The organism is Agrobacterium sp. CFBP2214 (assembly GCF_030209895.1).
GTDB classification, from domain to species: domain Bacteria; phylum Pseudomonadota; class Alphaproteobacteria; order Rhizobiales; family Rhizobiaceae; genus Agrobacterium; species Agrobacterium radiobacter.
In genome coordinates this window covers 115343-171586 of record NZ_JARVRC010000010.1, presented here as the reverse complement: position 1 = coordinate 171586, position 56244 = coordinate 115343, and the positions used below count along the sequence as shown (strand labels likewise).

Annotated in this window: 56 protein-coding genes (2 of these 56 only partly in view); 18 read left to right on the top strand and 38 right to left on the bottom strand. The window is 59.8% G+C overall.

Going from position 1 to position 56244, the window contains the following annotated elements; translation table 11 throughout:
- Both QRN60_RS22085 and QRN60_RS22080 read right to left on the bottom strand, forming a co-directional pair.
- A protein-coding gene (locus QRN60_RS22085) for a carbohydrate ABC transporter permease (protein WP_003508131.1) crosses the window boundary here: on the bottom strand, positions 1 to 49 show its beginning. 836 nt of this gene lie to the left of the window's left edge; 49 of the gene's 885 nt are visible here — the first part of the coding sequence; the start codon lies at positions 47 to 49; its stop codon lies off the left edge, out of view.
- 4 nt (positions 50 to 53) lie between these two features.
- A complete protein-coding gene (locus QRN60_RS22080) occupies positions 54 to 935 on the bottom strand; it encodes a carbohydrate ABC transporter permease (protein ID WP_004444977.1) in 882 nt (293 codons plus the stop codon).
- A 212-nt stretch (positions 936 to 1147) separates the two neighbouring features.
- Here QRN60_RS22080 and QRN60_RS22075 point away from each other — a divergent pair, with 212 nt between their 5' ends.
- Positions 1148 to 2074, top strand: coding sequence for a helix-turn-helix domain-containing protein (locus tag QRN60_RS22075; RefSeq protein WP_129567165.1), 927 nt, complete (start codon positions 1148 to 1150; stop codon positions 2072 to 2074).
- A 51-nt stretch (positions 2075 to 2125) separates the two neighbouring features.
- Here QRN60_RS22075 and QRN60_RS22070 read toward each other — a convergent pair whose 3' ends face one another.
- The 5 genes from QRN60_RS22070 to kduI form a co-directional block, all read right to left on the bottom strand.
- Positions 2126 to 3004, bottom strand: a complete 879-nt coding sequence (locus QRN60_RS22070) for an amidohydrolase family protein (protein ID WP_111794113.1) — start codon at positions 3002 to 3004, stop codon at positions 2126 to 2128.
- Positions 3001 to 4137, bottom strand: a complete 1137-nt coding sequence (locus tag QRN60_RS22065; protein WP_129567164.1) for a D-galactarolactone cycloisomerase — start codon at positions 4135 to 4137, stop codon at positions 3001 to 3003. The genes QRN60_RS22070 and QRN60_RS22065 overlap by 4 nt, the downstream gene beginning before the upstream one ends.
- 24 nt (positions 4138 to 4161) lie before the next feature.
- The gene (gene kdgD, locus QRN60_RS22060; protein ID WP_003508120.1) at positions 4162 to 5073 is read right to left on the bottom strand and encodes a 5-dehydro-4-deoxyglucarate dehydratase; all 912 of its coding nucleotides are present in this window, start codon (positions 5071 to 5073) and stop codon (positions 4162 to 4164) included.
- 113 nt (positions 5074 to 5186) lie between these two features.
- Positions 5187 to 5930 (bottom strand): 2-dehydro-3-deoxy-D-gluconate 5-dehydrogenase KduD, encoded by a 744-nt coding sequence (kduD, locus tag QRN60_RS22055; protein WP_020812566.1) that lies wholly within the window; start codon positions 5928 to 5930, stop codon positions 5187 to 5189.
- On the bottom strand, positions 5927 to 6751 hold the full coding sequence (gene kduI, locus QRN60_RS22050) for a 5-dehydro-4-deoxy-D-glucuronate isomerase (protein ID WP_129567163.1): 825 nt from the start codon (positions 6749 to 6751) through the stop codon (positions 5927 to 5929). The genes kduD and kduI overlap by 4 nt, the downstream gene beginning before the upstream one ends.
- A gap of 139 nt (positions 6752 to 6890) precedes the next feature.
- Here kduI and QRN60_RS22045 point away from each other — a divergent pair, with 139 nt between their 5' ends.
- The 3 genes from QRN60_RS22045 to QRN60_RS22035 all read left to right on the top strand — a co-directional run bounded on the left by QRN60_RS22045 (position 6891) and on the right by QRN60_RS22035 (position 8892).
- A complete protein-coding gene (locus QRN60_RS22045) occupies positions 6891 to 7688 on the top strand; it encodes an NAD-dependent epimerase/dehydratase family protein (protein ID WP_129567162.1) in 798 nt (265 codons plus the stop codon).
- Positions 7689 to 7798: 110 nt separating this feature from the next.
- A complete protein-coding gene (locus QRN60_RS22040; protein ID WP_003508113.1) occupies positions 7799 to 8536 on the top strand; it encodes a FadR/GntR family transcriptional regulator in 738 nt (245 codons plus the stop codon).
- Positions 8537 to 8574: 38 nt separating this feature from the next.
- Positions 8575 to 8892: a cupin domain-containing protein gene (locus tag QRN60_RS22035; RefSeq protein ID WP_020812569.1), complete on the top strand. Its 318-nt coding sequence runs from the start codon at positions 8575 to 8577 to the stop codon at positions 8890 to 8892.
- 22 nt (positions 8893 to 8914) lie between these two features.
- Here the strand turns inward: QRN60_RS22035 and QRN60_RS22030 are convergent, their stop codons facing one another.
- The 6 genes from QRN60_RS22030 to QRN60_RS22005 all read right to left on the bottom strand — a co-directional run bounded on the left by QRN60_RS22030 (position 8915) and on the right by QRN60_RS22005 (position 16742).
- Positions 8915 to 10147 carry a M24 family metallopeptidase gene (locus QRN60_RS22030; protein WP_129567373.1) on the bottom strand — a complete coding sequence of 411 codons (1233 nt, stop codon included), beginning with the start codon at positions 10145 to 10147 and terminating at the stop codon, positions 8915 to 8917.
- A 231-nt stretch (positions 10148 to 10378) separates the two neighbouring features.
- The gene (locus QRN60_RS22025) at positions 10379 to 12382 is read right to left on the bottom strand and encodes an aldo/keto reductase (protein ID WP_129567160.1); all 2004 of its coding nucleotides are present in this window, start codon (positions 12380 to 12382) and stop codon (positions 10379 to 10381) included.
- A gap of 36 nt (positions 12383 to 12418) precedes the next feature.
- Positions 12419 to 13504, bottom strand: a complete 1086-nt coding sequence (locus QRN60_RS22020; protein ID WP_129567159.1) for an ABC transporter ATP-binding protein — start codon at positions 13502 to 13504, stop codon at positions 12419 to 12421.
- Positions 13505 to 13515: 11 nt separating this feature from the next.
- Positions 13516 to 14352 (bottom strand): carbohydrate ABC transporter permease, encoded by an 837-nt coding sequence (locus tag QRN60_RS22015; RefSeq protein ID WP_003510390.1) that lies wholly within the window; start codon positions 14350 to 14352, stop codon positions 13516 to 13518.
- Positions 14349 to 15209 (bottom strand): carbohydrate ABC transporter permease, encoded by an 861-nt coding sequence (locus QRN60_RS22010; protein WP_003510388.1) that lies wholly within the window; start codon positions 15207 to 15209, stop codon positions 14349 to 14351. Before QRN60_RS22010 ends, QRN60_RS22015 begins: the two co-directional genes overlap by 4 nt.
- Positions 15210 to 15470: 261 nt before the next feature.
- Entirely contained in the window at positions 15471 to 16742 is a 1272-nt protein-coding gene (locus tag QRN60_RS22005) for an ABC transporter substrate-binding protein (protein WP_065695348.1), read from the bottom strand.
- 92 nt (positions 16743 to 16834) lie between these two features.
- Between QRN60_RS22005 and QRN60_RS22000 the strand changes: the two genes are divergently transcribed.
- Positions 16835 to 17725 (top strand): helix-turn-helix domain-containing protein, encoded by an 891-nt coding sequence (locus tag QRN60_RS22000; RefSeq protein WP_111821067.1) that lies wholly within the window; start codon positions 16835 to 16837, stop codon positions 17723 to 17725.
- A 137-nt stretch (positions 17726 to 17862) separates the two neighbouring features.
- Here QRN60_RS22000 and QRN60_RS21995 read toward each other — a convergent pair whose 3' ends face one another.
- Positions 17863 to 18717 (bottom strand): AraC family transcriptional regulator, encoded by an 855-nt coding sequence (locus tag QRN60_RS21995; RefSeq protein WP_003510382.1) that lies wholly within the window; start codon positions 18715 to 18717, stop codon positions 17863 to 17865.
- A 124-nt stretch (positions 18718 to 18841) separates the two neighbouring features.
- On the opposite strand from QRN60_RS21995, the gene QRN60_RS21990 reads away from it, so the two are divergent.
- A complete protein-coding gene (locus tag QRN60_RS21990; protein WP_003510380.1) occupies positions 18842 to 20038 on the top strand; it encodes an MFS transporter in 1197 nt (398 codons plus the stop codon).
- A gap of 100 nt (positions 20039 to 20138) precedes the next feature.
- Here the strand turns inward: QRN60_RS21990 and QRN60_RS21985 are convergent, their stop codons facing one another.
- The 4 genes from QRN60_RS21985 to QRN60_RS21970 form a co-directional block, all read right to left on the bottom strand.
- Entirely contained in the window at positions 20139 to 21152 is a 1014-nt protein-coding gene (locus tag QRN60_RS21985) for a LacI family DNA-binding transcriptional regulator (RefSeq protein WP_003510378.1), read from the bottom strand.
- Between the two features lie 116 nt (positions 21153 to 21268).
- Positions 21269 to 22279, bottom strand: a complete 1011-nt coding sequence (locus tag QRN60_RS21980) for a D-altritol 5-dehydrogenase (protein ID WP_112212252.1) — start codon at positions 22277 to 22279, stop codon at positions 21269 to 21271.
- A gap of 16 nt (positions 22280 to 22295) precedes the next feature.
- Entirely contained in the window at positions 22296 to 23066 is a 771-nt protein-coding gene (locus tag QRN60_RS21975) for a galactitol 2-dehydrogenase (RefSeq protein ID WP_060723523.1), read from the bottom strand.
- 260 nt (positions 23067 to 23326) lie between these two features.
- The gene (locus tag QRN60_RS21970) at positions 23327 to 24640 is read right to left on the bottom strand and encodes an ABC transporter substrate-binding protein (protein ID WP_112212238.1); all 1314 of its coding nucleotides are present in this window, start codon (positions 24638 to 24640) and stop codon (positions 23327 to 23329) included.
- Positions 24641 to 24950: 310 nt separating this feature from the next.
- Here QRN60_RS21970 and QRN60_RS21965 point away from each other — a divergent pair, with 310 nt between their 5' ends.
- Genes QRN60_RS21965 through QRN60_RS21945 form a run of 5 tightly spaced genes read left to right on the top strand, consistent with a single transcriptional unit; the run spans position 24951 to position 30007 of the window.
- Positions 24951 to 25958, top strand: coding sequence for a tagatose kinase (locus tag QRN60_RS21965; protein ID WP_162695934.1), 1008 nt, complete (start codon positions 24951 to 24953; stop codon positions 25956 to 25958).
- Entirely contained in the window at positions 25955 to 27232 is a 1278-nt protein-coding gene (locus QRN60_RS21960) for a D-tagatose-bisphosphate aldolase, class II, non-catalytic subunit (RefSeq protein ID WP_111781222.1), read from the top strand. Before QRN60_RS21965 ends, QRN60_RS21960 begins: the two co-directional genes overlap by 4 nt.
- Positions 27233 to 27286: 54 nt before the next feature.
- Complete coding sequence (locus QRN60_RS21955; RefSeq protein ID WP_113078829.1) at positions 27287 to 28159, top strand: carbohydrate ABC transporter permease; 873 nt, start codon at positions 27287 to 27289, stop codon at positions 28157 to 28159.
- 12 nt (positions 28160 to 28171) lie between these two features.
- Positions 28172 to 28996 (top strand): carbohydrate ABC transporter permease, encoded by an 825-nt coding sequence (locus tag QRN60_RS21950; protein WP_003510506.1) that lies wholly within the window; start codon positions 28172 to 28174, stop codon positions 28994 to 28996.
- Positions 28997 to 29008: 12 nt separating this feature from the next.
- Positions 29009 to 30007, top strand: coding sequence for an ABC transporter ATP-binding protein (locus QRN60_RS21945; protein WP_113078833.1), 999 nt, complete (start codon positions 29009 to 29011; stop codon positions 30005 to 30007).
- Positions 30008 to 30017: 10 nt separating this feature from the next.
- Here the strand turns inward: QRN60_RS21945 and QRN60_RS21940 are convergent, their stop codons facing one another.
- From QRN60_RS21940 to QRN60_RS21910, 7 genes are all read right to left on the bottom strand, one after another.
- A complete protein-coding gene (locus QRN60_RS21940) occupies positions 30018 to 31094 on the bottom strand; it encodes an ABC transporter ATP-binding protein (protein ID WP_025595914.1) in 1077 nt (358 codons plus the stop codon).
- Between the two features lie 4 nt (positions 31095 to 31098).
- On the bottom strand, positions 31099 to 31929 hold the full coding sequence (locus QRN60_RS21935) for a carbohydrate ABC transporter permease (RefSeq protein ID WP_003510396.1): 831 nt from the start codon (positions 31927 to 31929) through the stop codon (positions 31099 to 31101).
- A 3-nt stretch (positions 31930 to 31932) separates the two neighbouring features.
- A complete protein-coding gene (locus QRN60_RS21930; RefSeq protein ID WP_111782290.1) occupies positions 31933 to 32877 on the bottom strand; it encodes a carbohydrate ABC transporter permease in 945 nt (314 codons plus the stop codon).
- Between the two features lie 147 nt (positions 32878 to 33024).
- Positions 33025 to 34284 carry an ABC transporter substrate-binding protein gene (locus QRN60_RS21925; protein ID WP_107677434.1) on the bottom strand — a complete coding sequence of 420 codons (1260 nt, stop codon included), beginning with the start codon at positions 34282 to 34284 and terminating at the stop codon, positions 33025 to 33027.
- A 38-nt stretch (positions 34285 to 34322) separates the two neighbouring features.
- Complete coding sequence (locus tag QRN60_RS21920; protein WP_112212290.1) at positions 34323 to 35495, bottom strand: PLP-dependent transferase; 1173 nt, start codon at positions 35493 to 35495, stop codon at positions 34323 to 34325.
- The gene (locus QRN60_RS21915) at positions 35492 to 36184 is read right to left on the bottom strand and encodes a FadR/GntR family transcriptional regulator (protein WP_003510400.1); all 693 of its coding nucleotides are present in this window, start codon (positions 36182 to 36184) and stop codon (positions 35492 to 35494) included. Before QRN60_RS21915 ends, QRN60_RS21920 begins: the two co-directional genes overlap by 4 nt.
- 309 nt (positions 36185 to 36493) lie before the next feature.
- Complete coding sequence (locus tag QRN60_RS21910; RefSeq protein ID WP_111817775.1) at positions 36494 to 36967, bottom strand: ribonuclease H family protein; 474 nt, start codon at positions 36965 to 36967, stop codon at positions 36494 to 36496.
- 199 nt (positions 36968 to 37166) lie between these two features.
- On the opposite strand from QRN60_RS21910, the gene QRN60_RS21905 reads away from it, so the two are divergent.
- Positions 37167 to 37589 carry a GNAT family N-acetyltransferase gene (locus tag QRN60_RS21905; protein WP_111817725.1) on the top strand — a complete coding sequence of 141 codons (423 nt, stop codon included), beginning with the start codon at positions 37167 to 37169 and terminating at the stop codon, positions 37587 to 37589.
- A 129-nt stretch (positions 37590 to 37718) separates the two neighbouring features.
- Here the strand turns inward: QRN60_RS21905 and aztC are convergent, their stop codons facing one another.
- From aztC to aztA, 3 genes are read right to left on the bottom strand one after another with little or no spacing between them, the layout of a single operon-like run.
- Positions 37719 to 38744 carry a zinc ABC transporter substrate-binding protein AztC gene (gene aztC / locus QRN60_RS21900; RefSeq protein ID WP_003510406.1) on the bottom strand — a complete coding sequence of 342 codons (1026 nt, stop codon included), beginning with the start codon at positions 38742 to 38744 and terminating at the stop codon, positions 37719 to 37721.
- 29 nt (positions 38745 to 38773) lie between these two features.
- Positions 38774 to 39640 carry a zinc ABC transporter permease AztB gene (aztB, locus tag QRN60_RS21895; protein ID WP_077998654.1) on the bottom strand — a complete coding sequence of 289 codons (867 nt, stop codon included), beginning with the start codon at positions 39638 to 39640 and terminating at the stop codon, positions 38774 to 38776.
- Positions 39633 to 40460 carry a zinc ABC transporter ATP-binding protein AztA gene (aztA, locus tag QRN60_RS21890; protein ID WP_111817726.1) on the bottom strand — a complete coding sequence of 276 codons (828 nt, stop codon included), beginning with the start codon at positions 40458 to 40460 and terminating at the stop codon, positions 39633 to 39635. The genes aztB and aztA overlap by 8 nt, the downstream gene beginning before the upstream one ends.
- 299 nt (positions 40461 to 40759) lie before the next feature.
- On the opposite strand from aztA, the gene zigA reads away from it, so the two are divergent.
- Positions 40760 to 41965, top strand: a complete 1206-nt coding sequence (zigA, locus tag QRN60_RS21885) for a zinc metallochaperone GTPase ZigA (protein ID WP_111782286.1) — start codon at positions 40760 to 40762, stop codon at positions 41963 to 41965.
- A gap of 202 nt (positions 41966 to 42167) precedes the next feature.
- On the opposite strand, the gene QRN60_RS21880 is transcribed toward zigA, so the two are convergent.
- The 3 genes from QRN60_RS21880 to QRN60_RS21870 all read right to left on the bottom strand — a co-directional run bounded on the left by QRN60_RS21880 (position 42168) and on the right by QRN60_RS21870 (position 44078).
- Positions 42168 to 42605: a YqaA family protein gene (locus QRN60_RS21880; RefSeq protein WP_003506741.1), complete on the bottom strand. Its 438-nt coding sequence runs from the start codon at positions 42603 to 42605 to the stop codon at positions 42168 to 42170.
- 91 nt (positions 42606 to 42696) lie between these two features.
- On the bottom strand, positions 42697 to 42975 hold the full coding sequence (locus QRN60_RS21875) for a hypothetical protein (protein WP_129567369.1): 279 nt from the start codon (positions 42973 to 42975) through the stop codon (positions 42697 to 42699).
- Complete coding sequence (locus QRN60_RS21870) at positions 42972 to 44078, bottom strand: CobW family GTP-binding protein (RefSeq protein ID WP_473090684.1); 1107 nt, start codon at positions 44076 to 44078, stop codon at positions 42972 to 42974. The genes QRN60_RS21875 and QRN60_RS21870 overlap by 4 nt, the downstream gene beginning before the upstream one ends.
- A gap of 364 nt (positions 44079 to 44442) precedes the next feature.
- Here QRN60_RS21870 and ugpB point away from each other — a divergent pair, with 364 nt between their 5' ends.
- The 4 genes from ugpB to QRN60_RS21850 all read left to right on the top strand — a co-directional run bounded on the left by ugpB (position 44443) and on the right by QRN60_RS21850 (position 48622).
- Positions 44443 to 45753 carry a sn-glycerol-3-phosphate ABC transporter substrate-binding protein UgpB gene (gene ugpB / locus QRN60_RS21865; RefSeq protein WP_284766886.1) on the top strand — a complete coding sequence of 437 codons (1311 nt, stop codon included), beginning with the start codon at positions 44443 to 44445 and terminating at the stop codon, positions 45751 to 45753.
- A 68-nt stretch (positions 45754 to 45821) separates the two neighbouring features.
- The gene (ugpA, locus tag QRN60_RS21860; RefSeq protein ID WP_003506735.1) at positions 45822 to 46703 is read left to right on the top strand and encodes a sn-glycerol-3-phosphate ABC transporter permease UgpA; all 882 of its coding nucleotides are present in this window, start codon (positions 45822 to 45824) and stop codon (positions 46701 to 46703) included.
- Between the two features lie 9 nt (positions 46704 to 46712).
- Complete coding sequence (ugpE, locus tag QRN60_RS21855) at positions 46713 to 47561, top strand: sn-glycerol-3-phosphate ABC transporter permease UgpE (RefSeq protein ID WP_003506733.1); 849 nt, start codon at positions 46713 to 46715, stop codon at positions 47559 to 47561.
- On the top strand, positions 47561 to 48622 hold the full coding sequence (locus QRN60_RS21850; RefSeq protein WP_111817728.1) for a sn-glycerol-3-phosphate import ATP-binding protein UgpC: 1062 nt from the start codon (positions 47561 to 47563) through the stop codon (positions 48620 to 48622). The genes ugpE and QRN60_RS21850 overlap by 1 nt, the downstream gene beginning before the upstream one ends.
- Positions 48623 to 48694: 72 nt before the next feature.
- Here QRN60_RS21850 and QRN60_RS21845 read toward each other — a convergent pair whose 3' ends face one another.
- The 6 genes from QRN60_RS21845 to odc2 all read right to left on the bottom strand — a co-directional run bounded on the left by QRN60_RS21845 (position 48695) and on the right by odc2 (position 54181).
- Complete coding sequence (locus QRN60_RS21845; protein ID WP_020813365.1) at positions 48695 to 49138, bottom strand: glyoxalase superfamily protein; 444 nt, start codon at positions 49136 to 49138, stop codon at positions 48695 to 48697.
- Positions 49139 to 49346: 208 nt separating this feature from the next.
- Positions 49347 to 50045, bottom strand: a complete 699-nt coding sequence (locus tag QRN60_RS21840) for an OmpW/AlkL family protein (protein ID WP_080866755.1) — start codon at positions 50043 to 50045, stop codon at positions 49347 to 49349.
- A gap of 309 nt (positions 50046 to 50354) precedes the next feature.
- Positions 50355 to 51650, bottom strand: coding sequence for an MFS transporter (locus QRN60_RS21835; RefSeq protein WP_111817729.1), 1296 nt, complete (start codon positions 51648 to 51650; stop codon positions 50355 to 50357).
- An 87-nt stretch (positions 51651 to 51737) separates the two neighbouring features.
- Positions 51738 to 52139: a MarR family winged helix-turn-helix transcriptional regulator gene (locus tag QRN60_RS21830; protein WP_020813368.1), complete on the bottom strand. Its 402-nt coding sequence runs from the start codon at positions 52137 to 52139 to the stop codon at positions 51738 to 51740.
- 145 nt (positions 52140 to 52284) lie between these two features.
- On the bottom strand, positions 52285 to 52854 hold the full coding sequence (locus QRN60_RS21825; protein ID WP_003506595.1) for a GNAT family N-acetyltransferase: 570 nt from the start codon (positions 52852 to 52854) through the stop codon (positions 52285 to 52287).
- A gap of 193 nt (positions 52855 to 53047) precedes the next feature.
- Positions 53048 to 54181 carry an ornithine/lysine decarboxylase gene (gene odc2, locus QRN60_RS21820; RefSeq protein WP_003506594.1) on the bottom strand — a complete coding sequence of 378 codons (1134 nt, stop codon included), beginning with the start codon at positions 54179 to 54181 and terminating at the stop codon, positions 53048 to 53050.
- A 537-nt stretch (positions 54182 to 54718) separates the two neighbouring features.
- Between odc2 and QRN60_RS21815 the strand changes: the two genes are divergently transcribed.
- Entirely contained in the window at positions 54719 to 55612 is an 894-nt protein-coding gene (locus QRN60_RS21815) for a LysR family transcriptional regulator (protein WP_003506591.1), read from the top strand.
- Positions 55613 to 55668: 56 nt separating this feature from the next.
- Here QRN60_RS21815 and QRN60_RS21810 read toward each other — a convergent pair whose 3' ends face one another.
- Positions 55669 to 56244: the 3' portion of a substrate-binding domain-containing protein gene (locus tag QRN60_RS21810; protein ID WP_020011756.1), read on the bottom strand. The gene runs 378 nt beyond the window's last position; the window shows 576 of its 954 coding nt (coding positions 379-954); its start codon lies beyond the right edge, outside the window — the gene reads right to left on this strand; its stop codon occupies positions 55669 to 55671.

Sequence of the window (56244 nt, the reverse complement as noted above, 5' to 3'; positions counted from 1 at the left end):
GTGCCCGGCGGGCCGCCTGCATGTCGTTTAGGGTTGCGATATCGGTCATGGCATCAATTCCGCTTGTCGCCGGCGTAATAGACCCACTTCTTCGAGGACCAGAAGGCCACGAGGGTCAGCACGGTGATGATGGTGAAAAGCACCCAGGCGATGGCGGAGGCATAGCCCATGTTGAACTTCTTGAAGGCCTCGTCGTAAATATAAAGTGGCAGGAGGTAAGTGGACTTCAGCGGCCCGCCCTGGGTGATGATGTAAGGTCCGTTGAACTCCTGGAATGCCTGCACCATCTGCATGATGAGGTTGAAGAAGATCACGGGTGTCAAAAGCGGCAGCGTGATGAAGAAGAAGGTCCTGACCTTGCCCGCGCCATCAATGGCGGCCGCCTCGTAAAGCGATTTGTCGATGGATTGCAGGGCGGCGAGAAAGATCACCATCGCCGAACCGAACTGCCAGCAGCGCAGCAGCGTGATGGTGAAAAGCGCGTTGCCGGGATCACCGAACCAATCAACCGGCGACAGGCCGACGGCCGCCAACGCCATATTGGCGAGCCCCTCGCTTGCAAAGATGTAGCGCCACAGCACCGCAATCGCGATCGAGCCGCCGAGGATGGACGGCACGTAAAAGGCCGTGCGGAAGAAGTTGATGAATTGCAGCTTGTAATTGAGTATCGCCGCAATGAAGAGGGCGAAGGCAAGCTTCAGCGGCACCGTCAGAAACACGTAGAACAGGGTAACGTTCAGCGATTTCATGAAGGTGCGGTCGCGGGTGAACAGGCGCTCGTAATTCGCCAGCCCCGCCCAGCTTGGATCGCTCATCAGGTCGTAACGGGTGAAGCTGAGATAGAGTGAGCCAAGAAACGGGATTGCCGTGAAGACCAGCAGCCCGATGATGTAAGGCGTCAGATATCCCAGCCCGAGGAAGCGCTGAGATTTCATGATGCTCCTCCCCGCGCCCCGATGGAACGCGAATGACAGAATACAATTTCGTACAAGTGAATCTCCCGGAACGGCCGGCGGCGGGCGTATGATGGCGCAATTTCTCACCGCGGCCGATCTCCTCCCTCATTGATACGGCGCGTAAAAGCTATTTATCCGATGACAAAACCAAATTTCCGCGCCAAGGTGAATTAACAAAGACGAGGAAAAAGATGGACGAAATCGAAGGTGGTATTCTGTCGTCCGTTCCACCTGCGGCACTGAACCTCAACCTGACGCGCGCGACGATCAAGATGGAACATTCGCGCACCTGGCAGATCGACAAATCCAACCAGGTAGACGACCTCATCATCTGCCTGGAAGGGCGAGGGCATTATCTCGTCGATGGCGAATCACGGGTGCTGGAGCCCGGTGATGCGATGCTGATTTTCCGGGGGCAGCGCTTTGTCGGCTGGAACGAGCAGGCCTTGACCTATCGCGGCGTGGCGCAGCATTTCACGCTCGACATTTACGGCCGCCACAACCTGATCGCGCAGATGGACCTGAAACCGAAACTACGGCTGAGCCGCTGGGCGCTTTTGGAGCCGCTCGTGCGTCACTACCGGCAGAGCGCCCCGCCCTCTTCCGTGACACTCGGCCAGCACCATCTTTTCATGGTGCTTCTGATCGCCTTCATCGACGATGCCTTCCTCGGATGGGTTGACCGCCCGAGTTTCCAGCCGGAAGGCACGGAAGGCCTAGACCTTGCGGTGATGAAGGCGATCACCATGATTTCGGCCAATCCGCTGGACCCTGATATTGCCGGCAGGGCGACCGACGCGGCCTCCTATAATCGCGATTATTTCCTGCGCGAATTCCAGAAACGGGTTGGCCGGACGCCGCGGAAATATCAGGAATTCAAGCGCATGGAACGCGCCATGCATTTTCTCGAGGCAGGGCTTTCAGTCTCGGCGGCCGCCGCCGAGGTGGGGTATGGCGACCCCTATTATTTCTCGCGCATGTTCAAACGCACGCTGGGGCTAAGTCCGCGCGAGCATATGAACCGCATACGCCGCAGCCGGCATGGCAACCTGATGGCGTTTGACGAGCACGAACAGCAGAGGCTGCTTGCCGCCGAAACGGAAACGGCCCCGGCATAGCGGGGCCTTATTGCGACGGGGCCTGGAAGCTATCGGCCATCCCGGTGTGAACTATGCCGTCGTAAATGGCCGCAGCTTGAACAGGGCCTCAGGGTTTTCCACCAGTGCACGATGACGGGCCGCCTCATCTGGTAGCCAGCCGAGCGTCAGTTCAGCAAGGCGAGCATCGTCCGGATAGGCAGCCGTTTCGCGCACCGAATTATGCGGCCAGTTGGTGCCCCAGATGATGCGCTCCGGCGCATGGGTGGCGATCACCCGCGAAAAGGCGGCGACATCCTCATATGGCCACTCTTCCCGCGAACTTTCATAGACGCCGGCGAACTTGAACCAGAGATTGCCGCGATCCATCAGCTTCAGAAGAACAGTCATTTCCGGACCGTCCGTTTTGATGCCCTTGAAGAACTTGCCGTGGTGATCGAACACCCAGCGTGAGCGGATTTTCTGAAGACGTGGCAGGTGGTCGAGAAGACCATTGCCGTCGAATTGCACCGCCACCATCCAGTCAGCCGCGTGCGCCCTCTCATCCACCGCCTCAAGCTCGGAAAGGTTCACCGCACCGCCAGGCAGATCCATGATGCGCGCGCCAACGGCACCGGCGGCGGCAAGCTTTTCCATGTCCTTCTCGGTCGTACTCGCATCGATAATGACCACGGCGCGGGCCGCTTCGCCCATCTCAGCAACACAGGCGAGCGTGTTGCCATTATCGCGCTGATGGGCGTTGCCCTGAGTGATGATGACCCGGTCGATGCCGAGCCATTGCATGAGCCTGCGATAGTCCTCCGGTCCCGGCAGGGCGCCCGGCGGCAGGCCCGGCCCGCCCGGCAAGGCCGGATAACCGGGCAGATACAGGTGCATCTGCGTGTCGACGGCCCCTTTCGGGAAGGCGGGCCGAGGCGCTGTGCCGCTCAGTTTTCTGACGAGTTCGCTCACGGGTCTGGCATCCTGAATTCAAGCAATGCGTCGCGGTTGACCTCAATTCCAAGACCGGGACCATCGGGAATGGCGACAATGCCGTTTACCGCCTCGATCGGCTTGCTCAGCACGGCCTGACGGAACGGATTATAGGTGCGGTCGAACTCCATGATCGGCTCTATCGGATTGACCCGCACCGGATCTGGCGTCATCGCCGCCATGAATTGCAGCGCGGCGGCGATCTGCACGCCGGTCCCCCAGACATGCGGCACGATGCGCACGCCGTGCAGCGTGGCAAGCGTCGCAATCTTCTGTGTTTCGGAAAAGCCGCCGCAGCCGCATAGATCGGGCTGGAGAATATCCACAGCACCGGCGGAAAGCGCCTGCCACATGCCATAACGTCCATGCCAGGTCTCGCCGCCCGCAACCGGGATTGGCTGGCCCGCCCGCACCCGGGCATAGGCATCAAGCTGTTCCGGAACCACCGGTTCCTCAAACCAGTCGATACTATAATCGGCAGCGCGATTGCCGAGCGTGATGGCTTCGGTGACCGTATAACCGTGATTGGCGTCGATCATCAGCCGCATATCCGGCCCGATGGCCTCCCGCACCGCAGCGATGACCCTGAGGTCTTCCTCGATACCGAAACCGATCTTGATCTTGCAGGCGTGAAAACCCTCTGCCCGGCGTTCCGCCATCTCCAAGGCATTGTCGGAGACGCGGTCAACGCCATCGCGCTTGAAACTGCCGGTCGCATAGGCGCGCACGCTTTCGCGCCAGCGCCCGCCGAGCAGCATCGAGATGGAAGCACCGTAGTGCTTGCCCTTGATGTCCCAGAGCGCAATGTCGATGCCGGACAAGGCAGTGAGGCTGAGGCCGCGCTGGCCCTGATCGCGCAGGGCATTATAAAGCACGGCCCAGATTTTTTCGGTCTGGCGCGGGTCCTGGCCGATAAGCCAGCCCGCATAAGCCTGAACCACGGCGGCATTCGGCCGTGCCGGGCCGAGGCATTCACCCCAGCCGACGGTCCCGTCGTCACATTCGATCTCAACCAGAATATGGGCGCGTCGATCAAAGCGCATGGATGCGCTTTCAAACGGCGTGTCCAGCCGGTGCTCGAGCAGATGCGTACGCACCGCCGTGATTTTCATGGCTCGCCTCCCGTCGTGTCTCGATTAGGGTTTGCGCTTATGCGTGCCGATCAGGGCATCGAGCATGCCGATTTCCTCATTCGTCAGGTCCTTCAGCGGCGCACGCACCGGACCGGCGTTGAAGCCCTGCAGGCGCACGCCGGCCTTGACGGCGGAGACGGCGTAACCCTTGGCGCGGTTGCGGATCGCCATGAACGGATAGAAGAACTCCGTCAGGATGCGCTCGCAGGTGGCGCGCTCACCGGCACGCAGCGCCGCATAGAACTCATTGGCAAGGCCCGGCACGAAGTTGAAGACCGCCGAGGAATAGGTGGTGAAGCCGGCGCCGAGATAGGCTTCGGCAAACAGTTCCGCCGTCGGCATGCCGCCGAGATACATCAGGCGGTCACCCATCTTGGCGGTGATCTGGCGCACAAGGCCGATATCGCCGGTGCCGTCCTTGAAACCGACGAGGTTCGGGCATTCGTCGCAGAGACGCGCCAGCGTATCGGCCTGCAGCACGGAATTGTCGCGGTTATAGACCATGACGCCGATGCCGACCGACTGACACACCTTCTTGATATGGGCGTAAAGCCCTTCCTGCGGCGCATCGATGAGGTAATGCGGCAGAAGCAGGATACCGTCAGCACCGACCTTTTCGACAGAGCGGGCAATATCAACGGCGATCTCGGTGCCGTAACCGCAGCCGGAAACAATGGCGGTTTCGCCGGCAACTTCCTTGGCGGCGGAGACGATGGTGGGGATCTCATCCGGCTTCAGCGAAAAGAACTCACCCGTGCCGCCGGCGGCAAACAGCACCGGCGCCTTGTATCCGGCGAGCCATTCGACATGCGCCCTGTAGCTATCGGCCGCAAAACGACCCTCGGCATCGAAATGGGTGACCGGGAAAGACAACAGACCGGAGCCAAGCGCCGTCTTGATTTGTTCAGGGTTCATCATCGAAATTCCTCTGCAAGTTCACTGACTGAAAGCCACCTAAGCCGCTTGCCGCATCTTTGTCAACAACTCATCATACATCTTGTATGATGAATTTCGAAATCTGTCACAGATCAACGCGCCAGCCAGCCGCCATCAACATTGAGAATGGCGCCATGCACGTAATCCGCCGCCGGCGAAGCCAGAAAGACCGCTGCACCGGCGATATCTTCGGAATGACCCCAACGGCCGGCCGGAATACGCTCGAGAATGGCTTTGTTGCGGGCGGCATCCGCGCGCAACGCCTCGGTATTGTTGGTTTCGATGTAACCGGGCGCGATGGCATTCACATTGATGCCCTTCGCAGCCCACTCATTCGCCAGAAGCTTGGTGAGACCGGCAACGCCATGTTTCGCCGCCGTGTAGGACGGGACGCGAATGCCGCCCTGAAACGACAGGAGCGAGGCGATATTGACCACCTTGCCGGGCCGACCTTTTGCCAACAGCTCTTTCGCAAAGGCCTGCGTGGTAAAAAACAGCGCCTTGAGATTGACATCCATAACCTCGTCCCAGTCGAGTTCGGAAAACTCGACTGAATCGGCACGGCGGATGATGCCGGCATTGTTGACGAGAATATCGAAGCCGGCATCGACAAAACTGTCCTTCGCCGCCAGCGGATCGGCGAAATCGATCGACAGGGCGCTCGCCTTGCCGCCATCCTTCGCGATGATATCAAGCGTTTCATCCGGTGCGCGGCGCGCGGCGCAGACCACCTCCGCACCGGCTGCGGCGAGCCCCACCGCAATCGCCTGACCAAGACCGGTATTCGCGCCTGTCACGAGCGCCTTACGCCCCTGAAGCGAAAAGGGATTTCTCATTTCAGATCCCCCGGCTGGATGAAGTCCATGTCGGTATAGTCGACATTGTCGCCCGCCATGGCCCAGATGAAGGTGTAAGAACCGATGCCGGCACCGGAATGGATGGACCAGGGCGGCGAAATCGCGCCTTCTTCGTTCGAAATGAACAGATGGCGGGTCTCCTGCGGCTCGCCCATCAGATGCAGGACGCGCGACTTTTCATCCATGCCGAAATAGAGATAGGCTTCCATGCGGCGGTCATGAATATGCGAGGGAATGGTGTTCCAGACGGAGCCGTCCTCAAGCATCGTATAACCCAGCACCAGCTGGCAGCTTTCCATGACCAGCGGATGGATGAACTGGTTGATGGTGCGCTTGTTGGAGGTTTCGGTCGCGCCGAGCTTGACCTCCTTGCTGTCGGCAAGGCTGACGAGCTTTGCCGGCAGGCTGCGATGCGCCGGGCAAGACGTGATGTAGAATCGGCCGGCGCCATCAAACGTCACCGCGCCGCTGCCCGCACCGAGGTAAAGCACATCACCACGATTGAGCGTGTAGGTCTCGCCGCCGGCGCTGACGGTGCCGGTTTCGCCGATATTGACGACGCCCATTTCACGCCGGTCGAGGAAGGACGGCGTTCTGGTTTCTTCCACCTTGTCCAGCGTCAGCGGTGCGCCATTTGGCACCGCGCCGCCCATGACGAAACGGTCGTAGTGGGTATAGATCAGTCTGATTTCACCGGAACGGAACATGTCGTTGGCGAGGAAATGCCGGCGGAGCCCTTCGGTATCCAGCGTTTTTGCATATTCCGGGTTCACGGCCTGCCTTGTTTCGACGGTCAGCATCAAACTCATCCTTCATGATTGTTGCGTATGGCACATAATATATGTTATCCGCTTTTTGTACGATCTGTATGACAAGGTCAAGAGGTGCCGGCATATCTCGACCACGCTGCGGACGTGGAACAGGCTTGGGAGAATTGCAATGAAACGGCTTCTTGTTACCGGTGCGGCGGGCCAGCTTGGCCGCGTGATGCGTGAACGCCTTGCACCGATGGCCGAGATATTGCGTCTTGCCGATCTCGCCCCGCTCAACCCGGCAGGGCCGAACGAGGAATGCGTGCAATGCGACCTTGCGGATGCGAATGCCGTGGATGCCATGGTCGCCGGTTGCGACGGCATTGTTCATCTGGGCGGCATTTCGGTGGAGAAGCCCTTCGAGCAGATCCTTCAGGGCAATATCATCGGGCTTTATAATCTCTACGAGGCCGCCCGCGCCCATGGCCGGCCGCGCATCGTCTTTGCCAGCTCAAACCATACAATTGGCTATTATTCCCAGACCGAGAGGCTCGGTCCCGACGTGCCCGTCCGGCCGGACGGGCTTTACGGCGTTTCCAAATGTTTCGGCGAAAGCCTTGCCCGCATGTATTTCGAGAAGTTCGGGCAGGAGACGGCGCTGGTGCGCATCGGCTCCTGCACGCTGGAACCCACCAATTACCGCATGTTGTCCACATGGTTCTCTTACGATGATTTCGTATCGCTGATCGAAGCGGTGTTTCGCGCGCCGGTGCTCGGCTGCCCGGTCGTCTGGGGCGCATCGGCCAATGATGCCGGTTGGTGGGACAATTCGCATCTCGGCTATCTCGGCTGGAAACCGAAGGACAATGCCGAGACCTTCCGGCAGCATATATCAGCGACAACGCAAAAGCCTGCCCCTGAGGATGCGCTGGTGCGGTTTCAGGGCGGCGTGTTCGTCGACAATCCGATCTTCAGGGAAAGCTGAGATGCCGCATGAAACATTCCCGGCGCGAGCGACGGGATTGCAAGCCGGGCAGCGAATGACGTATCGAGGACCGGTGCACGCAACCGACATTTTTTAGAACGGCGACCAAGATGACAAAAGCGACAACCTCCGAACCGGGCGCTCCACAGGGCAGAACGCTTGTGGTGAAGGTTTCCGAGGAACTCCGCAGCCAGATCGCCAAGGGCCGTTACAAGACGGGCGACCGCCTGCCCTCCGAAGCGCAGATGACGCAGGAATTCGGCGTCAGCCGCACGGTGGTGCGCGAGGCTATCGCTTCGCTGCGATCCGACGGTCTGGTCGAACCCCGTCAGGGCGCCGGCGTCTTCGTGCTGGAGCCCGCACCTGCGGAGCGGCGGCCCTTCCACAATGTTGATCTCGCACGCGTCTCCTCGCTGATCGAGATGCTGGAGCTACGCACAGCCGTGGAAGGCGATGCCGCCGGCCTTGCCGCCATTCGCCGTTCGCCGGCGCAGGAAGAAAAGATCATCGAGGCCTTCGATGCCTTCCGCGCCAGCGCCGCCAAGGGCAGCCCGACGGCCGAAGCCGATTTCGCCTTTCATCTCGCCGTGGCCGAGGCGACCAACAATCCCCGCTTCAGCGAGTTCCTGCAGGTGCTGGGGCCGACCGTCATTCCACGCCGCGCCGTTGCCGAAAACGGCTCGGAAACCGTGCTTTCACCTGCCGATCTCAGCCGTCTCGTCGGCGAACACGAAGCGATCCTGATCGCCATACAGGACGGCAACGAGGATGCGGCGCGAAGCGCCATGCGCAACCACCTGAAAAGCAGCCAGACGCGGTATCGCGCCATGCTGCGCGCACCACGCTGAAACTGCCTAAACCGCATTACATGATTGAGGAGAACGACATGCAGCAGCTACCGACATTCCCCACCGTTTCACCCGACGATGGTGTCGAACGCACCGTGCTTTCCGAAGCGCCGGAGCTGATGGTGGTTTCCTTCCGCTTCAAGACCGGTGCCGAAGGAAAGCTGCACAGCCATCCGCATGTGCAATCCACCTATGTCGCCAGCGGCAGTTTCCGTTTTTACCGCGATGGTGAAGCCTATGACTTGCAGAAGGGCGACAGCCTTATTGTGCCCGGCCATATCGAGCATGGTTGCCTGTGCCTGGAAGAGGGCGAGCTGATCGACTGCTTCACCCCCCGCCGCGACGATTTTCTCTGAGGCAGAGCGCGGCGGCAGGTCGTCACTCCAGTGACAAATCCCGCAGGGTGCGTGGCAGGCTGTTCATGCACTCCACTCCAGATGATGTAACAAGAAACTGGTCCTCGATCATCAAAGCCCCCAACCCTTCGCCATAAAAGGGCGCTTCAAGCGCGACCACCATGTCCGGAAGAATGATTTCGGCATTGTCATGGGAAAAGAACGGCCATTCCTCGATACCGACACCACCGCCGACGGAATGGCCGAAATGGCCGCGATAATATTCGCTGAAACCATCCTTACGCATCGAGGCGAGCATCGCGGCGTGCACCGCACCGAAGCTGTTGCCGGGGCGAAGCGCTTCCAGCCCGCAGGCGAAGGCTGCTTCCAGCGCCTTGAAGATATCGGACGCCAAAGGCGAGACGGGCCCCCATGAAAAGGTTCTTGCACCATCCGACGAATAACCGTCGACCAGCGTACCGACATCTGCCTTGATCAGCGCACCCGGCGTCACAACCGCCGCCATATCCGACAAGGCAGGCCCCACGGATATGTAATCCCAATGCCCGCTCAGTGAAAAACCGGATTTCATGGCATGCGCCTGCACGTCGGCCTTCCAGGCGGCAGAAAGTCCGCCGAGCGCTGCTCCGGGCCTCACGGCCGCCGCCATTGCGACCAGCCCGGCCTCAGCCGCCGCTGCCGCGCCCCGCAGAAGCCTGATCTCGCGTTCGGATTTCACCGCGCGCAGGCGGCGCAACACCGCCGAACCGTCGATCCAGTTCACATCTGGAAGCGCCTGACGCAGCGCCAGAAAATCGGCGGCGGGCATGAATTCGAGATCGGCGCCGATGCGCGCGCCCGATAGTCCACGCTCCTGCAGCAGGTCAGCCAACAGACCGAAACAGGCCGTGCGATCGAATGTCTCCGGCCTCCGGCCGCCGGCATTGTGGCGGCGATAGGCATCGTCCACCTGCCCGATGGCCTCAGTACCGGACAGATCGACCATATCGATCCAGATGCGATGGCAGCGCAGATCGATATCCGGCGCGGCCTTTCTGACGAGCGGGGCGGCATGATCGCTGACGACAGCAGCGAGACCGGCACCAGCATCGGCGGGCACGAGCGCAATCACTGAGCCCGCCCTGCCCCACATCGTCGCGACACCGGCATGAGCACCGACCGCATAGCGGAAAGCTTCCGGCTGGAACAACACCAGCGCGTCGATATCAGCCTCCTGCATCAATTGTTGCGCACGGATTCGATCGATATCGCTCATGGGGACCCCGGTAGATCGTTTGCGCGCGGTGCTAGGCCGCACGGTTTATGAACCTACGCTTTAGCAGTCGCCGGGAGAGGAATGAAGGTGGAAGATTTCCGCACGCGGAGGATCGAGCATTGGATGAGCGGATACCGCTTGTTTCTTCTCCACGGTGGAGAGAAGAAGCATGCCGCAAAGCCTTCTCTATCCCAATAAGGCGGCGGACAAAATCCGCCGCCTCATTGTCTTTCAGGCCTCCAGCCACTTCACCTGCTCGGCCGTCAGCTTGATATCCAGCGCCGAAAGACTGTCCTCCAGTTCTGCGATGGTGCGCGGTCCGATCAGCGGGATGACCGGGAAAGGCTGGGCGATGACATAAGCGAGCGCGATATGGATCGGGTGCCGCCCAAGTTTCTGCGCAAGTTCGATCGCCTTGTCGCGGCGGACGAAATTGCGGTCGGAATACCAGACGCGGACGATTTCCTCATCGTCCTGCTTGTCGCGCCCTGCCCGGTCGGTGAAGAAACCGCGCCCCTGGCTGGACCAGGCAAAATTGGGGATCTGGCGGGATTTCAGCCATACCTTCCACTCATCATCCGATGCCGCCACGCATCCCGCCCAGATCGGATCGAGCATTTCGGCGAGCGAGAAATTGTTGGAAAGCGCGCCCGGGGCCTGTTTGCCGTTCTTCTGAGCATAGGCGGCCGCCTCGTCCATGCGCTCGCGCGTCCAGTTCGAACCACCGAAAATGCCGCGAATGCGGCCGCGCCGAACCTCGGCATCCATGGCATCGACGAACTCACCGACCGGAATATCCAGATTATCGCGATGCATGAAATAGGCATCGACATAATCCGTCTTCAGACGTTCCAGCGACTGGTCGAGTTGCTTGGCGATCATATCAGGATAGCAGAGCGGCGAATGCGCACCCTTGCCGATCAGCACGATCTCCTCGCGCGGCACATTGCGGCTGGTGTGCCAGTCACCGAAAATCGCCTCGGTCCTGCCGGCGCCATAGACATAGGCCGTATCGAACAGATTGCCGCCCGCCTCGTAAAAAGCATCGAGCGTCAGCGATGCAGAAGCAAAATTGGGGAAAAATTCGAAACCGAGCGCGACCACGGAAGCGGGCTTGGCAAGGCCCGGCACCTGCCGTTTCGGAACCGTGTTTCCAGCCACGACCTTGCCGCCGGTAATATTGGCAACGCGCGAGGTTGCCTTTTCGACGCTGTATTCAAGGCCGACCGAGGCGCGCCATTGATCCATGACACGCAGATTGCCGAGGCTGTCGGCCCAGCCCATGCCCGGTGCATCGAATTCCTTTTTGCCCTCACGGATCGCCTCGCCCGCTGCATCGACCTCAAAGGAATAAAGCCAACGATCCTCCGGCAGCTCGATGGTTTCCACCTTGTCGCCCCTGAAGATATCAATCCGGCCGGTGCCGCCCTTGTGGCCCGCGGCGAACCAGAAATCCTTGACCTCGATCCGGCCTTCCGAGCCGATGATGCGCAGCACATTGTCCTGCCCCGCCATGATCGAGCAGGACACTTCGGCGACGATGCCGTTGGAAAATTTCAGCACGGCCGAGGCCCATTCGTCGACACCCGACTGGCCGAGATGGGCAGCGCCCGCCACCTTTTCCGGCTCGGCAAAGGGTTTGCCATCCACCGCGCCGGCAATCAGCCGCACCATCGAGACCGGATAGCCGCCGACATCGAGAATGCCGCCGCCCGCCATCTCATTGGCGAAGAGCCGGTGATCGGCCCGGAACGAACCCATGTTGAAACCGAAGCTGGAACGGATGATGCGGATATCGCCAACCGCGCGGCTCTTGACCAGTTCGAGCAATTTCGCCGTCTGCGGGTGCAGGCGATACATATAGGCCTCGCCGGCAAAGACGCCTGCCTTTCTCGCCTCGTGGAAAATGGCGTCGGCATCGTAGGCGGAAAGCGCAATCGGTTTCTCCACCAATACATTCTTGCCGGCGCGGATGGCCTTGATCGCCCATTCGGCATGGCCGGTATGGGGTGTGGCGATATAGACGGCATCGATATCGGGATCGGAAAGCAGCGCATCGTACCCATGGATGATGCGCGCACCGGCGAAGGCCTCGGCCAGGCCGGGCTTGTCCGGATTGCGGGTGGCGATGGCCTCTAACCTGCCGGTACGGGAATGGGCGATGCCGTCAGCGAATGTTTTCGCGATAGTACCCGGGCCGATGATGCCCCAGCGGATCGGTTGTTCGGTCGTCATGAAATCCTCGTCTTGTGTAGGTGCTTGGGAAAAGGTTCAGCGCAGGCGTTCGCCCTTGCTGTCGAAAAGGAAGGCCCGACGGGCGGAAAGACCGACCGTCAGCCGGTCGCGATTGCCGACGTCGCGCGATTCCGGCCTCTCGATGATAAGCTGCTCGCCGCCTTCGGTACGCGCATAAACGTAGCTGGTATTGCCGAGATGTTCGGCGACATCGACATGCACGGTGAGATCGGCATCGCCCTGCCCCGCATCGGAAAAATGTTCGGGCCGGATGCCGAGCGAAACACGGGCTCCGTCGTTCAAGCGAGCCATTGTCGGCAGGGTCAGCCGCACCGCAGGATCGCTGTCCAGCGAGAGCGTCATGCTCTCCGTGCCGCTGCCGATGATGGTGGCGTCGAGGAAATTCATCTTCGGCGAACCGACGAAACCGGCAACGAAACGGTTGGCGGGATCATCGTAAAGATCGAGCGGCGCGCCGACCTGTTCGATATTGCCCGCGCGCAGCACGACGATCTTGTCGGCCAGCGTCATCGCCTCGGTCTGGTCATGGGTCACATAGATCATCGTTGTCCCGAGCTGCTTGTGCAGCCGCGATATCTCGACGCGCATCTGCACCCGCAGCTCCGCATCGAGGTTGGAGAGCGGCTCGTCGAACAGGAAAACCTGCGGTTCACGCACGATGGCGCGGCCGATGGCGACACGCTGCCTCTGGCCGCCGGAAAGTTGCTTCGGCCGGCGCTCCATCAACTCGTTGATCTGCAGGATTTCGGCGGCGCGGTTGACCCGCTTTTGCGTATCGGCCTTGGGATTGCCATTCATTCGAAGGCCGAAAGACAGGTTTTCGGCAACCGTCATATGCGGATAAAGCGCGTAGGACTGGAACACCATGGCGATGCCGCGATCCGCCGGATCGGCATCATTGACCGTCCTGCCGCCGATGCTGACATCACCATCAGATATGTCTTCCAGCCCGGCAATCATGCGCAGCAGCGTGGATTTGCCGCATCCGGAGGGGCCAACGAAGACGACGAATTCGCCGTCGGCAATATCCAGATCGGCACCGTGGATGACTTCGAGCGCGCCGTAACGCTTGACCACGTTCTTGAGCGAAAGTTCCGCCATGCGGCCTCCCCTTACTTGACTGCCCCGGCGGAAATGCCGGCGATGAAGTGACGCTGCAAGGCCACGAAAACCACGAGGATGGGTGCGGTGAGCAGCACTGCGCCGGCCATGATGCCGCCCCATGACACTTTGGTGAGCCCGATGAGGGTGCCAAGCGCCACGGGTGCGGTCATCATTCCTGGGCGGGAATTGATGAGAAGCGGCCAGAGGTAGTTGTTCCACGAGGCCAGAAAGAGGATGATCGACAGCGCCGCCATGGTGGGCCGCGCCAGCGGCAGGGCGATGCGCAGAAATATCTGCCACTCCTTGACGCCCTCCACCCGTGCCGCATCGAAGAGTTCCGTCGGCATCATCGAGAAGGATTGCCGCATGAACAGCACGCCGAGCGAGTTGAACAGCGGCGGCACGATCAGCGCCACCCAGGTATTGGCGAGCTTGAATTCGCGCGCCACCATGATGAACTGCGGAATGACGACGACCGCAAAAGGCAGGGTGATGGTGCCGAGAATGATGGCGATCACCACCCCGCGTCCCGCAAAGCGGTACCGCGCCAGCGCCCAGCCCGCCATCGAGGTCAGGAACACCGAAAGGACAGTGTAGATGACAGCGACGGTGATCGAGATGAACATGGCCCGCAGGAAATTCGTATCCGCCTGAAGGTTCTCGAAATTATCGATGAAGTTGGTGGACGGCACCAGCACAATGTCCGGGCTGAAAATGCCGTAATCCGGCATCGTCGAGAACACGAACATCATCCACAGCGGAAACAGCCAGATGATGGCGAGCGGCGTCAGCGCCGCATGCAGCGCGATCTTCTGCCAGAAAAGCGATCTCGATTTCGATCTCATTTCGGCTCCCTCCCGACCCATAGATTGAGCAGCGAAATGGCGATGGCGAGCGCCGCCATGGTGTAGGCAATGGCCGAGGCATAACCGAAATTGAGCGAGGTGAAGCCCTGCCGGTAAAGGAACAGCCCCAGCGTCTCCGTGCCGCCGCCCGGCCCGCCCCTGTTGGTGATGAGGAAGGGTTCGGCGAAAAGCTGCATGGTGCCGATGACCGACAGGACGACGCAGAAGAGGATGATGGGCTTGAGGAGCGGCAGGGTTATGTAGAAGAACTGCTGCCGTTTGCTCACCTTGTCCAGCGTCGCCGCCTCATAGACATCACCCGGGATGGATTGCAGCCCGGCCAGAATGATGATGGCGTTATACCCCGCCCAGCGCCAGGTAACCGCGATGATGACGAGCGCCATGGCCGCATTGGCATTGTCGAACCACGAAATGGGCGAAAGGCCGACGAAGGTGATGAGCTTGTTGATGATGCCGAAATCGGCGCTGAACATCAGCCGGAAAACAGCTGCATAGGCAACCTCGCCGACAACAACAGGCGCGAAAAAGGCAAAACGGTAGAGTGGCCGCGCCTTTAAGAGCGGTGAATTCAAGAGCACCGCCATGACGGTGGCAAGCGCGATCATGACGGGCACCTGAATGACCAGAATGATCAGCGTATTGTAGAGCGCGTTATAAAAAGCCGGGTCGGAGACGAGCCGCCCCCAGTTCATGGAGGGTGCGAAGCGCCACGGATTGATGCGTGTGTTCTGGAACGACAGCATGAACGAGCTGATGATCGGCCAAACCCAGAAGGTGGCGAAAATCAGGAGATAGGGCGCAAGGAACGCATAAGCGATCCTGTTCCTTGACGGCATGACGACCTCCAGATGCCGGCGGTTTGGCCGGATAAATGGAAAAGCTTGGGAGAGGCTGCCCCCGTTTTGAGGGCGAGGCCATGGCAAGGCGGTACCGCGCGTTTCTTCTCCCCGTGGGGGAGGAGGTGGCCCGAAGGGCCGGATGAGGGGGCTAGCTCGCGGTCTATCGCTGGCCTCGCCCCTCATCCCGCTGCCGCGGACTTCTCCCCCTCGGGGAGAAGAAACGCGCGGCACCCGCTCGGTCCATCAGCTACCGACTGTTTACTCCGCGGCCGGCAAACCTGTTGCCGTTTCGATCTGCTTGGCCGCATCATCCAGCGCGGCCTTCGCATCGGGGTACCCGCCCGCAAAGTACTTCGTCTGAGTCGCCTTGTAGATCGCATCGGCATCCGACTGGAACGCCGTGCCGCGGCTTGGCACAATCTTCGGCAGGGTGGCGAGAATATCGGTCCACACAGCCTGCCCGCCCCAATAGGCCTGCTTTTCCTTGACGAAAGGATCGTCAATGGCTGACAGCAGCGAGGGAACGAGGCCGAAGGATTTCAACATCGTCACCTGCCCTTCATTGGTGGTCAGCGCGTAATCGATATATTTCCAAGCGGCTTCCTTGTGCTGGGATGTCGAGCTGATTGCGAGTGACGAACCGCCGAGATTGGCCGCATGCGGGCCATCCGGCGTCAGGCTCGGCATCAGATAGACGCCCCATTTGCCGGAAAGATCAGGAGAGCCGGAACGCACCGTGCCTTCATACCAGGCGCCATACATCTGGCTTGCGGCCTTTCCTGCCGTATTGGCCTGGATCTTTTCATCCCAGATCGCGGCCGTGATGATGCCAGCGTCTTTCATCTCCTTGACCTTTTCAAGGGTCGCGACACAGGCGGGCTTGTTGATGGTGATGCTCTGGCCATCGGTCGAAAAGTAACCGCATCCCTGTTCATTGGCGATCATGCGGAACCATTCGCTGTCGCCGTTGAAATCGGCTTGCGCCATGACGGTGCCGGGATTGGCAGCCATGACCTTTTTGCCCGCAGCGATGAAATCATCCCAGCTTTTTATGGTGGCGGGATCTACACCCGCCTTTTCATAGAAGTCGCGGCGATAGAACACCGCCACCGGACCCGAGTCCCACGGAACCGCATAGGCGACGCCGTCAACCTCTAGTTCCGTGCGCTTGAAATCAGGGAAAAGCGCCTGTTTCTCAGGCGTGTAGCCAAGCTCGGTCAGATTGGCGAAACAATCGGGGAAGCGGCTCCAGAACAGCTCCGCCTCGAAATTCTCTATGGTGACAATGTCCGGAAGACCATCACCACCGGCTGCGCAGGCGGCAAGCGTCTTGTCAAAAACCTGATTGTTTCCAAGGTCTTCAACGACGATCTTGATATCTGGATTCTGTTTATTGAAACCTTCCACCGTGGATTTCAGCGCGGAAGCCGCGACATTCCAGCTCCAGATGGTGACGGTCTCGGTTTGCGCGAAAGCCGGGGCTGCAAGAAGCAGCATAGCGGTAGACGCGCCTAGAAATTTCAAGCACATTGAAAACCTCCCTTTTTCAATTGCCGTTCTTAAGCGAACATGGGCACATTAGCGGCGGCAGGAAATCTGTCTCGTAAAAAGGGAACACCGATTTGGCGGAAAGTAAGATTGCCGAAAGAGCCTTCTACCAGCCGGGTGCGAGCAGCATCGAAGGCATGCCGACAACGCTTCAGCTCTTTCATAATCACCCGCCCATCATGCTCCGCCCCCACTGGCACGCGCAGGTGGAGGTGAATTATGTGATGTCGGGATCGGTGCATTACCGCATGGGCGATCATGAACTCTCGCTCGAGGCCGGCCAGATGTGCATTTTCTGGGGTGGCCAGCCGCACCAGATGGACCGCTCCTCCGACGATTCCTTTTATGCGGGCGCGCATCTGCCGCTCGTGCATTTCTTCCGTATGCGCCTGCCTGCCGCCGTCTCCAGCCAGTTGATGGGTGGCGCCACAATGGTGAGCGCCGAAACTGACCTGGCGGATAAGGAGAATTTCGGCCGCTGGTTCCGCTATGTCGCCTCGGGTGATCCGGCCAGAGCGCAACATGCGGTGGAGGAATTGCTGCTGCGGGTGGAACGGATGTTTCTCGAACCCTATTCCGTCGTATCGTCCGCCGCCGATGCAAAACACAGAGAGGATGAGGAAGGCATGGCGCCATCCATCGGCGTGGTGCGCATGTGCGATTTCATCGCCGCCAATTTCCTCGACGATATCGACGCGACCGATATTGCCCGCGCCGCATCGTTGCATCCGAAATATGCGATGAACCTGTTCCGCAAGTCCACAGGCATGACGCTGATCAAATATCTGACCCTGCTACGCCTTTCGCGTGCACAGGCAATGCTGATGACCGGCAAGGACAATATTCTGCAGATCGCCATGGAAAGCGGCTTCGGCTCCGTCAGCGCCTTCAACAAGGCGTTTCGCCAGATCGCCGGCATGTCACCTTCCGATTTCCGCCGCGACATGCGGGCGACGGCGACTTAGGGCACCTCCCTCATTCCTGTGCTTGTCACCGGAATCCAGTCGACGCGCGTCTACGCGGCGAGAGGACTCTTTTCAGCTCAAGACTTTGGCGGGCTGGATCCCTGTGACAATCACAGGGATGAGGAGGAGCGTGAAGCCTAGTCCCCAATTTCTTCCGGTTTCGGAAAAGCTCCGCCGCGCTGCCGCGCCGCCTGCCGATAAGCCCGGGGCGAACTGCCGAGCATCCGCCGGAACATGGTGGTGAAGGCGGGAATGTTTTCATAACCGGCATCCAACGCCACATTGGTCACCGCCTCGCCGGCCGCCAGCCTCGGCAGTGAAGCGAAAATGCAGGCCTGCTGGCGCCAGGTGACGAAACTCACCCCGAGTTCCCGGCGGAACAGGCGCGTGAAAGAGCGGCGGCTGATTCCCATGGCTGCCGCCCAGTCGTCGATCTCCACCCGTGCTACGGGCTTCTTGAGGAAATCGCGGCAGAGCGCAGCCAGACGCTGATTATCGGGAAAAGGCAATCCGAGCGGCCTTTCCGGCAGGCGGTTGACCTCGTCCAGCAAAAGCGCGCGCACGAGGCCCTGCCGATGAAATGCCGACGGCTGGTGTTCCTCAGCCAGCAGTTCCGAAATCAGGCTGGAGGCGAGATCGGTTATTTCCACCACCCGCGGCGCGCCGGCATGGAAGAGATCGGGATGAACGTAAATCGAGTGCATCTCCACCGTGGAAATGGTCTCGGCCTCGTGCTGCAGCCCGGCAGGAATGAGGAGCCCGTGACCGGGCGGTATCATCCAGCGCCCATCGGCGGTGCTGACCAGCACCACACCCTGACGTGCACACCAGATCTGTACCCGGCTGTGGCTGTGGGGCGGGGTTCGGTGCCCCGTGGGATAGACGCGGCAAAGCGCGAGCACCGGTTCATTGGTGCCGTCGATCAATTTCAGACTGCGTTCATGCTCGTCCTGCGTCAGCCCTGCAGGCGGCCGCGATTTGATTTTTGCCATTTGGCCCACTCACAAAGAAACTCGTCCAGAACACAAATGCAGGCCAGAAACAATATGAATAAAAGCGGGAAGAAATAAAGACACGTTTCCCGCCCTTCCATCGGGAATCTGGAGAGGATACACCATGGCCACCGTCACCAGCGCCGGGTTCAACCCGCAACGCACGGCGTTTTCAATCATCGCTGCCGCGAGCTTCTGCCATATGCTCAACGACATCATGCAATCGCTGCTGACGTCGCTTTACCCGCTGCTGAAGGCCAATTACGCGCTCGATTTCATGCAGATCGGGCTGCTGACCTTCGCCTTTCAGGTCACCGCATCGCTGTTGCAGCCGGTCGTCGGCATGGTGACCGATCGCTGGCCCATGCCCTTCTCCCTGCCCGTCGCCATGCTGTCCACCTGCGCCGGCCTCATCACGCTCGCCTTCGCCCACAGTTTCGAGGTTCTGGTGATCGGTGCCTGCCTCATCGGCATCGGCTCGGCGATCTTCCATCCGGAAGCCTCGCGCGTTGCGCGCCTGGCATCCGGCGGCCGTCATGGTCTGGCACAGTCCTTCTTCCAGGTTGGCGGCAATACCGGAACGGCCATCGGCCCGCTGCTCGCCGCTTTCATCGTCATACCGCTCGGCCAGTCGAGCCTCAGCTGGTTCTCGCTGATTGCGCTCGTCGGTTTTGGCGTGCTTTCGTGGGTCGGCGTCTGGTATACCCGCCATCGCCGCGCCACCGTCGGCAAGGCCCCTGTCAGCCGCGCCCTGCCGCTGGCACGCGGCACGGTTATGATGACGCTTCTCGTTCTGGTGGTCCTGACGGCAACCAAGAACGCCTATCTCGCCAGCCTGTCCAGCTACTTCACCTTCTACACGATCGACCGGTTCGGTCTTGGCGTGCAGGACGCGCAGGTTCTGCTGTTCCTCTTCCTCGGGGCTTCGGCGCTCGGTGTGTTCTTCGGCGGCCCGATCGGTGACCGTTTCGGCTCCCGCGTGGTCATCTGGTTCTCGATCCTCGGCGTCATTCCCTTCGCGCTGATGCTGCCCTATGCCAACCTGTTCTGGACGGCGGTTCTGGTCGTCGTGATCGGCTTCGTCTTCTCGTCGGCCTTCTCGGCCATCGTGGTGTTCGCACAGGAACTGGTGCCGGGTCGTGTCGGCCTCATCGCCGGCATGTTCTTCGGTTTCGCCTTCGGTTTCGGCGGTATCGGGGCGGCGGTTCTAGGCGTCTATGCGGACAAGGAAGGCATTGAATTCGTCTATCGCATCTGCTCCTACATGCCGCTGCTCGGCCTTTTGACGGTGTTCCTGCCGAAGCTGCCAAGCCACCGCTAAAAGCCTTGCGTTCAACGCTTTTCATCACGGCGATCACCTGTGATACTCAGGTGATCGCCGTGATCCGTTAAGCGAAGACCGCACTCTGCGCCAAAAACCGTCAGGCCGATTTACGCAACATCAGATCGGCGCTGAGGAGAATGCGCTCGCGCATCCGGGTTGCGTCATCCGCCTCTTCATCCAGCTTCTGCAACAGAAGCTCGATCGAGAGCCTGCCGATCTCGTTATAGTTCTGCGCCACCGTGGTAATCGGCGGGCAGGCGTAACGCGACAGCGGATGATCATCATGGCCGGCGACCCGGAGATCGTAATCCGCACCGTGACCAACCTTGATCCCTTTCTGGAAGGCGGCGGCGATGACGCCGAAGGCGATACGGTCGTTGGCGCACAGAATGGTGCGCGATGGCAAAAGCCCTGCCCCATCAAGCAGCCGGGACGCTTCATCAAAGGCGAAACGTTCAAAATCCCAGGTGACGATATCAGGGACATCGATCACATGCGGCTCGAAACCGAGGCGCTGCATGGCCTCCACGTAAGCCGTGCGGCGGGTCGCGGCATTGGTGTTGACCTGCGGCATGTCGAAGAAACAGGGCGGCTCGCCCGAACGGCAGAGATAATCCACCATCAGCCCGACACTCTGGCGGTTGTCGGTGCCGACAAAGGCCGAGGTCTCATCGAGAGGCGAATCCACATAAACGATCGGAATACTGGCCGCGAGCTGCTCCAGCGTGGCGCGGTGGGATTTGACACCGAGCGGGGCGATGATGGCGCCCGCGACATTCATCGACTTGAAGGTGCGGATGGCGCGGTCTTCAATCTCCGCCTTGCCGTCAGATGACAGCACGAAGGCAAGGAACCCCGCCTCATTGGCGATGAGTTCGATACGGCTCGTCAGCGCCATATAGAACGGGTCCGTCGAGTTCGGGATGATGATGCCGATGATATTGGAACGGCGGCGGTTGAGGTTCACGGCAAAGATATTGGGCCTGAAGCCCGATTTCTTCAGCGCGTCCTCGATGGCATCCCGGGTCTTCTTGCGGACCGAGGCCGGATCATTGAAGTATTTCGAAACGGTCGGGCGGGAAAGGCCGACGAATTCCGAAAACTCTTCCATCGTCCTGATAGATTTGGCCAAAGTGCTTGCCCCCATGAAATATTACATGTGGTATTCTATATCGACCGGCCTTCGCACGAAAAGCCGGTCGAATGTGGTTATCAACGGCCAAAAGATCATTCGGCCGCAAATTGCACTTTCATTGTAGCCGGATCGGACGGCTTTTTCGTAAAGAACGGCAGCATCTCCGAAAGCGGCAGCCGGTGCGACACCAGCCGCGCCATGACATCACCATCCGTCTCCAGAATGGCGAGCGCCTGCGGTATGTTACGGTTCAGCGAATGTGAACCGACAAGCTTCAGTTGACGTCTGAAGATTTCGAAGGGCGAGACAGCAATGCGGGCATCCGGCGCGCAGACGCCAAAGAACAGCGCCGTACCGCCATCGGCAACCAGCGGGATCATCGCTTCCGCAACAGCGGCGATGCCGGTCGCATCGGCCACGAAATCGAACGATTTCTGTTGCCGCAGGAGCGTTTCCGAGCCGGACACCGCCACCTCAAGCCCGAGATTTTCGGCGAAGGCCAGCCTGCTTTCATTGATGTCGGCAATCGTCACCGTCCTGATGCCGCGCGATTTCAGCGACAAGGCAAGCAGCAGGCCGATAGGGCCGGCACCAAAAACCAGCGCGTTTTCCGGTACGATACCACTCTCGCCGATGCCCGCGCTCTGCATGCCATTGACGACGCAGGCGAGCGGTTCTGCCAATGCCGCGACATGATAGGGCATGGAACCGATGCGGTGCAGGTGATCGGCATGCACCACGCTGAATTCCGCAAAGCCGCCATTATGGGAGACGCCATAGGCCTTCAGTGTGCTGCAAAGGTTGGTAAGCCCCTTCCTGCAACTTGCGCAGACGCCACAGGGCAGATTGGGATCGACCACCACCCGTTCGCCAACCTTGATGCCAGTCACATCAGCGGCCACGGCCGCGACTTCACCGGCATATTCATGGCCCGGGATGACGGGAAAGGCACCGTCGCCATAACGTGCATGGAGTACATCGATATCGGTGTGGCAAAGCCCCGAAGCCTTGACCCGCACGAGGGCGTGGCCCGGCGGTAGATCCGCGACCGGAACCTCCGCCAGCACGGCGCGTCCCTTCTCGACGAATTGAATGGCATGCATGGTCATCTCCGGCTTTTCAGCTCATCCAGTTGCCGCCATCGACATTGTATGTCTGGGCGAGAATATAGTCGCTGTCGGAAGAGGCGAGGAAAACCGCCAGCCCCTTGATGTCGTCGGGCGTGGCAAAACGGCCGATCGGCACGGATTTCGCCACCGCCGCCTTTTTTTCACCCGGCTTCAGGCCTTCCCATTTGGCGAAATGCGCATCCACCACTTCCCAGTGCTCACCATCCACGACACCGGGCGCGATGGCGTTGACATTGATGCCGTGCTTGACGAGCGCCAGCGCCGCCGACTGCGTGGCGGAAATGATCGCGGCCTTGGAAGCGCAATAAAGCGTGACGAGCGCCTCACCGCGACGGCCGGCCTGGCTCGCCATATTGATGATCTTGCCGCCGCGTGCACGGGCAATCATGACATTGGAGACGGCCTTCATCATGAAAAGCGGTCCCTTGAGATTGATGTCGAAAACCCGCTCATAGCTCTCTTCGGTAATACCGTTGATCGGCGCCATATCGAAGATAGCGGCATTGTTGACAAGGATATCGATGCCGCCGAATTCCTCATCCACCGCCTTCACCACCGCATCGATCTGACCAAGGTCAGTCACATCCAGCTTTACGGCCTTGGCAGAAGGGCCGATGGCGGCGGCAGACGCCGTCGCACGGGCGATATCGATGTCAGCGATGATGACCTTTGCACCCTCATCTGCAAAAGCCTGCGCAAAACCAAGGCCGATACCGCGGGCGGCGCCTGTAATTAGCGCGACCTTGTTGTTCAATCTCATGTCGATCTCCGTGATGCATGGCGGACAACTCGGCCATGCTCGCTTGTTGTTAGATGCAATTTTCTCACCCCCTCATTCCTGTGCTTGTCACAGGAATCCAGTCGACGTGGCTTTCACGCGGCTGAGAGAGTTCTTTCAGCCCAAGGACTCGGGCTGGCTGGTTTCCTGTGACAAGCACAGGAATGAGGGCGGCGGGTGTGGGGCCACCCATGCCGCCCGCCGCCAAAGTGACGAACGGGCGGCACGCCGGGAGGACGCAGCTACTTGATGTAGCCCGCGCGGGTCATGTCACGCTCGACCTGTTTCTGTGCGCCCTCAAGCGCCGCATCGACGGTCTGCTGGCCGGAAAGGGCCGCCGCGATCTGCTGGCCGACAACCGTACCGATGGACTGGAATTCCGGTATGGCGACGAACTGCACGCCGGTATAGGGAACCGGATCCTTGGTCGGTTTCGACGGATCGGCCGACATGATGGCCTTCAGCACCGTATCCGCAAAGGGCGCCGCCTTCTTGTATTCCGGCAGCTCATAGGTGGATTTGCGCGTGCCCGGCGGCACGGCCACCCAGCCTTCGCTTTCACCGACCGTCTTCACATAGGACTTCGAGGTCGCCCATTTGACGAAGGACTTGGCGGTTTCGAGCTTCTTCGTGCTGTTCGGAATTGCAAGGTTCCACGACCAGGACCAGCTCGACCCGTTCGGCGTCGCCTCCACCGGAGCCCGCGTGAAAGCGGTCTTGTCGGCGACCTGGCTCTGTTTGGGATCATAGACCCGGCCTGCTGCCGAGGTGGCGTCGATCCACATGGCGCAGCGGCCGGATGAAAACAGCGTCTGGTTCTCGTTAAAGCCGTTAGCTGCCGCACCAGGCGGGCCGTAAGAGGTCATCAGCGCGACGTAATCCGAGATCGCCTTTTTCCACGGCTCACTCGTCAGCTGCGGCTTCCAGTCCATATCGAACCAGCGTCCGCCATAGGTGTTGATCATGGTGCCGAGGAAAGCCATGTTCTCGCCCCAGCCCGGCTTGCCTCGCAGGCAGATGCCATATTGCTGCTTCGACTTATCGGTCAGCTTGGCGGCAAAATCCTTGATCTGGTCGTAGGTCGGATTGTCAGGCATCTTCAGGCCGGCGGCGTCGAACAGGTCCTTGCGGTAAAGGGTGAACGAGCTTTCGGTATAAAACGGCACCGCGTAAAGCTTACCGTCCACCGTCAGGCCTTTTTTGATCGGATCGAGCAGATCGGCGTAATCATAATCGTCGCCGAGATCATCGACCGGCGCCAGCCAGCCCTGCTTACCCCAGATCGGCGCTTCGTAACCGCCGATGGTCATGATGTCGAACTGGCCGCCATTGGTGGCGATATCGGTGGTGACACGCTCGCGCAGGACATTCTCTTCCAGCACGATCCAGTTGATCTTGTTGCCCGTTTCCTTCTCCCAGGCGCTGGAAAGCTTCTGCATGATGATCATGTCGCCATTGTTGACGGTGGCGATGTTGATTTCTTCCGCCTGCGCAAGACCGGCGAAAAGGCCGATGCCGACCACGGACGATGACAGAATTCCCATAAATTTGTTCATGATACCCGCTCCTCCTTTACGGATGTCCACGCATAACAATACATGCGTAAATTTTTTATCCTTCAAAATTCACTCCTTTGTCAACATACGAAAATAAAACCAATCACGGCAACGTCGCCGAAAATACCATAAATGATTGTTTTATCGCGAATAACATCTTCAAAAATTATTTCATCGAGCAGCCATCCCGCCGCGATGCAGCAAAATTTTTATCATCACATATATTGACGCGCGTAAATTTTTGAATGATATCCGAAAGCAAGAGTCCGCGGAATGGCGGGATTTTCCCCGCCCGAAAGGCCGGGACCGAATGCATAAGGAAGAAACGATGAGGCAGACATCCGCACTGGCGCCGCACACGAAAGGTCCGACCATCACGGCAGGTGAAATCCTCGTGGAAATCATGGCGACGACGGTGGGCGACGGCTTTCTCGAACCGCAATCGCTGATCGGCCCCTTTCCGAGCGGCGCACCGGCCATCTTCACCGATCAGGTGGCGCGTTGTGGCGGAAGCGCCGGCATCATCGCCGCAGTTGGTGACGATGATTTCGGACGTCTCAATGTCGAAAGGCTCCGCCGCGACGGCGTTGATGTCTCGGCCATCGCCACAATAGCCGACCGACCGACGGGCAGCGCCTTCGTGCGTTACCGGGAAAACGGCGCGCGGGACTTCGTTTTCAACATCGCCCATTCGGCGGCGCGCGAAACGCATATGACGGATGAAGCGCAGGCCCTCATTGAAAAAGCCGGGCATGTGCATGTCATGGGATCGGCCTTCGCGATTGCCGGTATTGGCGAGATCATTCTGGAAGCGATCAAAAGCGTCAAGGCGCGCGGCGGCTCGGTGTCCTTTGATCCGAACATCCGCAAGGAACTGGCGCAGGACGATGCCGGCCGCAGGCTGATCGATGATCTCCTTGGTGTCACCGATCTTCTGCTGCCTTCCGGCGAAGAGCTTCAGGCCGCCTCAGGTCTGGATGACGAGGACGCAGCGATCGAAAAGCTCCTCGCCTCCGGGATCGGCGAGATCGTGCTGAAACGCGGTGCGGATGGCGCAAGCCATTTCAGCCGTACCCATGGACGTATCGACGCCCCCGGCCTGAGGGTTCGCGAAGTCGACCCGACCGGTGCCGGCGACTGTTTCGGCGCAACCTATCTCACCTGCCGCCGCCTCGGCATGCATCCACAAAAGGCGCTCGCCTACGCCAATGCCGCCGGCGCGCACAATGTCACTCGCCGCGGCCCGATGGAGGGCGCCGTCAGCCTTTCCGAACTCGACGCCTTTCTGGCCGCGCAACTGTCGGAGGAAATCCTGTGACCGGCATACTCGAAAATCTCGCCGCCGCGCGCCGCTCCGGCAGGCCCGCTGGCATCACCTCAGTCTGCTCCGCCCATCCCGTGGTTTTGCGCGCCGCAATTCGCCGCGCCGCCGCCGGCAAAACACCGGTGCTGATCGAGGCCACCTGCAACCAGGTCAATCACCTCGGCGGTTATACCGGCATGACACCGCGGGACTTCGTCACCTTCGTCAACAGCATTGCCGAGGAAGAAGGATTGCCCCGCGAACTAGTGATCTTTGGCGGCGATCATCTCGGCCCCAATCCCTGGCGCAGGGAAAAGGCCGAAGATGCGCTGACAAAAGCCGCCGCGATGGTCGAGGCCTATGTGGCGGCGGGTTTTCGCAAGATCCATCTTGATGCATCGATGGGCTGCGACGGTGAGCCGGCAGCGCTGGACGACGTCACGATTGCCAACCGGGCCGCGAAACTCGCGGCCGTCGCCGAAAAGGCAGCCATCGAGTCCGGCTTGCCAAAACCGCTTTATATTCTCGGTACCGAAGTGCCGGTGCCGGGCGGCGCCGATCATGTGCTCGACACGGTTGCACCAACGGAGCCGCAGGCAGCGCGCCAGACAATCGAGCTTCACCGCGAAATCTTCGCACGGCATGGTCTTTCCGATGCGTTCGAACGGGTCATCGCCTTCGTCGTACAGCCCGGCGTGGAATTCGGCAGCGACAATGTCGTCGCTTATAATCCACAGGCAGCCATTGCCTTGAGCGCCGTGCTGGATGCCGAACCACAACTGGTTTTCGAGGCCCATTCCACCGATTACCAGACACAGGCCGCTCTCACGACACTGGTATGCGATGGATATCCCATCCTGAAAGTGGGTCCCGGCCTGACCTTCGCCTATCGCGAGGCGCTTTACGCTCTCGACATGATCGCATCCGAGATGGTCAGCGACTATGGCGATCGTCCCCTGGCGCGGACCATGGAAGAGCTGATGCTCTCCTCGCCCGGTGACTGGCGCGGACATTATCATGGCGATGACATCACGCTCCGATTGCAGCGCCACTACAGCTACAGCGACCGTATCCGCTATTACTGGACGCGGCCGGAGGCGCTTGCGGCCGTTTCCGCCTTGCACAAGGCACTGGATGGGAAGACAATTCCCGAGACCCTGCTGCGGCAGTATCTCGGCGAGCTACCGCTCGCGACGGTTGCGGGCAAGGATATGGAGGAGGTTCTGGTCGCGGCGGTGGATCAGGTACTGGCGACCTACCACGCAGCAACGGGCGAAGGTCGCCACTGAGACAATCATTGAGTTTGGATGCCCCAGCGGGTGTCTTTCTGGGAGGGGACTATCATGGCAACACGGAACACGAGCGGTCTGGCGCGGGTGATGCTAGCGCCGTCGGTCCTGCTTTTGCTGGTATGGATGATCGTGCCTTTGGCGATGACGCTGTGGTTTTCGTTCCAGAACTACAATCTCCTCAACCCTGCCAATGTCAGCTTCGCGGGCCTGTTCAATTACCAGTATTTCTACACCGATCCGGCCTTCTTCCAGTCGATCTGGAACACGCTGCTGATCGTCGGCGGCGTGCTTCTGATCACCGTCATCGGCGGTATTGCGATTGCGCTTCTGCTTGACCAGGACATCTTCGGTCAGGGCATCGTGCGCATCATGATCATCTCGCCCTTCTTCGTCATGCCGCCTGTCGCGGCGCTGGTGTGGAAGAACATGATCATGCATCCCGGTTACGGCGTACTTGCCGATCTGTCGCGCTTCTTCGGCCTGCAGCCGGTCGACTGGTTCGCGCAGTTTCCGCTGCTCTCCATCATCATCATCGTCGCCTGGCAATGGCTGCCCTTTGCCACGCTGATCCTGCTCACCGCCCTCCAGTCGCTCGATGGCGAGCAGAAGGAAGCGGCCGAGATGGATGGCGCCAACTTCATCAACCGCTTCATCTACCTGACGCTGCCGCATCTTGCCCGCGCCATCACCGTCGTCATCCTCATCCAGACGATCTTCCTGCTCGGCGTTTACGCGGAAATCCTCGTCACCACCAATGGCGGGCCGGGTTATGCCTCGACCAACCTTGCCTTCCTCATCTATCGCACGGCGCTTCTGGGTTACGACGTCGGCGGCGCATCGGCCGGTGGCATCATCGCCGTCGTGCTCGCCAATATCGTCGCCATCTTCCTGATGCGCGCCGTCGGCAAGAACCTCGACCGTTAAGGAGAAGCGATCATGGCCCGCAAGACAACGACACGCGCAAAGATCGGCTTCACCATCGCGGCATGGGCCGTGGCGCTTTTGCTGTTCTTCCCGATCCTTTACGCCTTCCTCACCTCGATCAAGACCGAGCCGGAGGCGATCGCAGGCTTCAGCCTCATTCCCTCGGGCACGCTCGAAAACTACATCACCGTGCAGACCCAGCGCGATTACTTCAAGCCGTTCATGAACTCGGTCGTGCTGTCGCTCGGCTCGACGATCATCGCGCTCATGATCGCCATTCCCGCCGCCTGGGCCATGGCATTCTCGCCGACCAAACGCACCAAGGACATTTTGATGTGGATGCTCTCCACCAAGATGATGCCGGGGGTGGCGGTGCTGGTGCCGATCTACCTGATCTTCCGCAATGCCGGCCTGCTCGATACCCGCATTGGGCTGACCGTCATGCTCACCTTCATCAACCTGCCGATCGTGGTGTGGATGCTTTATACCTACTTCCGCGAAATCCCCGGCGAGATCCTGGAAGCAGCGCGCATGGATGGTGCCTCGCTCTGGAACGAGATCGTGCATGTGCTGACCCCAATGGCGGTTCCGGGCATTGCCTCGACGCTGCTTCTGAACGTCATTCTCGCCTGGAACGAATCCTTCTGGACCATCCGGCTGACGACCACCAATGCGGCACCGCTGACGGCCTTCATCGCCTCCTTCTCCTCACCGCAGGGGTTGTTTTGGGCCAAGCTCTCGGCCGCCTCGATGATGGCGATCGCCCCCATTCTCGTCATTGGCTGGTTCTCGCAGAAACAACTCGTGCGTGGCCTCACCTTCGGCGCCGTGAAATAAGGAACGACAATAATGGGCAGCATTTCCCTTCAGAACGTGTCCAAGCTCTTCGGCGAGGCAAAAGTCATCCCGTCGATCGATCTCGACATCCATGACGGCGAGTTCGTCGTCTTCGTCGGCCCGTCCGGCTGCGGCAAGTCGACGCTGCTGCGGCTGATCGCCGGGCTGGAAGACGTCTCCGGCGGAAAGATCGTCATCGACGGCAAGGACGCCACCGAAAAGGCCCCGGCCGAGCGCGGCCTTGCCATGGTGTTCCAGTCCTATGCGCTTTATCCGCATATGAGTGTCAGGAACAACATCGCCTTCCCGCTGAAGATGGCCAAGCTCGACAAGGCTGTCATCGACAGGAAGGTCGACGATGCCGCCCGCATCCTCAACCTCACCGATTATCTCGAACGCCGGCCCTCGCAACTGTCCGGCGGCCAGCGCCAGCGTGTCGCCATCGGCCGCGCCATCGTGCGCGAACCGAAAGCGTTTCTGTTCGACGAACCGCTTTCCAACCTCGATGCGGCGCTGCGTGGCACCATGCGGCTGGAAATCTCCGAGCTGCACAACACGTTAAAGACGACGATGATCTACGTCACCCACGACCAGGTGGAGGCCATGACCATGGCCGACAAGATCGTGGTGCTGAACCGCGGCAATATCGAGCAGGTCGGTTCGCCGATGGAGCTCTACAAGACACCGCGCAACCTCTTCGTCGCCGGCTTCATCGGTTCGCCGCGCATGAACCTGGTGACCGGCGATTACGCCCGGCAAAAAGGTGCGACTACCGCCGGTGTGCGGCCGGAGCATCTGGTGCTGTCGAAAGAGAGCGGGCTGTGGCAGGGCAAGGTCACGGTTGCCGAGCATCTCGGCTCCGACACTTTCCTGCATCTCGAGGTCCAGGGCATCGGGCCGATCACTGCCAGAACCGACGGCGAGTTCGAATGCAGGCATGGCGATACCGTCTTCATCACACCCGATGATACCAAAATCCACAGGTTCGATGAAAAGGGCATCGCGATATGACGCCTCAAGTTCAGGCCTCGTCGATCCTGACACCGTTTCGGTCAAAAACATGAAGCCGTTCCTGCGGGAAACCGACCCGCATGGACTTGCCCGGCTGCAACAGCGCCCGATCAGAAGAAAACAGCTTGAAGGGCAATCCATGCACGGTCAGGTGCAGGATGATGCCGAGACCCGTCGGCTCGACGAGATCGACGGTCGCCTCGACAGCACCATCCGCAGGCGAGACGGTGACATGTTCCGGCCGGATACCGAGTGTGACCGGCTCACCATCGGCAAGCTTCACGTCGCGGCCGAGTTCGAGGCGTGTGCCATCGCCGAGCACGACGAAACTACCGCCATTTTCCCGCCCGAGCCGTCCTTCCAGAAAATTCATGCCCGGCGAACCGATAAAACCAGCGACGAACAGATTGGCTGGGCGATCGTAGAGATCGAGCGGTGCGCCGATCTGCTGCACATGGCCGGCATTCATCGCGACGATACGGGATGCTAGCGTCATCGCCTCGATCTGGTCATGGGTGACATAAACCGAGGTAGCGCCGAGATCAGCATGCATGCGCTTGATTTCGGCCCGCATCTGCTCGCGAAGCCGTGCATCGAGGTTGGAGAGCGGCTCATCGAACAGAAATGCCTTAGGCTGGCGCACGATGGCCCGGCCCATGGCGACGCGTTGGCGCTGGCCGCCGGAAAGCGCCTTCGGACGGCGCGCCAGATAGGGATCGAGACCGAGTTTCGCCGAAGCACCGGCCACGGCCGCCGCGATTGTCTCCTTGGTGCTGCGGCGCAGGCGCAGGCTGTAGCTCATATTGTCGGCGACGCTCATATGCGGATAAAGCGCATAGGACTGGAACACCATGGCGATATCCCGGTCCTTCGGCTTGCGGTCGTTGACGCGCTCACCGTCGATGGTCAATTCGCCCGCTGAAATCTCCTCCAGACCGGCGATCATTCGCAAAAGTGTCGATTTTCCGCAGCCGGATGGGCCGACGAGGACGATGAATTCGCCGTCCTCGATCTTCAGATCGACCCCGTGCAGGACCGCAAGGTCGCCATAGGTCTTGCCGACATTCTTCAGCTCGATGGAAGCCATGGGATTATCCTTTCACCGCGCCGGCCGTCAGGCCCTGCACGAGATAACGTTGAATGAGCAGGAAGAAGAGACAGGCCGGAATGAGCGCCAGAACACCCGCCGCCATCATCTGCCCGAAATCGACGGAAAACTTTGAAACGAAGGTCAACAGCCCGACCGGGAATGTGGCGCTCTGGTTGCCCGAAATCAGCATCAGTGCAAACAGCAACTCGCTCCACGCGGCGGTGAAGACGAAGCCCAGCGTCGCAGCGATGCCCGGCAATGTCAGCGGCAGGATGATCTGGCGGAATGCCGTGAAGCGGCTTGCCCCGTCGATCATCGCCGCCTCTTCCAGATCCTTCGGAATACCGTCGAAGAAGGACTGCATGAGGAAGGTGGCAAAGGGCACGTTGAAGGCGGTGTAGACGATGACGAGACCGGTGAGGCTGTTGGTAAGGCCGAGCGGCGACAGCATCTTGAAGATCGGCGCGACCAGCATGACCAGCGGAAACATCTGGGTAATCAGCATCAGCGCCACTATCCAGTATTTACCCTTGAAGCGGAATCGCGACAGCGCATAACCTGATAGTGACGAGAGTACCGTAACGGCAAGCGCCGTGGAGCCGGCAACGATGACGCTGTTCTTAAAAAATGTCGGGAAGGCACTGTTTTCTATGACATAACGGTAGTGATCAAGCGTCGCATGCGACGGCCACATCCGCACGCCCTCGCTATAAAGCAGGTCATTCGGCGTGACGGAGACCTTGAGCAGCCAGAACAGCGGAAACAGCGCAAAGACGATATAGGCGAGAATCGCCAGGCGATGGGCAAGGGTGAGGAATATCCTTGATGTCATCGGTCAGTCCTTCTCGATAAGGCGTTGGCGCAGGAGCACGATGAGCATGGAATAGGCCAGAAGCAGCACCAGAAGCACCAGCGCAATGGCCGAGGCATAACCGAAATCGAGCCGCCGGAAGGCCTGCGTGAAGATGTAACTGGCGACGATCTGGGTGCGGTCTGCCGGTCCGCCATTGGTCATGACGATGATGAGATCGGCAAAATTGGCGATCCAGACGGTGCGCAGCAAAACGGTGATGGCGATGGTGGGCGCGAGAAACGGCAGCGTGATGGAGGTGAAACGTTGCAGCGGGTTTGCCCCGTCGATTTCCGCCGCCTCGTAAAGATCGCGCGGGATGGCCTGAAGTGCGGCAAGCAATGTGATGGCAAAGAAGGGAATGCCCCACCAGACATTGGCGATGATCGGCCCCCACATGGCGAGATGCGGATCGGCGAGAATATTGTTGGGTGCGGAGAGAAGCCCGAGCGAGACCATCCAGTGCGGCAGCGGCCCAATGACGGGGTTGAACAGCCATGCCCAGTTGAGACCGGCGAGGAACGTTGGCACCGCCCATGGCAGAAACACCAGCGCCTGCGCCAGCCCCCTGCCCGCGAAAGGCTTGTCCAGCAGCAGCGCTAGAATGAGGCCGAAGAAGAATTGCAGAAACACCGAAGCACCGGTCCACCACAGCGTATTTTTCAGCGCCCGGTAGAAGGCCGCATCCTGCGACAGCGCCTCCAGATGTTTCAGGCCGACGAAACCGCCGGAAAACGGATTGAGCAGCTGCACATCACGAAACGCATAGGAAAGGCCGAGTACCAGCGGCACCAGCATGACGGCGACGATGAGCACGAGCACCGGGGCGCTGTAAAGCCAGGGTTCGGCCCAGTCGGCAAACCTTCGCATCGCTGGTTTGCCAGCTGGTTTGCGCGCGGCCACCGGCCCGGCGCCATGGGCATAGGACATTGTATCGCTCCCTGATCGGACGACGGAACGGACATGTTTCCAGCCTCGCGCCGGCCGATCCGAAAATTTCAAGAATAGGCCCGCCGCAGCGAAGGCCCGGCAAGACCGCCGCACGGGCATCAACGCCCGCGCGGCCGACCCGTATCGTTACTTGGAGGCCAGGAACTTCTGCTGCGCCTTGGTCATGTAATCAGCCCATTGCTTGGCGAGGTCTTCCGGCGTGATATCGCCGAGCAGCGCTTCCTGCGATGTCTTGATGACAAGCGAATCCTTGAAGAAGGCGAATTCCTCAAGATAGGTCGGCATCGTCGTCGGTACGGCGTTCTTGTCCGCCAGCTCATCGAACCAGCCTTTGAACTGCTCGCTGGCATAGAAGGGGTCCTTCTCCGCCGACTTGTGCACCGGCAGCGCACCGGTCTTCTTGTTCCACTCGATATTGCCTTCCGGCCCTTCAAGCGTCTCGACCAGCTTCCAGGAAAGGTCCTTGTTGGCGGAGGCCGACATGATCGACCAGCCGGCAAAACCGATGGTCGGGAAGGTCTTGCCGTCAGGTCCCTTCGGCATGGTCATGACACCGAAATCTTCCGGCTTCATGCGCTGGGCAATGGCGATAAGGGCATCGGGATCCTGATCGAGGAAAGCGCAGGTGCCGGAATAAAAGCCCGCGACGATCTCGTTGAAGCCCCAGTTGACGCTGTCCTTCGGCGCCAACCCGTTCTTGTAGAGATCGATCACATAGGTCAGGCCTTTCACCCAGCCGGGGCTGTCGAAGGTGGACGTGCCGTCCTTGGTGAAGAACTCGTTCGATCCTGCCATGGACGCGCCGAACATGACCCAGCCGTTAAGGCCGCCGGGCCCCCCGCGCAGGCAATAGCCATATTTTCCGGGAAGTGCCGCAACCTTTTTCGAAGCATCGGCGAATTCGTCGAGCGTCTTCGGCGGTTCCTTCACACCGGCCTGTTCCAGCAGTTTCTTGTTGTAGAACATGGCCCGGAGATAAAAACCGTACGGAAGCATGTAGGCCGTGTTCTTCACATCGCGGCCGAGTTCCAGCGTGCGCTCGCTCAGACCCTTGGTGTGTTCCCACTTGGCAAGATAAGGTTCCAGGCTCTCGAGCATGCCGTTATTGGCGTAAAGCGACAGCCAGGTGTCGGGCATTTCCATCACATCAGGCACATCGCCGGCGGAGACCATCGTGGCGAATTTCTGGAAGGCCTCGCTCCAGGGCAAGGAGATGATTTCCACCTTGGTGCCGGGATTGGCGCTTTCGAACTTCGAGACGATGCCCTTCAGCGTTTCCGTCCGTTCGGGACTTGTAATGACTTCGACCAGTTTCAAGGTCGTGTCCGCTAGCGCCGTTCCGGTCATCAAGGCGGTAAAGATTGCTGCTGCTACCAGTTTTTTCATGTCGTTCTCCCCTTTTTTGTCGTCAGTTTAAAAATGCGTCAGGCGGCGGAAGCCGCCTTGATCGCGGGTTCGAGATCGTTCCAGAGCGCCTCGGTGCCCTCCAGTCCGACATGCAGGCGCACCGAACGCGCGCTGATGCCGAACGTGTGGGCGGAGTTTGGCTGCGCCTTCTGTTCGAGCACCACTTCACCGGGGACAATCAGGCTCTCGTGCCCGCCCCAGGAAACACCCAGTTTGAAAAGCTTGAGGCGGTCGGCAAAAGTGCGCACATCCACCCCTTCTTTGAAAATGAATGAAAACAGGCCTGACGTGCCGTTAAGGCCCGGTGGCAGGCGGTTCGCCAGCCCCGGATGGCAGACCTTCTCCACCACATCGAGCGCCTGCAGGCGGGTTGCGATATCCAGCGCCGAGGCCTGATGCGCCTTCATGCGCAGCGGCAGGGTACGAAGCCCGCGAATGAGCAACCAGGCATCGAAAGGCGACATCTTGCCGCCAAGATAAGGATAGGTTTCTGCCCGGATGCGGTCGATCATCGCCTTGGAACCGGCAACCACGCCGGAGACCACATCGCTATGGCCGCCTAGATATTTCGACGCCGAATGCACCACAAGATCGACGCCGAGCGAAATCGGCTGTTGGAAGACCGGGCTTGCCCAGGAATTGTCGATGACGGTGACGGCACCATGGCGTTTGCCAATCGCGGCGAGCGCCCCGACATCATGGGCCTCCATCACCCAGCTGGTGGGGCTTTCCATGTAGAAAAGCTTCGCGCCCGGCATAGCCTTTTCAACCGCTGCCTCGTCGCGGCCGTCGACATAGACCACCTCGATATTCATGCGCTGCATAAAGGTGCCGAACAGGCGGAAGGCATCGGGATAAACGTGGCGCACCGCGACGATGCGGTCGCCCGGCGACACGAAGGAAAGAACGGTGGACGAGATGGCCGACATGCCGCTTGCAAAACCGAGCGCGTCTTCCGCGCCTTCGAGCTTCGCCAGCATTTCCTCAAACATCCTGACGGTCGGGTTCAGCCCGCGCGTATAGACCGGCCGCACCTTTTCGCCGCGATAGGTGGAAACCATTTCGTCGTAGCTGGAAAAGGTGAAAAGCGAGGTCTGCACAAGCGGCGGGACCACAGCTTCGAAAGCGTGGGTCTCGTCATGGGCGACGATCAGGGAGGCGGGATCGAAGAGATCGTTGCCTTGGTTCATTTCGACATGTCCTTGATATCCTCCTCGACGACAGCGAGGATTTTCAGTGTTTCTTCACGGGCGGTCTCCGCATCGCCGGCGGCGATGGCGTTGAACAGCGTGCGGTGAAAAGGGAAGGAGCGGCTTGCAAAGTCCGGCCGGTCGAAAGGCTTCAGCCAGAAACGTTCGAAACCTTCGCGCATCTGCTCGAGCAGCTGCTTGAACAGCGAATTATGCGTGGCGTCGTAGATGGAGAGGTGGAAGGCAAGGTCGGCCTTGCCGGACGTGCCTTCAGCCAGATGCACCCGCTCCATCTCATCGAGCCGCGCTTCCATCGTGACAATATCTTCCGCCGTGCGGCGGCGCGCCGCCGCCATGGACGCTTCCACTTCGATGCCACGCCGCACCTCCAGCGTCATCAAAAGCGCATCGCGCAGGCTTTCGGCATCGATGGAAATCGGCATATGCACGGTGGCAGCGGAAATCGGCTTCAGCAGATAATTGCCGCTGCCCTTGCGGCTGTCGATGACACCCAGCGCCTGAAACTTGCGGATGACTTCACGGATGGTGGATCGGCCCACGCCCAGCGCCGCCATCAGTTCCCGCTCCGCCGGCAGCCGGTCTCCCGCCTTCAGCCCTGCCCGCTCCACATAGTCGGAAAGAGCGGCCTCGACCTGGCGCACGCGGTCGCTCGGCGGAATCGGCTGCATGAGTTCCCGGCTGGATCTGTCCAAGACGCACCCTCTAAATTGGTCTGACATCTTACCATTTCAAGGGGTGGATGGATTGTCAACCGGCAAGGACGGATGCTGGTGGAGCCACTCCTTCACGATGTCCTGTTGTGCCTCCGAAATGGCACAAAATACCTGAAACGATTCAGGTCGCCGTGGGTGATTACGTGGGTTGACGTTGCGGTAAAAAAGTACCGCGCAACCGCCCGATACGGGAAAAGATCGAGACCGAAAGTGACTGGAGTTAAGAGCTTAGCGCGCCGAATCTCGGCGACTGACGGCCGCCGACTAATTCACCGTAGCGCGGGCTACCCCACGCGCCAATGCATCGGCATACTCATTACCGACAGTGCCGGAATGCCCTTTGCACCATTCCACGACCACATGGGGATGCCGCTCCAGCAGATTGTCGAGCTGCTGCCAGATTTCCCTGTCGGGGATCGGTCTTCGGCGGGTGCGCTGGTTAGGTGTGATCCGCTTCCAGCCATTGGTGCGCCAGATGGCCCTATATCGGCGGCAGCCTTCAATGACATGAACAGCGTCCGTCCAGAGCGTGACTGCCCGCGTTGGCGCCTCGGCGGCGATCCAGGACATTGCGTTCAGGACAGCGAGGACCTCGAACGTATTGTTCGATGCGCCAACCGTCTTGCCCGAGGCGGAATGGACTTGATGGCCTGCTTCATGAACGACGAACGCCCATCCTCCGGATCGGGAGGCATTATCGAAGGAGCCGTCGGTGAAGATGTGAAGCGCATCAGCCATGAAGATGGTGTGTAGCACCGATATGGAAATCGCTAAAGGAGCAGTTCCAGGGTCATCGCGAAGGGATTGTCGCTCTGATGCTGTCCCGCCTTCTCGCTCCACAGCAGGCCGCATATTTGCGCCAGCAAGTGGGCGTGACAACCGTGCATTCATCTACTATCGAATTCATTCCCAAGGTCAGGAATCGACGGAGATGGAAATGCCTCTCGTGACTATTCAGCGTGTTTTGGAGCCATCGGAAGAGGATCGAAAGGCCATCCTTGAGCCTCTTCTTGCTTACAATCTCGCAAAAGCGGGAGATGAAAATTACAAGCCGCTGGCGCTCTTGCTCCGCGATAACGAAAATGAAGTTCGCGGCGGCTTGTGGGCGAAGCTCTATTACGACTGGCTTTTCATCGAGCTGCTGTTCGTTCCGGAAGCCATGCGTGGCGAAAATCTCGGATCAAGGTTACTTCGAGATGCGGAAGACTGGGCAAAAGGTGAAGGTTGCAAAGGGACCTGGCTCGATACCTTCGCATTTCAGGCTCCCGAATTTTACAAGAAGCAAGGCTACGAGGTCTTTGGCACCATTGAGAACTATCCCGGGCCGCACAGCCGGTTTTTCCTGCGCAAGGTTTTTTGATGACGCAGCGAAATCTCGACGGCTTCTGCGCCTGCGGTCGAACTGCATAAATATCTGCACGGGCAAACCACAAAAAGCAGAGAGGGCGGCGCATGCCACCCTCCCCAGCTCATAGCGAAACTGCCCGTTTTACTGGCTGAGAACGGCCGCCGTAATCGTCTCGATATTGTGGTTGATCATGTCGATATAGGTGGCAGCCGGGCCGTCGGCGGTCGAAAGCGCGTCGGAATAAAGCGTGCCGCCAACCTTGAGGCCGGTTTCGCTGGCGATCTGGTCGATCAGCCGCTTGTCGGTGATGTTTTCTACGAAGATTGCCGAAGCCTTGTCGTGCTTCACCTGATCCACCAGCTTGGCGACATCGGCAGCGGAGGCTTCAGATTCCGTCGATACGCCCTCCGGCGCGAGGAAGTTCAGGCCATAGGCATGCTCGAAATAACCGAAAGCGTCATGCGAGGTGATGATGACGCGCTTTTCCGGCGGGATGGCGGCGATCTCGGTCTTCACCTTCTCGTTCAGAGCGGCAAGCTTGGCGATATAGGCATCCGAATTGGCGGTGTACGTGGCGCAACCGGCCTTGTCGACCTCGCAAAATGCGCCGGCAATGTTCTTCACGTAGATTTCGGCGTTCTTGATCGACTGCCAGGCATGCGGGTCGAACTCGCCGTGATGGTGGTGTCCCTCATGGCCGTGGTCGTGATCATGGGCCTCGGCCGCCTCGTGCTTGTGGCCGGCTTCTTCTGCCTTGTGATCGTGACCTTCCTCTTCTTCCGCTTCCGGATGGGCGTGACCGGCCGGCTCTTCGGAAAGCTTGAGCGGCTCCACACCCTTCGTCAGTTCCACCACCGGCGCCTTTGTGCCGCTTGTGTCGATCAGCCGCTTCAGGAAGCCTTCGAATTCCAGACCATTGACCAGCACCACATCGGCCTTGCTGACGGCGACGGCATCGGCCGGGCGGGGCTCATAGACATGGGCATCGCCATCCGGCCCGACCAGCGTGGTGATTTCGACGCGGTCACCGCCAACGTTTTTGGCGAAATCGGCAATGATCGAGAAGCTCGCCACGACCTTGAGTTCGGCGGCGGACGCCTGCGCCATCAGAACCGGGGAGAGGGAAAGAAGGCTGACGCCCGTTGCTAGACGGAGGGTTTTGAACATGAAGGTTCTCCTTTTTTCGAACGCTGTTTTCAGGCCGCTCTGTGACGGCCGGAACCGAGAAGATCGCTGAGCACGCCGCGCGTGCCGACGAGGATGGAGAGCGCATAGATGACGCCCGCGGAAAGGATGATCGCCGGGCCTGATGGCAGCGACGCGTGATAGGACAAAAGCAGGCCCGCAAAGCAGGAAACCATGCCGATGCCGATGGAGATGAAGCACATGGGTGCGACGCGGTTGGACCAGAAGCGGCTGGCGGCGGCGGGCAGCATCATCAGGCCGACCGACAGCAGCGTTCCCAGCGCCTGGAAGCCGCCGACCAGATTGAGCACGACGATGGCGAGGAAGAGGAAATGCACCGGGCTGCCCCAGTTGCTGACCGAGCGCAGGAACAGGGGATCGAGGCATTCCGCCAGCAGCGCCCGCCAGAAGGTGATCATCACCAGAAGCGTCACGATGCAGATGCCGCCGATCAGGCCGAGCGCCTCATTGTTCAGCGCCAGCACCGTGCCGAACAGCACATGCATGAGATCGACGCTCGAACCGCGCCACGAGACGAGCAGCACGCCGAGCGCCAGTGAAATGAGATAGAAGGCGGCAAGCGAGGCGTCTTCCTTCTGGATAGTGAAGCGCGACACAGCACCCGCGCCCAGCGCGACCAGTAGGCCTACGGCCAGCCCGCCGATGGTCATGGGCAGGATTTCCAGCCCGTAGAACAGAAACCCGACCGCTGCCCCCGGCAGGATGGCATGGGACATGGCGTCGCCTGTCAGGCTCATGCGGCGCAGCATCAGAAACACCCCGACCGGGCCGCAGCTGATGGCAAGGATCAAGGCACCGGCAAGCGCGCGCTGCATGAAGACATACTGGACGAAGGGTTGGATGAAGATATCAGCCATGGGCATTCAAATTCGCGTGTGAGTGGGCATGGGAATGGACGGATGCCGTTTGCGGACTTGCCCCGACTATTTGGGCCGAAGCCTCGTCGGCCGGCTCACACCAGGGTGCATTTTCCTCCCATGCCTCGTGGAAATGCCGCGCCTGCCGGATGTTCTCCGCCTTGAGGACATCAGCTGTCGTGCCCAGACCGACGAGCTTCCGGGCAAGGAACAGGGTCTGAGGAAAGTGCTGCCGCACCAATTGATGGTCATGAAGGACGGCCAGAACCGTGCGCCCCTCCGCCACCCATGATTTGATCAGCACCATAAGGTCGGCAACGGTGCGCTCGTCGACGGCGTTGAAGGGCTCGTCGAGCAGGATCAGCTGCGCGTCCTGCAGCATGGCGCGGGCAAACAAAGCGCGCTGCATCTGGCCGCCGGACAACGAGTCGATATTGCGCCTCTCAAAACCGGAAAGCCCGACCGCTTCCATGACGCGGCCCATCGCCGCCCGGTCTGCGGGACGGTGGCGGCCGAGCAGGCCGCGTTTCGGCCAGAGACCAAGTGCCACCAGATCCCGCACCTGCGCCGGAAAGGAACGGTCGAGTTCCGATTGCTGTGGCAGATAGGCGACGGAAATACCTGAACTCACCCGGCATTCGCCGCCGAGCGGCTTCAGAATGCCGGCAATGCCTTTCATCAGCGTCGATTTTCCAGAACCATTGGCGCCGACCACCGCAGTGAGCGAGCCTTTGGCGATATCGCCATTCAGATGATGCACCGCCGCGCGGCCGGCATATCCAAGTGTCAGGTTTTTGAAGGCAAGGCACGGATCGTTCATCGATCCCTCCGGGGCAGGATGTCATTCGATGGCTCTTGATATGTAATGTTATTACATTCGTCAAACGAATATGTAATGAAATAACATTAACTCTTGGAAAGATGACGTTGCGCTCTGCGCAAGCCACAGACCACCTCGCGTTGCGGGAGGTTTTTTTCTGTCGCCCGTTGACACGCAATCAATATGTAATGTTATTACGTTACAGAATACGGACGGGGCAGCATTGAACCCGTCGTTTCCAGATCGTCCGCGTGTCCGCCGTGAGGTCCACGCGAGCGTTGCTAAAGAACGAGGTCCACATGTCAAAAAAACTTCCCGTCACCGTGCTTTCCGGCTTTCTGGGCGCCGGCAAGACGACGCTTCTCAATCATATTCTCGCCAATCGCGATGGTCTGCGCGTCGCGTTGATCGTCAATGACATGAGCGAGATCAATATCGACGCCGCGCTGGTGCGCGATGGCGGCGCCAATCTCTCCCGTACGGAAGAGCAGTTGGTGGAAATGACCAATGGCTGCATCTGTTGCACGCTGCGCGACGACCTGTTGACCGAGGTGCGGGCGCTGGCCGAACAGGGTCGTTTCGATTACCTGCTGATTGAATCCACCGGCATCGCCGAACCGCTGCCGGTCGCAGCAACCTTCGATTTTCGCGATGAAAACGGCCGCAGCCTTTCCGATGTCGCGCGTCTGGACACCATGGTGACGGTGGTGGATGCCGCCAATCTTCTCAAGGATTACGGCTCGTCCGATTTTCTGGCCGACCGGGGCGAAACGGCGGGCGAAGGTGACAACCGCACGATCGTCGATCTTCTGGTGGAGCAGATCGAATTTGCCGATGTCGTCGTCCTCAACAAGATCGGCACCGCCACGCCGGATGAGAGGGATGCCGCACGCAAGATCATCGTCGGACTGAACCCGGATGCGAAACTCATCGAGGCCGATTTCGGCAAGGTGGCGCTGAAGGAGGTTTTGGGCACCGGCCGTTTCGATTTCGCCAGAGCCGAAGAACACCCCCTGTGGTTCAAGGAATTGCACGGCTTCAAGGATCACATTCCCGAAACCGAGGAATATGGCATCCGCTCCTTCGTCTATCGCGCCCAAAAGCCGTTTGACCCCGTACTGTTCCAGCGCTTCATCGACCGCGCCTGGCCGGGGGTGGTGCGCGCCAAAGGCTTCTTCTGGCTGGCAACGCGTCCGCGTTATGTCGGCGAGATCAGTCAGGCCGGCGCATTGGTCCGCACCGGCAGGATGGGCCTCTGGTGGTCCGCCGTGCCCAGGGAGCAATGGCCGCGCGAAAAGCAGTTTCTGGATATGATGAAGCCCTATCTCGACCCGGTCTTCGGTGACCGCCGACAGGAAATCGTCTTCATCGGCTCCGATCCGATGAGCGAGGCGCGCATCCGCGCGCAGCTCGATGCCTGCCTTATCGATACCGAAGCATTCACGCCGGATGCATGGCGGCACCTGCCGGACCCCTTCGCCAGCTGGGACAGGCAGGCAGCCTGATTGACTCCACCGCCCGCATTTTAGCCGAGCGGATGCGTCTTTCGCCTTCTCCCCGCCGGGGAGAAGGTCGCGGCAGCGGGTTGAGGGGGCAAGCTCTCCGCAAATCTCTGCGCTTGCCCCCTCATCTGACCCTTCGGGCCATCTTCTCCCCGCCGGGGAGACGAAAGGGAACACCCTCTCGCGAAAATAAACAATTGAAATACTACAGAAAATTCAGCGTTACCAACGCCAGCACAAGATAACGCCCGACCTTGGCGATGGTGACCAGCAGCAGGAAGACCGGTAGCCGCTCCTTCATGATGCCGGCGGCAACCGTTAGCGGATCACCGATCAGCGGCGCCCAGCTGAGCAGCAGGGACCATTTGCCATAACGACGATACCAGTTCTGCGCGCGCTCCAGCGCCGCCTCCCCGACCGGAAACCAGCGTTCACGCCGAAAGCGCTCAATGCCGCGGCCGAGCAGCCAGTTGGCAAAGGAGCCGGCGACATTGCCGGCGCTGGCCACGGCCACCAGCAGCCAGACAGGCTGGGATTTAAGAAGGATGAGGCCCGCCAGTGCCGCCTCCGACTGCATGGGCAAAATGGTCGCCGCGATGAACGCCGTCAGAAACAAACCCGCATATACTGCCAGATCGGCCATTGCCTGCCCTTCATCATCCGCGAATCTCACGGTCTTTGCCGAAGTGCCGGATGACGCCCCCGGCGTCAAGCGGGCTACATTTCACACGGCCTTACGGCACATCGGCGGCAATTGCCTGAACCACATCATGGCGGGCTACATCCAGCAGCGCCTTATGAACCGACAATTGCCGAGTCTTGCCGGATGCGGACAGAATGAGTATTACGGTTTCCTTCGGCGGGCAATTCGGCAGCGCGCAGGAAATCTCTTGGACGGAGACGATGTCGTCTTCTGAAAGAAACAGCAGCTCCCGCGTCCAGTCCTTCATGATGCGGGCCTGCGAGACGATCGCGGAGCCGCTGCGCGCAAGCGGATTCGTTTTTACCGTCATCGGAATGCCTTCCGCCCCGCCTGCGAGGCCAATGTGTCAAAGAGATCGCGGATTGGCTGCTGCGGCATATCCATGCCGATCAGGACGATGCGCGTTGCGCGGTTGCCATCCGGCCAGCTTTCCAACCGGGTCAGTGGATAAAGCCGATGCTGCACCGCATGGGCGACAACCGGCCGCTCCGGGTCATCTGTCGCACCGAAAATTCCCTTGAGCCGCAACAGGCCGGAATGCACATTGCTGGTGACGAGTTCAAGAAAAGTGACAATCGCCTGCGGATCCAAAGCGCCGTCAAAGGTGAGATCGAAGGCCTCGACCCCGACACCATGGCGGTTGATATCGTGCTGATGGGCGGCATGAAGGCTCAGCCTGTCGGCCGCCAACCATCCCGGCGCATCCTCCGGCTTGCCGCGCAGCGAATAATCCGATGCCTTAAATAACGACATCAGGTCGAAGCCGGCCGCATTACGGTCATGAAACGACGCCGCAGGATTGAGATCGGCGAGGCTTTCGCGGTCAATAGCCGCAGCATCCGCAAGATCGGTTTTCGTCAGGACGACGTGGTCGGCAAAGGCAAGCTGTTTCCAGCCCTCGATAAAACTGTCGAGCATCGCCGGGCCGGCGACAACGTCGAAAGCCGTCACCACGCCTGAAAGATGGAAATGCCGGGCGACAATGTGATCACGCAGGCCAAGCGCCGGCGTGCCGCCGGCGATCAGGCTGTTGATGATCGGTGCGGGATCGGCAAGGCCGGTGGTTTCGATAACGACGCGCGATACACCAGGCACCACCCCTTCCAGAAAGGCCTGATGCAGCTCGTAAAGCGAGGTGCGAATATCGCTGGTGGCGGTACAGCAGATGCAGCCCGTCGTCGTTCTGAAATATCGTTCAGAACCCGTCCGAACCAGACCGTGATCGATGGGCACCGCGCCGAATTCATTGACGATGACAGCGGCATCACCCATGGCCGGCTCAGCCAGAAGCTCGTTCAGCAACGTCGTCTTGCCCGCCCCCAGAAAACCCGTCAGCAGGGTGACCGGCACCGTGCTGACGGATGGCGCGACGGTTGGGTCGTCCCTGCGCTCCACCGCCTTCTTCCGCTTCATTCCGAACACGTCAGCACCTTCGCTATCCATAAAATTCACGGCACCATAATACGTAATGTAATAACATATCAATGACGATTACGGGATTTCCGGCGAGAGCAATTCCCTTATGCCGGATAAGAAAATGTCCATGGCCACATGCTCCCAACTCTCGGGCGCATGAAAAAACCACGGAACGAAGGAAATGGAATAATAAATCCGTTTCCTTCACTTTCGTTTTAATCGTTCCACGTTCTCTTGCATTTTCGTTAGAGTTCGCTTTTAATCGGTAGTGCTAATACAGGAAAGATCACCCGCAGCCGGATCGAGGAGGATAGACTGCAATTAAGGGGCTGTATCTTTTACTGTTTTCATAATGGGAGGAATCACCTTGAAAAAACTCAGCTACCGCCTCGCCGCGGCATCCGCGCTTTCGTTTTTTGTCACATCGAATGCATATGCAGTAACGGAAATCCAGTGGTGGCACGCCATGACCGGCGCCAATAACGAGGTCGTGGATACGCTGGCGAAAGAGTTCAACGAGAGCCAGAAAGATTACAAGATCACGCCCGTCTTCAAGGGCACCTATCCGGAAACCTTGAATGCCGGCATTGCCGCCTTCCGCGCCAAGCAGCCGCCCGCGATCATTCAGGTCTTCGACGCCGGCTCGGGTGTGATGATGGGTGCCGCCGGCGCCATCAAGCCGGTGGCGGATGTTCTGAAGGAAGGCGGTTATACCTTCAACAAGGACGAATATCTGGCCGGCATCGTCGCCTATTATTCCAAGCCTGACGGCACCATGCTGTCCTTCCCCTATAATTCGTCCTCGCCGATCCTCTATTACAACAAGGATGTCTTCCAGAAAGCCGGCCTCGATGCCGCCAACCCGCCGAAGACATGGCCGGAAGTTTTCGAAGCCGCCAAGAAGATCAAGACCAGCGGTGCCGCCCAATGCGGTTTCACCTCCACATGGCTCACCTGGATTCAGACTGAAAACTTCGCCGCGTGGAACAACGTTTCCTATGGCAGTAATGAAAACGGGCTTGGCAGCACCGATGTGAAGCTTGCCGTCAACGCGCCGCTCTTCGTTGAACACTTCCAGGCGATTGCCGATCTGGCGAAAGACGGTGTCTTCCGTTATGGCGGCCGCACTTCGGAAGCCAAGCAGCTGTTCATGTCCGGAGAATGCGGCATCCTGACCGAATCCTCCGGCGGCCTTGGCGATATCGTCAAGACCGGCATGAACTACGGCATCGGCCAGCTTCCCTACTATGAGGGCCATGGTCCGCAGAACACCATTCCGGGCGGCGCGAGCCTCTGGGTCTTCGGCGGCAAGAGCGATGCCGAATATAAGGGCGTGGCCGAATTCTTCCATTTCCTCTCCCAGACCAAAATCCAGGCACGCCTGCATCAGGTCTCCGGCTACATGCCGGTGACGATCGCGGCCTATGAGGAAACCAAGAAATCCGGCTTCTACGACAAGAACCCCGCCCGTGAGACGCCGCTTCTGCAGATGATGGGCAAGCCGCCGACGGAAAATTCCAAGGGCGTTCGTCTCATGAACCTGCCGCAGGTGCGCGACATCATGAACGAGGAGTATGAGGCGATGCTGGCCGGCAAGCAGGACGCAAAGACGGCGCTCGACAAGATTGTCACGCGCGGTGATGCGGCCATCAAGCAGGCCATCGGCAACTAAACGATCCCTGCCCCCGCCCGCATCCTTATCCGGTGCGGGCGGCACTCCCATCTCATCAGGAGATCGCCGTGCAAAGCGTCGTATTCCCCAACAAGATCCTGCCCTATCTGCTGGTCGCACCGCAGATCATCCTCACGGTGATCTTTTTCTTCTGGCCTGCAAGCCAGGCGCTCTACCAGTCGACCATGCGCGAGGACGCCTTCGGGCTGAGCAGCAATTTCGTCGGGCTGGCCAATTTTTCCGCCGTACTTTCAGACGAGAGCTATCTGAACTCGCTGCAGGTCACGGTCATCTTCAGCATCCTGACCGCACTCGTCTCCATGGGGCTGGCGCTGCTTCTGGCAACGGCGGCGGACCGCGTGGTGCGCGGCAAGGGCTTTTACCGCACCATGATGATCATGCCTTACGCCGTCGCGCCCGCCGTGGCCGGCATGTTGTGGCTCTTCATGTTCAACCCGGCCATGGGAACCTTCTCCTATATCCTGCGCCGCAACGGCATCATGTGGGACCCGCTGCTCAACGGCAATCAGGCCATGCTGCTCGTCGTCGCTGCCGCGGCATGGAAGCAGATCAGTTACAATTTCCTGTTTTTTGTCGCAGGCTTACAGGCAATTCCTAAATCATTGCTGGAGGCAGCCTCCATTGACGGCGCGCGTGGTGCGCGACGCTTCTGGACCATCGTTTTCCCGCTGCTTGCGCCGACAACCTTCTTCCTGCTGGTCGTCAACACTGTCTACGCCTTCTTCGATACCTTCGGCATCATCCATGCCGTGACCGGCGGCGGGCCTGCAAAGGCCACGGAAACGCTGGTCTACAAGGTCTATAATGATGGCTTCGTGAACCTCAATCTCGGCTCTTCCGCCGCGCAATCCGTCATCCTGATGGTGATCGTCATCGCGCTCACCGCCTTCCAGTTCCGCTTCGTCGAGAAGCGCGTGCATTACGGCTGAGGATTTCCCATGATTGAAAATCGCCCCGTCGCACGCGTGATCGCCCATCTGATGCTCGTTCTCGGCATCATTATCGTGGCCTTCCCGATCTATTACACCTTCGTCGCCTCCTCGATGACGTCGAACGACATCATCCGCCCGCCAATGTCGCTGCTGCCCGGCGGCCATCTCGGTGAAAACTATACCGACGCCATGGTCGGAGGCGTCGAGCGTGTCGTCGGCGTCAGCCTCGAGCGGCTGCTGTTCAACAGCTTCGTCGTGGCGCTCGCCATCGCCATCGGCAAGATCGTCATTTCGTTCCTGTCGGCCTTCGCGATTGTGTTTTTCCGCTTTCCCTTCCGCATGGGCTTTTTCTGGATGATCTTCATCACGCTCATGCTGCCGGTGGAAGTGCGTATCCTGCCCACCTACAAGGTCATCGTCGATTTAGGCCTGATCGATACCTATGCAGGACTGACACTGCCGTTGATGGCGTCGGCAACGGCAACATTCCTGTTCCGGCAGTTCTTCCTCACCATTCCCGGTGAGATGGTCGAGGCGGCGCGTATCGATAATGCCGGCCCGTTCCGCTTCATGCGCGATATCCTGCTGCCGCTGTCGAAAACCAATATCGCCGCTCTGTTCGTGATCCTGTTCATCTATGGCTGGACCCAATATCTCTGGCCGCTGCTCGTGACCAACGACGCCAAGATGAACACGATCATCATCGGCCTCAAGCGCATGGTGGATTTCACCGATGCCTCGACGCCCTGGAATTATGTGATGGTGACGGCGATCCTCGCCATCATCCCCCCTGTTATCGTTGTGGTGCTGATGCAGCGCTGGTTCGTCAAAGGTTTGGTGGAGACCGAGAAGTAATGGCAAAAATTGCGCTGAAAGACGTCCGCAAGGTTTATGGCGGCAATGTCGAGGCCATCAAGGGCGTATCGATGGAGATCGCCGACGGCGAGATGATCGTTCTCGTCGGCCCCTCCGGCTGCGGAAAATCCACCCTGTTGCGCATGATTGCCGGACTGGAGGGCATTTCGGGCGGCCAGATCATAATCGGTGATCGCGTCGTCAACGATCTCGAACCGTCGGACCGAGACATCGCCATGGTGTTCCAGAATTATGCGCTTTATCCGCATATGACGGTGCGGCAGAACCTTGCCTACGGCCTGAAGAACCGCAACACGCCGAAGGACGAGATCGATCGGCGTATCACCGAGGCGGCCAGGGCGCTCGAAATCGAACAGTTCCTGGAGCGCAGGCCGCGCCAGCTTTCCGGCGGCCAGCGCCAGCGCGTCGCCATGGGCCGCGCCATCGTGCGCAAGCCGGCAGCCTTCCTGTTCGACGAGCCGCTCTCCAACCTCGACGCCAAGCTGCGCGTGCAGATGCGCGTCGAAATCCGCCGCCTGCAACGCTCGCTCGCCACCACCAGCGTCTACGTGACCCATGACCAGATGGAGGCCATGACGCTGGCAGACCGGCTGGTGGTGCTGAATGCCGGCCGCATCGAGCAGATGGGCACGCCGATCGAGCTTTACGAAAAACCGGCCACCACCTTCGTCGCCACCTTCATCGGCTCCCCCTCCATGAACCTGCTCAACCACGGCACGGCGACGGCCAACGGCTCTTCCGGCTGGTCGGTGCAGGGAACCACTGCACTGCCACAGGGCGTCGCCACGCTCGGCATTCGCCCCGAAGACATCACCCTTGCCGATGAAGCCCCCGCGGATGCCGCCTTCACCGGCACCGTGCAAGTGGATGCCGTGGAACTGGTGGGGGCGGAAAGCTATGTGCATGGTTCCTTCGCCGATGGCACCGCGATCGTTTTCCGCGTCCACGGCCGTTCGCAGCTGCGCATCGGCGAGACGCTGCGGATCGCCGCACAGGCAAAGGATTTCCATCTGTTCGATGCATCGGGCAAGCGGATTTAGGCTTGGTCACAGAAACGGGACACCCGCCACTCGGCGGGTGCTTGCGCCATCGCTAGAACCTTCAGCGCCTCCTTACCAGACAAGTTCCACCTGCGGCCGACCGTTGGAGGTTTTCTCCACCGTCCGGCCGGATGTATCAACGTTGCAGTGAACCCGCTGCCGGAAGGCTGAAAAGCTTTCGAAAGTCACCACATCCACCGGATCGTCGAGATGCAGGGTCAGCCGGTAGCGTTCGGGATCGCCGCCGAGCGCCTGTACGCCCAGCACCGAAGCCACGAAGGGCTGGCCTAGATAAAAGCCTTCCACCCTTGAGCCCAGAAGGTAGGGGTTGAAGGCGGGGCGGTTGCCGGCTGATGCGTGGAGGGTATTCCAGTCGCGGAAGCCATATTGCGCGGCGATGAGTTCCAGCGCTTTCGAATGGGTGATTGCCTGTCCCTCGCCTTCGAGAGCGGCGCGCAGGCGTTTCGCCTGTTCCTTCAGCCCCTCAAGCGCGGGAAGCGGTTTGGACACGTACATAACGGTTCTCCAACATGAGCATGCCGAATGTTCCGAAGGGGGTCCGCGTTGCCATCGACGACATGCAAAACATGGGATGACCGTTATTAAAGGAAGAGCTTCACCAGGGGCGTAAACGCCTGCGGACGGCCGGGGCTCCTTGCCCGTGGCCGTCCCTATATCTCAGAAAGCGCCGCCCGTCAAAGGCGGCGCTCAACCGATCCCTTGATCAGAAACGGTAGGTGATACCCGCACCGATAAGCCAGGGATCGAGCTTCGCCTTGCCGCTGATCGGCGTGCCACCCAGTTCGGCGGTCCAGTCGGTCTTCAGGAAGATCTTCTTCACATCGAAGTTCACGCCCCAATGCTCGTCCAGCATATAGTCGAAACCGACCTGCACGGCCGCGCCGAACTTGTTCTTGACGTCCAGATTGCTGAAACCCGGCTTTTCGGACTGGTTGTAGAACATCGAATAGTTCACACCCGCGCCGATATAGGGCTTGAAGGCGCCGAAATCGGTGAAGTGATATTGCAGCGTCAGCGTCGGCGGCAGCAGCCATGTCTTGCCCACTGGCGTTCCGGCGAGCACGCCCTCGCCGTTGATCTTGGCGTAGGTGGTGCCAAGAATAAGCTCGGCGGCGATATTCGGGGTGAAGAAATAGCTGATGTCGAGTTCCGGGATCACCGTATCCGAATAGGACAGGTCCGCGCCCGGCACACCGTCGACGCTGCCGCTGTCATTGGTGATGACGCCGAGGCCGCGCACGCGCAGCATCCACGGGCTTGCCGCGGCAATCGCCTCTTCGGCGGTGGGCGCCGGCGCTGCCGGGGCCAGATCGGCCGCCATGGCATTGGCGGATATCAGCGTGGCCGCAACACCAGCCATGACACTGGCAAGCAAAGCGGTTTTTCTGTTTCTGTTCGTCATTCCATCTCTCCTATAGCGCACCGCAGCCGGGCAAGTCCCCGGAAACCGGCTGATGACGGCGGGCCTGGCGAATCTTCGCTTGGCCGCAACCGCTTGGGAGCCAGTATGACAACGGGAAAGGCAGGCCGATTGAGATGGATCAAACCGGCGTGCCGATCACGCAAGGGAGCTGATAACCGGCACGCATTGTGACAATTGCGCAACAAAACCGTCCGGCGATCGAGCAGCGGTGCACGCCGCACCCGGCACATGCTCGGAAAATACAAAAAAGGCCCGCATCAACAGGCCTTTTTCAGTGCATCACCTCTCTCACGCGGTCTGGGGCGTGAGGCGCGCGGAACCGGGCTTGCGCAGAAGCAGAACCGAGACGGCCGCGATCATGCACATCAGACCGGCAATCTGCAGCGCGGGCATATAGGTGTCGAAGTCGCTCTTGAAGAAACCGGCGCCAAAGGCGGCGGTGGCGGCTCCCAGCTGGTGGCCGGCAAAGACCCAGCCGAAAACGAGACCGGCCTTTTCGCGACCGAAATTCTCGGCGGCAAGTTTCACCGTCGGCGGCACGGTCGCCACCCAGTCCAGCCCGTAGAAGACGGTAAAGACCGAAAGTTCCACGAAGCTGAACCCCGAGAATGAGAGATAGAGCAGGGACAGGCCGCGCAGACCGTAGAACCAGAACAGCAGGAAGCGATTGTCGAACCGGTCGGAAAGCCAGCCGGCGAAGATCGTGCCGAAGAAATCGAAGATGCCGATTACCGCCAGTGTGCCCGCCGCCGTCACCGCTGCCATGCCGAAATCACCGCAGATTGAAATCCAGTGTGTCTGGATAAGACCGTTGGTCGAAAGCCCGCAGACAAAAAATGTGCCGAAAAGCACCCAGAAGACCGGGTTGCCCGATACGCTCTTCAGCGTCACCAGCGGCGATAGCAATGTGGCGAGAAGATTGTGATCCTGCTTGGCCGGCTTTGCCACCACGGTCTCGCCATAGGCCGGCAGGCCGACATCGGCAGGATGGTCGCGCATCAAAAGCAGGACGAGAACCATGGCCGTGGCAATTACCGCCACGGACAGGGTAAGGGCGGTTCGCCAGCCATAGGCTTCCGTCAGCGCCGCCAGCAGCGGCAGAAAGACCAGCTGGCCGGTGGCGTTGCTCGCCGTCATGAGGCCGATCACCAATCCGCGACGCTTGGAAAACCAGCGAGCCGCCACGGTGGCGCCCAATACCAGGGCGGTCATGCCGGTGCCGACACCGATCACCACGCCCCAGAGCAGCAGCAATTGCCATACCTCGGTCATGAAGAAGGAGGCGACGATGCCGCCCATGATCAGGGCAAGCGCAGTGGACACCACCTGCCGGACGCCGAAATGATTCATGAAGGCGGCGGCAAAAGGTCCAAGCAGGCCAAAAAGCACCAGCCTGACGGCCATTGCCGAGGAAATATCGGCAATATCCCAGCCGAATTCCTGATGCAGCGGCTGGATCATCACCCCTGCAGATCCCATCGCACCGGCGGTGGCCAGCATGGTCAGAAAGGTGGTTGCGGCAACGAGCCAGCCATAATGCAGATTTCTGCCGGCCATCCAGCTGGCGAGGCGTGTGGAGAGCATGTTCAAATTCCCTTTCCAGCGGCCGTGGCCGATATTTTACGGGTATATACCCTATATTGCGGGCAGATACCCGCATATCCCCAAAGATTACAGGGCTGCGAGCAGTTCCTGCAATTGTGCTGTCTTTTCGGGCCCAAGCCGGGCCTCGATTTCATCCTGTACCCCATCCCAGAGCGGCGCACCCGCCTTCAGGATCGCGTGTCCTTCCGTCGTCACCGTCAGCATCGCTTCCCGCTGATCCTCGCCATGGCCGATGGCCACCAGACCCATACGAGCCAGCACCTTGGCATTGCGGCCAACGGTGGAGCGATCCAGTTCCACCCGCGCGGCCAGATCGGTTAGCGAGACGGGCGCGGTGCGGTTGATGTTCCGCAGCAGGCTGAACTGACCGATATTGACGCCAAGCGGCGCCAGGGCCTCGTCATAATAGGACGAGACCTTACGGGATGCTTTGCGCAACAGGATGCAGTGGCAACTATCGTTTGGCATTTGTCTCGGGTATATACCCGTAAATTTTTGCGCGCAAGAGGTGCTCGGGAATTATCGGCGGGCAAGGGCCACCTCCCTTGGCCATATAGCAGAAACAATAAACCCCGGCTTTGGGCCGGGGTTTGATATCAGCAGCGAGGTTCGTTCAGGCAGAGAGCCTGCGGCCGCTTGCCACCAGCAGACCGGCAGCGCCTTCCAGCCAGCCTGCTTTCAGTTCCAGCGCCAGGAAACGGCTGCGCTCGAACGGGCCGGGCATGATGAGATGCTGGGCCTTGTCGGCGAAGAAGCCGAAACGTTCGTAATAAGGGGCGTCGCCAACCAGAAGAACGGCGCCGTGGCCGCGCTTGGTGGCTTCGCCAATGGCGGCACGCATCAGCGCCGAGCCGATGCCCTTGCCCTCATGGGCGGCATCGACAGCCAGCGGGCCGAGCAGCAGCGCTTCGACGGCGCGACCTTCGCGGGAGATACCGGCCTCGACATTCCACAGGCGCACCGTGCCGATGACATGGCCATCCTCATCGCGGGCGACGAGTGCCAGACCTTCGGCCGGAACGCGACCGGCGCGCAGCTTCTCGGAAGACTTGCGGCGGCGGCCGGCGCCCATGGCGCGGTCCAGCAGGTTCTCACGGGCGACGACATCGCCCGGATTTTCCTGATCGACATGAAATGTCTGCGGTGTGAAAAATGCCCGTACCGAATTCAAAAGAGCGGCCATCCTTGGCCTCCCGTCACACTACCGCCCACACGCGGCCCTTGATAAAAAAATGGTGGAGCCGTTCCGGCCCGCCGACACGCTTTCCTCGGCTGGAAGAGGTGCAGCAAGCAGGGATTTGCGCATCAGCACAATCGGCAAAGCCGGAACGGAAACTTGGTCGAGACGCCGCCCTGCTCAGCGGACGGCGTTCGGATCAGATGATGTAAGCCTTCAGCGGCTCGAAGCCATTGAAGGCAACGGCCGAATAGGTCGTCGTATAGGCGCCGGTGCCTTCGATCAGAACTTCGTCGCCGATGGTCAGCGAGACCGGCAGCGGGTACATGTTCTTTTCATACAGCACATCGGCGCTGTCGCAGGTCGGGCCGGCCAGAACGCAGGGCTCCATCTCGTCCTGGTCGCGCTCGGTGCGGATCGGGTAACGGATAGCCTCATCCATCGTCTCGGCGAGACCGCCGAACTTGCCGATGTCGAGGAACACCCAGCGGTGGTTGTCGTTGTCGGACTTGCGCGACACGAGAACAACTTCCGCCTTGATGACGCCGGCATTGCCGACCATGCCGCGGCCCGGCTCGATGATCGTCTTCGGGATCTGGTTGCCGAAGTGCTTGCGCAGCGCCGTGTCGATCGCCTGGCCGTATTCTTCGGCAGCCGGAACGTCGCGCAGGTACTTGGTCGGGAAACCACCGCCCATGTTGACCATCTGCAGGTGGATGCCCTGCTTGGCAAGCGAAGCGAAGACGCGCTTGGCATCGGCCAGCGCCGCATCCCATGCGTCGAGATTCATCATCTGCGAACCTACGTGGAAGGATACGCCGTAGGATTCGAGGCCGAGCTGATGCGCATAGACCAGAACGTCGACAGCCATCTGCGGCACGCAGCCGAACTTGCGCGACAGCGGCCATTCGGCGCCTTCGCCATCCGTCAGCACGCGGCAGAACACGCGTGCGCCGGGAGCGGCACGGGCAACCTTCTCGACTTCCTCGTGGCTATCAACGGCGAAGAGATCGATGCCGAGCGCATGAGCGCGTGCAACATCGCGTTCCTTCTTGATGGTGTTGCCGAAGGAGATACGGTCGGAAGTCGCACCCGCATCAAGCGCCATCTGGATTTCAGCCACGGAGGCGCAATCGAAGTTGGAGCCGAGCGAAGCGAGCAGCTTCAGGATTTCGGGAGCCGGGTTTGCCTTGACGGCGTAATAGATGGCGCTGTTCGGCAGGGAGTGCCGGAAAGCGTTGAAATTGTCGCGCACGACGTCGAGATCAACCACGAGGCAAGGGCCTTCGGGACGTCGGGTCTTGATGAAGTCGAGAATGCGTGCAGTCGTCATCGATATATTCCCTGTTAAACCGACTTCGGAAAAATCCGAAGGACAAAGGACGCTCGAGATATGCATACGAATCAGCCGGTGGAGGCGCAGACTCGATAGCATACGCTCAAGGCGCGAATGTGAACGACGCCCTGCCAGAGCATCATTCGGCTTTGTCTGCCATCGATTGGAGGGAATGACCCGACCGCACTTCAGGCAATGATGGTGTGCCTCTTCAGTACCCCGGCTGATGGAAAGCCGGCAGAGAACCAGAAAGGCCCGCACCGTCGTTGCTTCATATGTCCTCGCATTTCCCGGTTGGCCGGAATAGCGACTGGAGGGGTTAGTTCCAGGTACCTTACCTAAATCCTCACCACATCGAGGACTCGGCGGACACACATGGGCACGTGCGACTTTGGGCAGCACGGGAGATAAGAATATTCGCAGTCATAATCAAGAGGAATTTTTCACCAAAGAGCGGATTTTTTCAGCAGTGAATTAAGGGTTGAACAGTGACTTGCGCACGTTCAATTATATGGAACGAACCGGAGGATTTTCATGGACACGCTGACCCGCATCCGCGCCTTTATCGATGTTGTCGAAGCTGAGGGGTTTTCCGCCGCGGCGCGCAAGACCGGGCGCTCCAAGGCGCTTCTGTCCAAATATGTGCGGGAACTGGAAGATGATCTCGGCGCACTGCTCCTCAACCGCACCACCCGGCAGTTCTCGCTGACGGAAGCCGGTCATACCTATTACCGCACCGCTTCCGATATTCTGAAGGAGATCGATAACCTCGCCGATCTGGTGCGTGAAAAGAATGCCGATCTGAAGGGGAAGCTCAAAATTTCCGTTCCCCGCACCTTCATCGATGCCGATGTCGGCCAGAGCCTGATCGATTTTGCCAAGGAAAATCCGGAACTGTCGCTGGAAATCGTTGCGGAAGACCGATTCGTCGACCTGATCGAGGAAGGTTTCGATCTCGCGGTTCGAATCACCCGACTGGAAGATTCGGGTCTGATCGCCCGCAAGCTTTCCGATTTCCGGGTCTATGCGGTGGCGACGGCGGATTTCGTGGCGCAACACGGGCCGCTAGACGGCCCGCAGGATTTCTCCCGCGTGCCTTTCATCATCGACACCAATACGCGTTTTCATAATACAGTGCGGTATCTGGAGCCGGATGGCGGCTCGAATTCGGTCACCATCAGTGGGCCGATCGAGGTCAACAGCCCGCAGGCGACGTTGCGCGCGGCGCGCGCTGGTCTCGGCATCGCCTTGGTGCCGGATTTCATCGCCAGACCCTACATCCAGTCCGGTGAGCTGGTGACGCTGTTCGACGATTATATTTCCAAGGACAGGGGCATTTATGCGGTCTATCCGCATCGCCGCTACCTGCCCGCCAAGGTGCGCAGCTTTGTCGATTATCTCTCGGCGTGGTTCAGGAAGAACGGGTAAGCCACCAAATGAAACGCCCGCCTTGCGGCGGGCGTAGATGTTAGCTGAAAATCAGATCAGAACGGCGAATCCGGGAAGTAGAACTGCTCGGCATTGTCCTTGGTGATCAGGGTCGCATCGAGGATATACTCACCCGCGACCGGCACCTGATCGTAGAAATGCCCGGCCGTCAGCTGCATGGCTGTCGCCACCATTGCGGGCGGATAGAGCACGTCGACCGGGACCAGCTTGTCGCCGTCCATGACCTTCTTGATCATGTCCTTGGAACCGGCGCCCGCAACGATATACTTGATATCGGTACGTTTCGCCTGCTGGATAGCCTCCAGCACGCCGATCGCCATGTCGTCGTCCTGACACCAGACCACGTCGATCTTCTTGTATTTGGTCAGATAGTCCTGCATCACGCGGAAGGCGTCGTCGCGGTTCCAGTTGCCGTACTGGCGGTCGAGAACCTTGACGCTGGAACCGGCAATACCCTTGTCGAAACCATCCTGGCGCTGCTGGTCGATCGGGATCGGCAGGCCGCGAATGACCACGACTTCGGCATCCGGCGTCGTCTTCTTGATGTATTCGCCGGCCACCTGGCCAAGCGCGGGGTTGTTGCCGGCAACGTAGAGATCGCGGATCGAATT

Bases quoted from the DNA above. Each gene is read 5' to 3' on its own strand.
- QRN60_RS21910 (WP_111817775.1), bottom strand. From the start codon at position 36,967: ATGGCTGATGCGCTTCACATCTTCACCGACGGCTCCTTCGATAATGCC.
- odc2 (WP_003506594.1), bottom strand. From the start codon at position 54,181: ATGACGACTGCACGCATTCTCGACTTCATCAAGACCCGACGTCCCGAA.
- kdgD (WP_003508120.1), bottom strand. From the start codon at position 5,073: ATGAACCCTGAACAAATCAAGACGGCGCTTGGCTCCGGTCTGTTGTCT.
- QRN60_RS22015 (WP_003510390.1), bottom strand. From the start codon at position 14,352: ATGAGATCGAAATCGAGATCGCTTTTCTGGCAGAAGATCGCGCTGCAT.
- QRN60_RS22030 (WP_129567373.1), bottom strand. From the start codon at position 10,147: ATGAGCGATATCGATCGAATCCGTGCGCAACAATTGATGCAGGAGGCT.
- aztB (WP_077998654.1), bottom strand. From the start codon at position 39,640: ATGGCTGATATCTTCATCCAACCCTTCGTCCAGTATGTCTTCATGCAG.
- QRN60_RS21930 (WP_111782290.1), bottom strand. From the start codon at position 32,877: ATGTCCTATGCCCATGGCGCCGGGCCGGTGGCCGCGCGCAAACCAGCT.
- QRN60_RS22005 (WP_065695348.1), bottom strand. From the start codon at position 16,742: ATGTGCTTGAAATTTCTAGGCGCGTCTACCGCTATGCTGCTTCTTGCA.
- QRN60_RS21925 (WP_107677434.1), bottom strand. From the start codon at position 34,284: ATGAAAAAACTGGTAGCAGCAGCAATCTTTACCGCCTTGATGACCGGA.
- QRN60_RS21825 (WP_003506595.1), bottom strand. From the start codon at position 52,854: ATGGCCGCTCTTTTGAATTCGGTACGGGCATTTTTCACACCGCAGACA.
- QRN60_RS22045 (WP_129567162.1), top strand. From the start codon at position 6,891: ATGAAACGGCTTCTTGTTACCGGTGCGGCGGGCCAGCTTGGCCGCGTG.
- QRN60_RS22065 (WP_129567164.1), bottom strand. From the start codon at position 4,137: ATGAAAATCACGGCGGTGCGTACGCATCTGCTCGAGCACCGGCTGGAC.
- QRN60_RS21870 (WP_473090684.1), bottom strand. From the start codon at position 44,078: ATGAAGCGGAAGAAGGCGGTGGAGCGCAGGGACGACCCAACCGTCGCG.
- QRN60_RS22035 (WP_020812569.1), top strand. From the start codon at position 8,575: ATGCAGCAGCTACCGACATTCCCCACCGTTTCACCCGACGATGGTGTC.
- ugpE (WP_003506733.1), top strand. From the start codon at position 46,713: ATGATTGAAAATCGCCCCGTCGCACGCGTGATCGCCCATCTGATGCTC.
- QRN60_RS21970 (WP_112212238.1), bottom strand. From the start codon at position 24,640: ATGAACAAATTTATGGGAATTCTGTCATCGTCCGTGGTCGGCATCGGC.
- aztC (WP_003510406.1), bottom strand. From the start codon at position 38,744: ATGTTCAAAACCCTCCGTCTAGCAACGGGCGTCAGCCTTCTTTCCCTC.
- QRN60_RS21935 (WP_003510396.1), bottom strand. From the start codon at position 31,929: ATGACATCAAGGATATTCCTCACCCTTGCCCATCGCCTGGCGATTCTC.
- QRN60_RS22010 (WP_003510388.1), bottom strand. From the start codon at position 15,209: ATGCCGTCAAGGAACAGGATCGCTTATGCGTTCCTTGCGCCCTATCTC.
- QRN60_RS21950 (WP_003510506.1), top strand. From the start codon at position 28,172: ATGGCCCGCAAGACAACGACACGCGCAAAGATCGGCTTCACCATCGCG.
- QRN60_RS21830 (WP_020813368.1), bottom strand. From the start codon at position 52,139: ATGCCAAACGATAGTTGCCACTGCATCCTGTTGCGCAAAGCATCCCGT.
- QRN60_RS21880 (WP_003506741.1), bottom strand. From the start codon at position 42,605: ATGGCCGATCTGGCAGTATATGCGGGTTTGTTTCTGACGGCGTTCATC.
- QRN60_RS21955 (WP_113078829.1), top strand. From the start codon at position 27,287: ATGGCAACACGGAACACGAGCGGTCTGGCGCGGGTGATGCTAGCGCCG.
- QRN60_RS22080 (WP_004444977.1), bottom strand. From the start codon at position 935: ATGAAATCTCAGCGCTTCCTCGGGCTGGGATATCTGACGCCTTACATC.
- QRN60_RS22020 (WP_129567159.1), bottom strand. From the start codon at position 13,504: ATGGCGGAACTTTCGCTCAAGAACGTGGTCAAGCGTTACGGCGCGCTC.
- zigA (WP_111782286.1), top strand. From the start codon at position 40,760: ATGTCAAAAAAACTTCCCGTCACCGTGCTTTCCGGCTTTCTGGGCGCC.
- QRN60_RS22075 (WP_129567165.1), top strand. From the start codon at position 1,148: ATGGACGAAATCGAAGGTGGTATTCTGTCGTCCGTTCCACCTGCGGCA.
- QRN60_RS21815 (WP_003506591.1), top strand. From the start codon at position 54,719: ATGGACACGCTGACCCGCATCCGCGCCTTTATCGATGTTGTCGAAGCT.
- QRN60_RS21990 (WP_003510380.1), top strand. From the start codon at position 18,842: ATGGCCACCGTCACCAGCGCCGGGTTCAACCCGCAACGCACGGCGTTT.
- QRN60_RS21835 (WP_111817729.1), bottom strand. From the start codon at position 51,650: ATGCTCTCCACACGCCTCGCCAGCTGGATGGCCGGCAGAAATCTGCAT.
- QRN60_RS21920 (WP_112212290.1), bottom strand. From the start codon at position 35,495: ATGAACCAAGGCAACGATCTCTTCGATCCCGCCTCCCTGATCGTCGCC.
- QRN60_RS21850 (WP_111817728.1), top strand. From the start codon at position 47,561: ATGGCAAAAATTGCGCTGAAAGACGTCCGCAAGGTTTATGGCGGCAAT.
- QRN60_RS21980 (WP_112212252.1), bottom strand. From the start codon at position 22,279: ATGCATGCCATTCAATTCGTCGAGAAGGGACGCGCCGTGCTGGCGGAG.
- QRN60_RS21840 (WP_080866755.1), bottom strand. From the start codon at position 50,045: ATGACGAACAGAAACAGAAAAACCGCTTTGCTTGCCAGTGTCATGGCT.
- aztA (WP_111817726.1), bottom strand. From the start codon at position 40,460: ATGAACGATCCGTGCCTTGCCTTCAAAAACCTGACACTTGGATATGCC.
- QRN60_RS21845 (WP_020813365.1), bottom strand. From the start codon at position 49,138: ATGTACGTGTCCAAACCGCTTCCCGCGCTTGAGGGGCTGAAGGAACAG.
- QRN60_RS22025 (WP_129567160.1), bottom strand. From the start codon at position 12,382: ATGACGACCGAACAACCGATCCGCTGGGGCATCATCGGCCCGGGTACT.
- QRN60_RS21945 (WP_113078833.1), top strand. From the start codon at position 29,009: ATGGGCAGCATTTCCCTTCAGAACGTGTCCAAGCTCTTCGGCGAGGCA.
- QRN60_RS22040 (WP_003508113.1), top strand. From the start codon at position 7,799: ATGACAAAAGCGACAACCTCCGAACCGGGCGCTCCACAGGGCAGAACG.
- QRN60_RS21985 (WP_003510378.1), bottom strand. From the start codon at position 21,152: ATGGAAGAGTTTTCGGAATTCGTCGGCCTTTCCCGCCCGACCGTTTCG.
- kduI (WP_129567163.1), bottom strand. From the start codon at position 6,751: ATGCTGACCGTCGAAACAAGGCAGGCCGTGAACCCGGAATATGCAAAA.
- QRN60_RS21905 (WP_111817725.1), top strand. From the start codon at position 37,167: ATGCCTCTCGTGACTATTCAGCGTGTTTTGGAGCCATCGGAAGAGGAT.
- QRN60_RS21965 (WP_162695934.1), top strand. From the start codon at position 24,951: ATGCATAAGGAAGAAACGATGAGGCAGACATCCGCACTGGCGCCGCAC.
- QRN60_RS21875 (WP_129567369.1), bottom strand. From the start codon at position 42,975: ATGACGGTAAAAACGAATCCGCTTGCGCGCAGCGGCTCCGCGATCGTC.
- QRN60_RS21915 (WP_003510400.1), bottom strand. From the start codon at position 36,184: ATGCAGCCGATTCCGCCGAGCGACCGCGTGCGCCAGGTCGAGGCCGCT.
- kduD (WP_020812566.1), bottom strand. From the start codon at position 5,930: ATGAGAAATCCCTTTTCGCTTCAGGGGCGTAAGGCGCTCGTGACAGGC.
- QRN60_RS21995 (WP_003510382.1), bottom strand. From the start codon at position 18,717: ATGGCAAAAATCAAATCGCGGCCGCCTGCAGGGCTGACGCAGGACGAG.
- QRN60_RS21940 (WP_025595914.1), bottom strand. From the start codon at position 31,094: ATGGCTTCCATCGAGCTGAAGAATGTCGGCAAGACCTATGGCGACCTT.
- QRN60_RS21975 (WP_060723523.1), bottom strand. From the start codon at position 23,066: ATGAGATTGAACAACAAGGTCGCGCTAATTACAGGCGCCGCCCGCGGT.